General features: G+C 58.9%; 51 protein-coding genes (1 of these 51 cut by a window edge). 19 read left to right on the plus strand and 32 right to left on the minus strand.

What is annotated here, in order from left to right:
- The 4 genes in view from gyrB to dnaA are tightly spaced (at most 45 nt apart) and all read right to left on the minus strand, a layout consistent with a single transcriptional unit that may run on beyond the window.
- Window positions 1–1,325, minus strand: the 5' portion of a protein-coding gene (gene gyrB / locus ACJ8HH_RS18830; RefSeq protein WP_039568277.1) for a DNA topoisomerase (ATP-hydrolyzing) subunit B. 1,090 nt of this gene lie to the left of the window's left edge; the window shows 1,325 of its 2,415 coding nt (coding positions 1–1,325); the start codon lies at window positions 1,323–1,325; the stop codon falls past the left edge of the window.
- An 18-nt stretch (window positions 1,326–1,343) separates the two neighbouring features.
- Window positions 1,344–2,429: a DNA replication/repair protein RecF gene (gene recF / locus ACJ8HH_RS18835; protein ID WP_033653950.1), complete on the minus strand. Its 1,086-nt coding sequence runs from the start codon at window positions 2,427–2,429 to the stop codon at window positions 1,344–1,346.
- 45 nt (window positions 2,430–2,474) lie between these two features.
- On the minus strand, window positions 2,475–3,575 hold the full coding sequence (gene dnaN, locus ACJ8HH_RS18840) for a DNA polymerase III subunit beta (RefSeq protein WP_004933892.1): 1,101 nt from the start codon (window positions 3,573–3,575) through the stop codon (window positions 2,475–2,477).
- A gap of 4 nt (window positions 3,576–3,579) precedes the next feature.
- Window positions 3,580–4,974 (minus strand): chromosomal replication initiator protein DnaA, encoded by a 1,395-nt coding sequence (gene dnaA / locus ACJ8HH_RS18845; RefSeq protein WP_049235245.1) that lies wholly within the window; start codon window positions 4,972–4,974, stop codon window positions 3,580–3,582.
- Window positions 4,975–5,656: 682 nt separating this feature from the next.
- Between dnaA and rpmH the strand changes: the two genes are divergently transcribed.
- From rpmH to ACJ8HH_RS18890, 9 genes are all read left to right on the plus strand, one after another.
- Window positions 5,657–5,797 (plus strand): 50S ribosomal protein L34, encoded by a 141-nt coding sequence (gene rpmH, locus ACJ8HH_RS18850; protein ID WP_000831330.1) that lies wholly within the window; start codon window positions 5,657–5,659, stop codon window positions 5,795–5,797.
- A 17-nt stretch (window positions 5,798–5,814) separates the two neighbouring features.
- Window positions 5,815–6,174, plus strand: a complete 360-nt coding sequence (gene rnpA, locus ACJ8HH_RS18855) for a ribonuclease P protein component (RefSeq protein ID WP_004933883.1) — start codon at window positions 5,815–5,817, stop codon at window positions 6,172–6,174.
- Window positions 6,138–6,395, plus strand: coding sequence for a membrane protein insertion efficiency factor YidD (yidD, locus tag ACJ8HH_RS18860; RefSeq protein WP_004933881.1), 258 nt, complete (start codon window positions 6,138–6,140; stop codon window positions 6,393–6,395). The genes rnpA and yidD overlap by 37 nt, the downstream gene beginning before the upstream one ends.
- Before the next feature lie 2 nt (window positions 6,396–6,397).
- Window positions 6,398–8,035, plus strand: coding sequence for a membrane protein insertase YidC (yidC, locus tag ACJ8HH_RS18865; protein ID WP_019455493.1), 1,638 nt, complete (start codon window positions 6,398–6,400; stop codon window positions 8,033–8,035).
- Window positions 8,036–8,131: 96 nt separating this feature from the next.
- A complete protein-coding gene (gene mnmE, locus ACJ8HH_RS18870) occupies window positions 8,132–9,496 on the plus strand; it encodes a tRNA uridine-5-carboxymethylaminomethyl(34) synthesis GTPase MnmE (protein WP_016929602.1) in 1,365 nt (454 codons plus the stop codon).
- 107 nt (window positions 9,497–9,603) lie between these two features.
- Window positions 9,604–10,917, plus strand: a complete 1,314-nt coding sequence (locus ACJ8HH_RS18875) for a lysine N(6)-hydroxylase/L-ornithine N(5)-oxygenase family protein (RefSeq protein WP_041037330.1) — start codon at window positions 9,604–9,606, stop codon at window positions 10,915–10,917.
- A gap of 95 nt (window positions 10,918–11,012) precedes the next feature.
- Window positions 11,013–11,738 (plus strand): 4'-phosphopantetheinyl transferase family protein, encoded by a 726-nt coding sequence (locus ACJ8HH_RS18880; protein WP_060426671.1) that lies wholly within the window; start codon window positions 11,013–11,015, stop codon window positions 11,736–11,738.
- Between the two features lie 161 nt (window positions 11,739–11,899).
- The gene (locus ACJ8HH_RS18885; protein ID WP_025304752.1) at window positions 11,900–12,466 is read left to right on the plus strand and encodes an NADPH-dependent FMN reductase; all 567 of its coding nucleotides are present in this window, start codon (window positions 11,900–11,902) and stop codon (window positions 12,464–12,466) included.
- Window positions 12,467–12,543: 77 nt separating this feature from the next.
- Complete coding sequence (locus tag ACJ8HH_RS18890) at window positions 12,544–13,596, plus strand: hypothetical protein (protein ID WP_060431121.1); 1,053 nt, start codon at window positions 12,544–12,546, stop codon at window positions 13,594–13,596.
- Window positions 13,597–13,631: 35 nt separating this feature from the next.
- Here ACJ8HH_RS18890 and ACJ8HH_RS18895 read toward each other — a convergent pair whose 3' ends face one another.
- A complete protein-coding gene (locus tag ACJ8HH_RS18895) occupies window positions 13,632–14,969 on the minus strand; it encodes an NCS2 family permease (RefSeq protein WP_033636524.1) in 1,338 nt (445 codons plus the stop codon).
- A gap of 234 nt (window positions 14,970–15,203) precedes the next feature.
- On the opposite strand from ACJ8HH_RS18895, the gene ACJ8HH_RS18900 reads away from it, so the two are divergent.
- On the plus strand, window positions 15,204–15,608 hold the full coding sequence (locus ACJ8HH_RS18900) for an NUDIX hydrolase (protein ID WP_033653947.1): 405 nt from the start codon (window positions 15,204–15,206) through the stop codon (window positions 15,606–15,608).
- A gap of 46 nt (window positions 15,609–15,654) precedes the next feature.
- Complete coding sequence (yieH, locus tag ACJ8HH_RS18905; protein WP_060439332.1) at window positions 15,655–16,323, plus strand: 6-phosphogluconate phosphatase; 669 nt, start codon at window positions 15,655–15,657, stop codon at window positions 16,321–16,323.
- On the opposite strand, the gene ACJ8HH_RS18910 is transcribed toward yieH, so the two are convergent.
- From ACJ8HH_RS18910 to asnC, 23 genes are all read right to left on the minus strand, one after another.
- A complete protein-coding gene (locus tag ACJ8HH_RS18910; RefSeq protein ID WP_041037335.1) occupies window positions 16,320–17,060 on the minus strand; it encodes an amino acid ABC transporter permease in 741 nt (246 codons plus the stop codon). The two genes, yieH and ACJ8HH_RS18910, sit on opposite strands and share 4 nt — an antisense overlap.
- Window position 17,061: 1 nt before the next feature.
- On the minus strand, window positions 17,062–17,775 hold the full coding sequence (locus ACJ8HH_RS18915; protein WP_060439334.1) for an amino acid ABC transporter permease: 714 nt from the start codon (window positions 17,773–17,775) through the stop codon (window positions 17,062–17,064).
- An 81-nt stretch (window positions 17,776–17,856) separates the two neighbouring features.
- Entirely contained in the window at window positions 17,857–18,696 is an 840-nt protein-coding gene (locus tag ACJ8HH_RS18920; RefSeq protein ID WP_019455482.1) for an ABC transporter substrate-binding protein, read from the minus strand.
- A 168-nt stretch (window positions 18,697–18,864) separates the two neighbouring features.
- Window positions 18,865–19,599: a phosphate signaling complex protein PhoU gene (phoU, locus tag ACJ8HH_RS18925; protein WP_033636521.1), complete on the minus strand. Its 735-nt coding sequence runs from the start codon at window positions 19,597–19,599 to the stop codon at window positions 18,865–18,867.
- A gap of 11 nt (window positions 19,600–19,610) precedes the next feature.
- Window positions 19,611–20,381: a phosphate ABC transporter ATP-binding protein PstB gene (gene pstB / locus ACJ8HH_RS18930; protein WP_016929614.1), complete on the minus strand. Its 771-nt coding sequence runs from the start codon at window positions 20,379–20,381 to the stop codon at window positions 19,611–19,613.
- Between the two features lie 54 nt (window positions 20,382–20,435).
- The gene (gene pstA, locus ACJ8HH_RS18935) at window positions 20,436–21,326 is read right to left on the minus strand and encodes a phosphate ABC transporter permease PstA (RefSeq protein ID WP_033636520.1); all 891 of its coding nucleotides are present in this window, start codon (window positions 21,324–21,326) and stop codon (window positions 20,436–20,438) included.
- A 1-nt stretch (window position 21,327) separates the two neighbouring features.
- Complete coding sequence (gene pstC / locus ACJ8HH_RS18940) at window positions 21,328–22,284, minus strand: phosphate ABC transporter permease PstC (protein ID WP_004933822.1); 957 nt, start codon at window positions 22,282–22,284, stop codon at window positions 21,328–21,330.
- A gap of 91 nt (window positions 22,285–22,375) precedes the next feature.
- Window positions 22,376–23,416: a phosphate ABC transporter substrate-binding protein PstS gene (pstS, locus tag ACJ8HH_RS18945; RefSeq protein ID WP_033636519.1), complete on the minus strand. Its 1,041-nt coding sequence runs from the start codon at window positions 23,414–23,416 to the stop codon at window positions 22,376–22,378.
- Between the two features lie 335 nt (window positions 23,417–23,751).
- Window positions 23,752–25,581 (minus strand): glutamine--fructose-6-phosphate transaminase (isomerizing), encoded by a 1,830-nt coding sequence (glmS, locus tag ACJ8HH_RS18950; protein WP_033649563.1) that lies wholly within the window; start codon window positions 25,579–25,581, stop codon window positions 23,752–23,754.
- A gap of 149 nt (window positions 25,582–25,730) precedes the next feature.
- The gene (glmU, locus tag ACJ8HH_RS18955) at window positions 25,731–27,104 is read right to left on the minus strand and encodes a bifunctional UDP-N-acetylglucosamine diphosphorylase/glucosamine-1-phosphate N-acetyltransferase GlmU (RefSeq protein ID WP_033649564.1); all 1,374 of its coding nucleotides are present in this window, start codon (window positions 27,102–27,104) and stop codon (window positions 25,731–25,733) included.
- 290 nt (window positions 27,105–27,394) lie between these two features.
- A complete protein-coding gene (locus tag ACJ8HH_RS18960) occupies window positions 27,395–27,814 on the minus strand; it encodes a F0F1 ATP synthase subunit epsilon (RefSeq protein WP_004933814.1) in 420 nt (139 codons plus the stop codon).
- 20 nt (window positions 27,815–27,834) lie between these two features.
- On the minus strand, window positions 27,835–29,217 hold the full coding sequence (gene atpD / locus ACJ8HH_RS18965) for a F0F1 ATP synthase subunit beta (RefSeq protein ID WP_004933813.1): 1,383 nt from the start codon (window positions 29,215–29,217) through the stop codon (window positions 27,835–27,837).
- 32 nt (window positions 29,218–29,249) lie between these two features.
- Window positions 29,250–30,113: a F0F1 ATP synthase subunit gamma gene (gene atpG / locus ACJ8HH_RS18970; RefSeq protein WP_004933811.1), complete on the minus strand. Its 864-nt coding sequence runs from the start codon at window positions 30,111–30,113 to the stop codon at window positions 29,250–29,252.
- Window positions 30,114–30,172: 59 nt separating this feature from the next.
- Window positions 30,173–31,714, minus strand: coding sequence for a F0F1 ATP synthase subunit alpha (gene atpA, locus ACJ8HH_RS18975; RefSeq protein WP_033636516.1), 1,542 nt, complete (start codon window positions 31,712–31,714; stop codon window positions 30,173–30,175).
- A gap of 12 nt (window positions 31,715–31,726) precedes the next feature.
- Entirely contained in the window at window positions 31,727–32,260 is a 534-nt protein-coding gene (gene atpH / locus ACJ8HH_RS18980; protein ID WP_033649565.1) for a F0F1 ATP synthase subunit delta, read from the minus strand.
- A 14-nt stretch (window positions 32,261–32,274) separates the two neighbouring features.
- Window positions 32,275–32,745, minus strand: a complete 471-nt coding sequence (gene atpF, locus ACJ8HH_RS18985; RefSeq protein WP_004933804.1) for a F0F1 ATP synthase subunit B — start codon at window positions 32,743–32,745, stop codon at window positions 32,275–32,277.
- A gap of 57 nt (window positions 32,746–32,802) precedes the next feature.
- Window positions 32,803–33,042, minus strand: coding sequence for a F0F1 ATP synthase subunit C (atpE, locus tag ACJ8HH_RS18990; protein WP_004093904.1), 240 nt, complete (start codon window positions 33,040–33,042; stop codon window positions 32,803–32,805).
- Window positions 33,043–33,091: 49 nt separating this feature from the next.
- Entirely contained in the window at window positions 33,092–33,871 is a 780-nt protein-coding gene (atpB, locus tag ACJ8HH_RS18995; RefSeq protein ID WP_025160299.1) for a F0F1 ATP synthase subunit A, read from the minus strand.
- A 22-nt stretch (window positions 33,872–33,893) separates the two neighbouring features.
- On the minus strand, window positions 33,894–34,277 hold the full coding sequence (atpI, locus tag ACJ8HH_RS19000; protein WP_004933796.1) for a F0F1 ATP synthase subunit I: 384 nt from the start codon (window positions 34,275–34,277) through the stop codon (window positions 33,894–33,896).
- Window positions 34,278–34,916: 639 nt separating this feature from the next.
- The gene (gene rsmG / locus ACJ8HH_RS19005) at window positions 34,917–35,537 is read right to left on the minus strand and encodes a 16S rRNA (guanine(527)-N(7))-methyltransferase RsmG (RefSeq protein WP_033649566.1); all 621 of its coding nucleotides are present in this window, start codon (window positions 35,535–35,537) and stop codon (window positions 34,917–34,919) included.
- A gap of 138 nt (window positions 35,538–35,675) precedes the next feature.
- Entirely contained in the window at window positions 35,676–37,565 is a 1,890-nt protein-coding gene (gene mnmG, locus ACJ8HH_RS19010; protein ID WP_060451982.1) for a tRNA uridine-5-carboxymethylaminomethyl(34) synthesis enzyme MnmG, read from the minus strand.
- A 380-nt stretch (window positions 37,566–37,945) separates the two neighbouring features.
- On the minus strand, window positions 37,946–38,386 hold the full coding sequence (mioC, locus tag ACJ8HH_RS19015) for an FMN-binding protein MioC (protein ID WP_033649568.1): 441 nt from the start codon (window positions 38,384–38,386) through the stop codon (window positions 37,946–37,948).
- A 100-nt stretch (window positions 38,387–38,486) separates the two neighbouring features.
- Window positions 38,487–38,948 carry a transcriptional regulator AsnC gene (gene asnC / locus ACJ8HH_RS19020; RefSeq protein ID WP_004933786.1) on the minus strand — a complete coding sequence of 154 codons (462 nt, stop codon included), beginning with the start codon at window positions 38,946–38,948 and terminating at the stop codon, window positions 38,487–38,489.
- Window positions 38,949–39,103: 155 nt separating this feature from the next.
- On the opposite strand from asnC, the gene asnA reads away from it, so the two are divergent.
- Complete coding sequence (gene asnA / locus ACJ8HH_RS19025) at window positions 39,104–40,096, plus strand: aspartate--ammonia ligase (protein ID WP_033636511.1); 993 nt, start codon at window positions 39,104–39,106, stop codon at window positions 40,094–40,096.
- Between the two features lie 6 nt (window positions 40,097–40,102).
- Here asnA and viaA read toward each other — a convergent pair whose 3' ends face one another.
- Entirely contained in the window at window positions 40,103–41,566 is a 1,464-nt protein-coding gene (gene viaA, locus ACJ8HH_RS19030; RefSeq protein WP_033649569.1) for an ATPase RavA stimulator ViaA, read from the minus strand.
- Window positions 41,567–41,568: 2 nt separating this feature from the next.
- On the minus strand, window positions 41,569–43,077 hold the full coding sequence (gene ravA / locus ACJ8HH_RS19035; protein WP_154641089.1) for an ATPase RavA: 1,509 nt from the start codon (window positions 43,075–43,077) through the stop codon (window positions 41,569–41,571).
- Between the two features lie 283 nt (window positions 43,078–43,360).
- Between ravA and kup the strand changes: the two genes are divergently transcribed.
- From kup to rbsR, 7 genes are all read left to right on the plus strand, one after another.
- Window positions 43,361–45,229: a low affinity potassium transporter Kup gene (gene kup / locus ACJ8HH_RS19040; RefSeq protein ID WP_033636508.1), complete on the plus strand. Its 1,869-nt coding sequence runs from the start codon at window positions 43,361–43,363 to the stop codon at window positions 45,227–45,229.
- Between the two features lie 170 nt (window positions 45,230–45,399).
- Window positions 45,400–45,819 (plus strand): D-ribose pyranase, encoded by a 420-nt coding sequence (gene rbsD / locus ACJ8HH_RS19045; protein WP_060431115.1) that lies wholly within the window; start codon window positions 45,400–45,402, stop codon window positions 45,817–45,819.
- A gap of 7 nt (window positions 45,820–45,826) precedes the next feature.
- Window positions 45,827–47,332, plus strand: coding sequence for a ribose ABC transporter ATP-binding protein RbsA (gene rbsA, locus ACJ8HH_RS19050; RefSeq protein WP_033636505.1), 1,506 nt, complete (start codon window positions 45,827–45,829; stop codon window positions 47,330–47,332).
- Between the two features lie 6 nt (window positions 47,333–47,338).
- Window positions 47,339–48,307, plus strand: a complete 969-nt coding sequence (gene rbsC, locus ACJ8HH_RS19055) for a ribose ABC transporter permease (RefSeq protein WP_019455467.1) — start codon at window positions 47,339–47,341, stop codon at window positions 48,305–48,307.
- A gap of 24 nt (window positions 48,308–48,331) precedes the next feature.
- Entirely contained in the window at window positions 48,332–49,219 is an 888-nt protein-coding gene (gene rbsB / locus ACJ8HH_RS19060; RefSeq protein ID WP_033649580.1) for a ribose ABC transporter substrate-binding protein RbsB, read from the plus strand.
- 61 nt (window positions 49,220–49,280) lie between these two features.
- On the plus strand, window positions 49,281–50,207 hold the full coding sequence (gene rbsK, locus ACJ8HH_RS19065; protein ID WP_033649572.1) for a ribokinase: 927 nt from the start codon (window positions 49,281–49,283) through the stop codon (window positions 50,205–50,207).
- Window positions 50,208–50,211: 4 nt separating this feature from the next.
- Window positions 50,212–51,213, plus strand: coding sequence for a ribose operon transcriptional repressor RbsR (gene rbsR, locus ACJ8HH_RS19070; RefSeq protein ID WP_039568324.1), 1,002 nt, complete (start codon window positions 50,212–50,214; stop codon window positions 51,211–51,213).
- On the opposite strand, the gene mdtD is transcribed toward rbsR, so the two are convergent.
- A complete protein-coding gene (gene mdtD / locus ACJ8HH_RS19075) occupies window positions 51,210–52,625 on the minus strand; it encodes a multidrug transporter subunit MdtD (protein WP_033649574.1) in 1,416 nt (471 codons plus the stop codon). The two genes, rbsR and mdtD, sit on opposite strands and share 4 nt — an antisense overlap.
- Window positions 52,626–52,692: 67 nt before the next feature.
- Window positions 52,693–53,382 (minus strand): FadR/GntR family transcriptional regulator, encoded by a 690-nt coding sequence (locus ACJ8HH_RS19080; protein ID WP_033653941.1) that lies wholly within the window; start codon window positions 53,380–53,382, stop codon window positions 52,693–52,695.
- Window positions 53,383–53,496: the final 114 nt, after the last annotated feature.

Raw genomic sequence — 53,496 nt, forward strand, 5'->3', positions numbered from 1 at the left:
GCCTGGTTCTTGCGGTTGCGCCCCTGCTTGGCAGAGCCGCCCGCGGAGTCCCCTTCCACCAGGTACAGTTCGGACAGCGCCGGATCGCGTTCCTGGCAGTCCGCCAGCTTGCCCGGCAGGCCGGCCAGATCCAGCGCGCCTTTGCGGCGGGTCATCTCACGCGCTTTACGCGCCGCTTCGCGCGCACGCGCCGCGTCGATGATTTTGCCGACCACGATTTTCGCGTCGCCCGGATTCTCCATCAGGTAATCCACCAGCTTCTCGTTCATCAGCGTTTCAACCGCGGTTTTCACCTCGGAAGAGACCAGCTTGTCCTTGGTCTGAGAAGAGAACTTGGGATCCGGCACCTTCACCGACACCACGGCGATCAGACCTTCACGCGCGTCATCGCCGGTGGCGCTGACCTTGGCCTTCTTGCTGTAGCCTTCCTTCTCCATGTAGCTGTTCAGCGTACGGGTCATCGCGGTACGGAAACCGACCAGGTGCGTGCCGCCGTCGCGCTGCGGAATGTTGTTGGTGAAGCAGTAGATGTTTTCCTGGAAACCGTCGTTCCACTGCAGCGCCACTTCCACGCCGATGTCGTCTTTCACGGTCGAGAAGTAGAACACGTTCGGGTGGATCGGGGTTTTGTTCTTGTTCAGGTACTCGACAAACGCCTTGATGCCGCCTTCGTAATGGAAGTGATCTTCACGGTCGGTGCGCTTGTCCTTCAGGCGGATAGACACGCCGGAGTTGAGGAAGGACAGCTCGCGCAGACGCTTGGCCAGAATGTCGTACTCGAAATCGGTCACATTGGTGAAGGTCTGGTGGCTCGGCCAGAAGCGCACCATGGTGCCCGTCTGTTCGGTTTCGCCCACCACGGTCAGCGGCGCCTGCGGCTCGCCGTGGCTGTAAGTCTGTTCGTGCACTTTGCCTTCGCGGCGGATCACCAGCTCCAGTTTCTCCGACAGGGCGTTAACCACCGAGACGCCCACGCCGTGCAGGCCGCCGGAAACCTTATAGGAGTTGTCGTCGAATTTACCGCCGGCGTGCAGCACGGTCATGATGACCTCTGCGGCTGAAACCCCTTCTTCAGGGTGAATGCCGGTCGGAATGCCGCGGCCGTCATCCTGTACCGATACCGAGTTGTCGGCATGGATGGTGACCTGAATGTCACTACAGTGGCCCGCGAGCGCTTCGTCGATAGCGTTGTCCACAACCTCGAATACCATGTGGTGCAGACCGGTGCCGTCATCGGTATCGCCGATATACATGCCCGGGCGCTTGCGCACCGCATCCAGCCCTTTTAATACCTTGATACTTGAGGAGTCATAAGAATTCGACATCAACGTTTCTCGCTCATTTTAGTCCTGTGGTTGAACCTCTATTTTACCCTGTTCCACGCGGAACATCTTGCCCTTTTCACCGGCCATGTCGGTCACTTGTTCAGCGCTCACCGCGCTGACAAAAACCTGGGCCTGGGTGGCTTTCAGGCGATCGGCCAGCAACCGGCGACGGCCGGTGTCCAGCTCGGAGGCAAAATCATCAATCAGATACAGGCAACGCCGCCCGCTCTGCCGGGTGAGAAACTCACCCTGCGCCAAGCGCAACGCGCACATCAGCAGTTTAAGCTGACCGCGCGATAACAAATCCTCTACCGGCGTGCCGTCGGCACGAATGCGGAAGTCCGCTTTATGCGGCCCCACCGCGGTATAGGTCAACGCCCTGTCGCGCTCGAACTGGCGCTCCAGCAGCTCGCCGTAGTCGCTCTCTTTGTCCCAGCCGCGCTGGAAGGAGAAGGTCAGGGCGAATTCAGGCAGAAACTGCGCGCAGGTCGCGGTGATATCCGCGGCGATCGCGTCGCTGTATTCCGCCCGCCATTCGCTGATGCGCTCCGCGAGCGGGATCAGTTCCTGATCCCAGGCGCGGATCTGCGCATAGCGACTCACCTGGCGCAGCGCGGCATTGCGCTGCTTCAGTAACCGTTTCAGGTTGCTCCAGGCGGTGAAAAAACCGGGTTCGTTATGAAAACAGCCCCAGTCCAGGAAGGCGCGCCGGAATTTCGGCCCGCCGTTCAGCAGGGTAAAACCTTCGGGGGTGATCAGCTGCATGGGCAGCAGCTGCGCCAGCTCGGCCACCTTGTGGCCATCGCTGCCATCGATGCGTACTTTGCTGTCACCCTGACGGCTCTTGCTCAATCCTACCGACAGCTCGCGCTCCGCGCCTTCGATGCGGCCGTGCAGCACGAACTCCGGCTGGTCGTGGCGAATGACCCGACCGGCCTGCAGGCTGCGAAAGGCGCGGCCGTGGCCGAGCGTATACACCGCTTCCAGCACGCTGGTCTTGCCGCTGCCGTTGGCGCCGACCAGGAAGTTGAATCCCGGCGCCAGCGCCAAATCCGCCGCCTCGATATTGCGGAAATCTTTAATCAATAAACGCGTCAGAGCCATGCAATCTCTTTACCGATGACGGTGCTGTAATTCAAGGTAACGAGACTACAACCGCATTGGCATGACAACGTAGGCCGCCGCCTGGCTGGCGCCGTCTTCGATCTGCACGCTGGAGACCGAGTCGGTCAACAGCAGGCGCACGTCTTCACACTTGAGCGCGTTCAACACGTCCAGCACGTAGCTGACGTTGAAGCCGATCTCCATCTCCGCGCCGTCGTAGCTGACGTCGAGGATCTCTTCCGCCTCTTCCTGCTCCGGGTTGTTGGCGGTGATCTTCAGCTGGTTCTGGCTGACATACAGCCGCACGCCGCGGAATTTCTCGTTCGAGAGAATGGCCGCGCGGGCAAACGCCTGCTTGAGCAGATCGCAGCCGGCTTCCAGCGTTTTATCCGGGTTCTTCGGCAAGACGCGGCGATAGTCCGGGAAACGGCCGTCAACCAGCTTGGAGGTGAAGATGAAATCGCCGACGTGGGCGCGAATGTTGTTGCTGCCGATCTGCAGCTGCAGCAGCGAATCGCCGCCGTCCAGCAGGCGCACCAGCTCCATCACCCCTTTACGCGGCACGATCACCGAATGCGACGGCAGCTGTTGGCCGATCGGCATCGAGCACACCGCCAGGCGGTGGCCGTCGGTCGCGACGGTGCGCAGCTCTTCGCCTTCAGTTTCAAACAGCATGCCGTTCAGGTAATAACGCACGTCCTGATGGGCCATCGAGAACTGGGTGGCTTCGATCAGGCGCTTCAGCGTCGCCTGCGGCAAGGTGAACTCCACCTCGCTCTGCCAGTCGTCCAGGTTCGGGAAGTCCGCCGCCGGCAGCGTGGACAGCGAGAAGCGGCTGCGGCCGGACCGCACCAGCATGCGCTCGCTTTCCAGCGTGACGGCGATCTCCGCCCCTTCCGGCAGGCCGCGGCAGATATCAAAGAATTTGCGCGCGGGCACGGTGGTCGCGCCCGGCTCGTGCGGCTGGGACAGGGCGACGCGCGCCACCATCTCCATCTCCAGATCGGTGCCGGTCAGCAGCAGGGAGCCTTCCGTCACCTGCAGCAGCAGGTTGCCCAGGATCGGCAAGGTCGGGCGGCCGCCCAGCGGGCTGCTCACCTGTTGCAGCGGTTTTAGCAGATGCTCACGTTCAACGATAAATTTCATAGCGCTATGAAGATAATGTTCTGATTAAATTGGAGAAATCTTCTTTGATGTCGTGACTTTCCTCACGCAGCTGCTCGATCTTCCGGCAGGCGTGCAACACCGTGGTATGGTCGCGGCCACCAAACGCATCGCCGATTTCCGGCAGGCTGTGGTTGGTGAGTTCCTTCGCCAACGCCATCGCCATCTGGCGCGGGCGGGCAACGGATCGCGAACGCCGCTTGGACAGCAAATCCGCGACTTTAATCTTGTAATACTCCGCCACCGTCTTTTGGATATTGTCGATGGTGACCAGCTTTTCCTGCAGCGCCAGCAGATCGCGCAGCGCTTCGCGCACGAAATCGATGGTGATGGCCCGGCCGGTAAAGTTGGCGTTGGCGATCACGCGGTTCAGCGCCCCTTCGAGCTCACGCACGTTGGAACGCAGGCGCTTGGCGATGAAGAACGCCACTTCGCCCGGCAGGCGGATGTCGTTTTCGTCTGCCTTTTTCATCAGGATCGCCACGCGGGTTTCCAGCTCCGGCGGCTCGATCGCCACCGTCAGCCCCCAGCCGAAGCGCGACTTCAGACGATCTTCCACCCCGTTGATCTCTTTAGGGTAGCGATCTGAGGTCAGGATGATCTGCTGATTGCCTTCCAACAGAGCGTTAAAAGTATGGAAGAACTCTTCCTGCGAACGCTCCTTGTTGGCGAAGAATTGGATGTCATCGATCAGCAAGGCGTCGACCGAACGGTAGTAACGCTTAAACTCTTCGATGGCGTTGTTCTGCAACGCTTTGACCATGTCCTGCACGAAGCGTTCCGAGTGCATGTAGACCACTTTGGCGTTGGCCTTGCGCGCCATGATGCCGTTGCCGACCGCGTGCAGCAGGTGGGTTTTACCCAGGCCGGTGCCGCCATACAGGAACAGCGGGTTATAGGCGCCGCCCGGGTTGTCCGCCACCTGACGAGCCGCCGCGCGCGCCAATTGGTTGGACTTACCCTCAACGAAGTTGTCAAAGGTGTGTTTGGGGTTGACGTTGGAGCGGTAAGAGAGCTCGGGTTGCGCCGCCGCGTTGTCCCAGCTCGGGCGCAAAGGCGCGGCCGTGCGCGCCGCGGGAGCCGCAGGGGCGCTGCTGACGCTGGCGGTCACGGTCTGGCTGATCACCTGCGCGATCGGCTTGCTGCCGACTTCAAAACGCAGCAAAGGCGCGTCCGTGCCGCAGAAATCATTCAGCAGACCATTGATGTTGTTTAAGTACTTATCGCGAACCCAATCCAGCACAAAGCGGTTAGGCGCATACAGCGCCAGGGTGTTGTCACTCAGTTCCGCCTGCAATGGGCGTATCCACATACTAAATTCTGTGGCAGGTAACTCATCCTGCAATCGGGCAAGACACTGCTGCCAAAGCGAAAGTGACACGGCGGACTCCACTCGAACAAGATCAATAAAGAAAAGAAACGGGCAACTTTTTTATAACTCATGATTTTTGACACATACCCGGCATCGGCGGTTTGCCTGTGGGGGATGCGAACCGCCTTTCACGGTTTGTGTCCCTCACGATCCCGGCATGAGGGATCGCGATCGGAATGACGGATCATAGCGCAATCCGCGCAAGAGATCCTCCCCTTCCTCACAGATTAGATCCATTTTATCCACAGGCCGCGGCCGGCGGCGATCTTTTCACCGTCGGCGCCGGATGACCGCGCAGATCCCGGCCGCTGCGCCGCATTTTTTACATTGTCAACCGGTTATACCCTGTTATCCACGCCGGATCCTGCGATCGCGCGCAAAGGATCTCTCGGGGATCCTTGCGATTTCACCCCGAGTCCGTATAATCTTCGCCCTACGTGTGATACCTGGTTCCTTATGGTGCGTCATTAGCCAGACAGGATTCTGCGGTGACCACGGGCCAAGACCGGATTTTGTTCCGTTATTGGCAGACAACCAGGTAGGCTGGCGCGATGCGAATTGACTCAGGACTGTACAATTATTACAATCCCGCTTCTTTATGTATTGCGATTGAGGCGTCGGTCATCTTCACGCCGAGTAGCCAAACGCGTTTACTGATCAGTAATTATTTTAAGTTTAGGTAGAAATCGCTATGAAACGCACTTTCCAACCGTCCGTATTGAAGCGCAACCGTAGCCACGGTTTCCGTGCTCGTATGGCCACCAAAAATGGTCGTCAAGTTCTGGCCCGCCGTCGTGCGAAAGGCCGTGCTCGTCTGACTGTTTCTAAGTAATAAAGCTAACCCGCTGAGTGGTTAAGCTCGCTTTTCCCAGGGAGTTACGTTTGTTAACTCCCACTCATTTCACTTTCGTCTTCCAGCAGCCACAACGGGCTGGCACGCCGCAAATTACCATCCTCGGCCGCCTGAACCAGCTGGGGCATCCCCGCATCGGTCTTACCGTCGCCAAAAAACACGTCAAACGCGCGCACGAGCGTAATCGGATCAAACGCCTAACCCGCGAAAGCTTCCGCCTGCGCCAGCACGAATTACCGGCGATGGATTTTGTCGTGGTGGCCAAAAAGGGGATAGCGGATTTGGATAACCGCGCACTGACGGAAGCTTTGGATAAATTATGGCGTCGCCACTGTCGCCAGGCTCCCGCATCCTGATCGGGCTGGTGCGGGCCTATCAGCTCGTCATCAGTCCGCTGCTAGGGCCTCGTTGTCGCTTCCAGCCGACATGCTCTCATTACGCAATTGAGGCATTAAGCAGGTTTGGCATGATAAAAGGCAGTTGGTTAGCATTGAAACGCGTATTAAAATGCCACCCTTTGAACCCAGGTGGCGATGATCCGGTGCCGCCAAAAACCGACGATAACAGAGAACACTAACGATGGATTCGCAACGCAATCTTCTCCTCATCGCTCTGCTGTTCGTGTCTTTCATGATCTGGCAGGCATGGCAAACGGACAACGCTCCGCAGCCGGCCGCACAGACCACGCAACAGACTTCGAACGCAGTAGCCGGTGATGCCGCCAGCCAGGCCGTGCCAGCCAGTGGTCAGGGTAAGCTGATTACCGTGAACACCGACGTGCTGTCACTGACCATCAACACCCGTGGTGGCGATATCGAGCAGGCTAAACTGTTGGCCTACCCGGATACTCTGGGTTCATCGACTCCGTTCCAACTGCTGGAAACCACTCCGTCATTCGTCTATCAGGCGCAAAGCGGCCTGACCGGTAAAAACGGCCCGGACAACCCGGCCAACGGCGAACGCCCGCTGTATCAGGCGGCGCAGGACAGCTACACCCTGCCGGAAGGCCAGGACGAGCTGCGCATCCCGCTGACCTACACCGATAAAGACGGCGCGGTCTACACCAAGACCTTCGTGCTCAAACGCGATCACTATGCGGTCGGCGTGGATTACAGCATCGACAACAAAGGCGCGACGCCGCTGGAGCTGACCCTGTTCGGCCAGCTGAAGCAAACCACCGAATTGCCTAAACACCGCGACACCGGCAGCAGCAACTTCGCGCTGCACACCTTCCGCGGCGCGGCGTACTCGTCCAGCGAGGACAAGTACCAAAAATACGCGTTCGACAAAGATGAAAACCTGAGCGTCACCACCAAAGACGGTTGGGTCGCCATGCTGCAACAGTACTTCGCCACCGCGTGGGTACCGGCGACCAAAGGTGACAACACCTTCTATACCGCCAAACCGGGTGACAACCTGTCCACCATCGGCTTCAAATCTACGCCGGTCGTGGTGCAGCCGGGCGCTCAGCAGCAGCTGAACGCGACCCTGTGGGTCGGCCCGGAGCTGCAGGACCAGATGGCCCAGCTGGCGCCGCACCTGGATCTGACCGTGGATTACGGCTGGCTGTGGTTCATCTCCCAGCCGCTGTTCAAACTGCTGAAGTTCATCCACGGCTTTATCGGTAACTGGGGCTTCTCCATCATTATCATCACCTTCATCGTGCGCGGCATCATGTACCCGCTGACCAAGGCGCAGTACACCTCGATGGCGAAAATGCGCATGCTGCAGCCGAAGCTGCAGGCGATGCGCGAGCGCATCGGCGATGACAAGCAGCGCATGAGCCAAGAGATGATGGCGCTGTACAAGGCGGAGAAAGTGAACCCGCTCGGCGGCTGCCTGCCGCTGATCATTCAGATGCCGATCTTCCTGGCGCTGTACTACATGCTGATGGGTTCGGTCGAGCTGCGCCACGCGCCGTTCGCCCTGTGGATCCATGACCTGTCGGCGCAAGACCCGTACTACATCCTGCCAATCCTGATGGGCGTGACGATGTTCTTCATTCAGAAGATGTCGCCGACCACCGTGACTGACCCGATGCAGCAGAAAATCATGACCTTCATGCCGGTGATCTTCACAGTGTTCTTCCTGTGGTTCCCGTCCGGTCTGGTGCTGTACTACATCGTCAGTAACCTGGTGACCATCCTGCAGCAGCAGCTGATTTACCGTGGTCTGGAAAAACGCGGCCTGCACAGCCGCGACAAGAAAAAAAGCTAAGCGTATTGTAGGGGTTCGGCGCGCCGACCCTTGCAGTCACCCCAAAGGCGGTCATTAGACCGCCTTTTTGCATCTTAATCGTCAGAGAGAACCGTTATGAGCACCACCGATACCATCGTAGCCCAAGCCACCCCGCCGGGACGCGGCGGCGTCGGCATTCTGCGCATTTCCGGAAGCAAGGCCAAAGACGTCGCCCAGGCGTTGCTCGGCAAGCTGCCGAAGCCGCGCTACGCTGACTATCTGCCGTTCCGCGACGCCACGGGCGCCACCCTCGATCAGGGCATCGCGCTGTGGTTCCCGGGGCCGAACTCCTTTACCGGCGAAGACGTGCTGGAACTGCAGGGCCACGGCGGGCCGGTAATCCTCGATCTGTTGCTCAAGCGCGTGCTGGCGCTGCCCGACGTGCGCATCGCACGGCCCGGCGAGTTCTCCGAACGCGCGTTCCTCAATGACAAACTCGATTTGGCGCAGGCCGAAGCGATTGCCGATCTGATCGACGCCAGCTCCGAGCAGGCGGCGCGCTCGGCGATGAACTCGCTGCAGGGGGCATTTTCCACCCGCATCCACCAGCTCGTGGAAGCGCTCACTCACCTGCGAATCTACGTGGAAGCGGCGATCGACTTCCCCGACGAGGAAATCGACTTCCTGTCCGACGGTAAAATCGAGGCGCAGCTCAACGACGTGATGGCGGATCTGGACAGCGTGCGCGGCGAAGCGCGCCAGGGCAGCCTGCTGCGCGAAGGGATGAAGGTGGTGATCGCCGGGCGCCCCAACGCCGGTAAATCCAGCCTGCTCAATGCATTAGCCGGGCGTGAGGCGGCGATCGTCACCGATATCGCCGGCACCACCCGCGACGTCCTGCGCGAACATATCCATATCGACGGCATGCCGCTGCACATCATCGACACCGCCGGCCTGCGCGACGCCAGCGACGAAGTGGAGCGCATCGGCATCGAACGTGCGTGGAACGAGATCGAACAGGCCGACAGAGTGCTGTTTATGGTCGACGGCACCACCACCGCCGCCACCGAGCCGGCGGAGATCTGGCCGGAGTTTATGGCGCGCCTGCCGGGCACGCTGCCGATCACCGTGGTGCGCAACAAGGCCGACATCACCGGTGAAACGCTGGGTCTGACGGAAGTGAACAACCACTCACTTATTCGCCTGTCGGCCCGCACCGGTGAAGGCGTCGATGTGCTGCGCGATCATCTTAAACAGAGCATGGGCTTCACCAGCAACATGGAAGGCGGCTTCCTGGCGCGCCGTCGTCACCTGCAGGCGCTGGAGCTGGCGGCACAGCACCTGGTGCAAGGCAAAGAACAGTTAGTGAGCGCTTACGCGGGCGAGCTGCTGGCCGAGGAACTGCGCCAGGCGCAGCTGGCCTTGAGCGAAATCACCGGCGAATTCACCTCAGACGATCTGCTGGGCCGCATCTTCTCCAGCTTCTGCATCGGCAAATAATCGCCTGCGGGCGCCATATCCTCTTCGGCGCCCGCATTTTACGTCTCCGGCGCCAAAACTCACCTAAGCTTATCTCATCAATTTTTCCGCGTGAGAGATAAGCTTAAATGAACGAACCTTTAGACTTGATTGGCGTGGGATTGGGGCCTTTCAATCTCAGTCTGGCCGCTCTGGCCGCCGAAAGCGGCGCCGTCAACTATACCTTTCTCGATCGTAACGCGAGCTTCCGCTGGCACCCCGGCATGCTGCTGCCTTCCGCTTATATGCAGACATATGTGCTGCAGGATTTGGTTACCGCCGTCAGCCCACGCAGCCAATTTTCATTTATTAATTACTTGGTAGAACAGAAAAAAATTTATCGGTTTTTAATCACCGAGCAGCAAATTATCAGCCGAGAAGAATTTTCCGACTATCTACGCTGGGCCTGCGAAAGATTAGACGGGCTACAGTTTTCACAGTCCGTAGAGCGCATTGATTTTGACGATGAAAAGAGTTTGTTCAAGGTAACCACCCATAATCAGACGCTGTGGGCGAAAAATATCTGTCTGGGCACCGGCCATAACCCTTGGTTACCGAAAGCGTTTTACCCGGCGTTGGGCGAAAACTGCATGCATGCCGCCGAAATAGCCCTGCGCAATCCGGACTTCAGCGGCAAGCGAGTTATGGTGGTGGGCGGCGGCCAAAGCGGCGCCGATGTGTTTTTGAACGCATTGCAGGGGCACTGGGGCGAACCGGCGCAGCTGGACTGGCTCTCGCGCCGTCCCAATTTTCAGCCGCTGGATGAGTCCCCCTTCACCAACGAATACTTCACTCCCGAATACGTTGACTATTTCTATACGCTGCCGTCAGAAATCCGCGAGCGTGAAATCAAAACACAGAAATTGCCGGCAGACGGCATCAGCAATCATACGCTGCGAACCCTGTACCGTGAGCTATATATGCGTTTTGACGTGATGCGCCAGACGCGCAATGTGCGTTTACTGCCTCATCGCACCCTACTGGCCATCGAATCAGTGGGTGAAGCTTTTCATCTGCGCACGCTTCACGGCCTGGAAAATCGCCAGGAAAGTTTTAGGGCCGATATCGTCATTCTGGCCACCGGCTATCGCGCTTCGCTGCCCGCTTACCTGAAACCCTTGCTGCCGCGCATTCCTCTCGATGCGGAACAGCATCTGCCGCTACTGCCGAATTTTAATCTGGACTGGCTCGGGCCGGAGCAAAATCGAATTTATGCGGTTAATGCCGGAATACACAGCCACGGCAGCGCAGAAGGCGGACTGAGCCTGATGGCCTGGCGTTCAGCCCGCATCCTCAATCACTTGCTGGGTAAGCCGTGCTTTGATTTGGCACCGAACGCATCAATGATCCAATGGTGGAGCGATGCCGCGCCGGGCGATATCTCTACCACCGCTGATAAATAGGATAATCCGCATAGCGTTTTTTGATGATAAATCCTCAACTTAGTCTTAATCTAACACCCCTGCGTTCTTAGCGACCCTCTGTCATGGAGCGAACAATGGCGTGTCATTTTGCCCGATGGACCCCGGCCTCCGCCGTCCTGGATACCCAGAGACTCGCCGACGAAGTGATAGCCGCCACCCGCACCTTTTCCGTTAAACGCCGCACGCGCTTCCTGCAAGGGCGCATTCTGCTCGCCGAAATGATGTTCTACCTGTACGGCCTGCCGACGCTGCCCCCCATCGCCACCACGCCGACCGGCCGCCCCTGTTTCGCCGATCATCAGCTGCCCGATTTCAGCCTCGCTTACGCCAGCAACACCGTGGGCGTGCTGCTCAGCGACGAGGGAAAAGTCGGGTTGGATATCGAAGTGATGCGGGCGCGCGGCACCCGGCAAAGCGCGCTGCAACACGCGCATCAGACGACGGCGGAAAGTGCCTGGATCGGCGCGCAGGACGATCGGCTGGAGGCGGAGACTCAGCTGTGGAGCATTCGGCAAAGCGTGCTGAAAATTTCCGGCCTCGGCAACAGCGGCCAGTCTACGCTGCGTCTACATCCCTTCTCCGGCCACCTGCGCTCCAGCGCCACGCCGGACGTTCAGGTGATGAGCGACGCCGACGAATACCTGAGCTGGGCCTGCGCCGGCAGCCCCGGCCTGGATCGCCTGCTGTGCTGGCGCTACGAAGAGCGCGGCGGCCTGCAGAAAGACGGGGAAATCTCGCCGCGCAGCCCGGCGGCGTCCTCACGCTTCGTTAAACTGACGGGCCTGAAGACGCCCGGTTAACGCAGCGCAAAACGGATAACGCTGTCTTTACCGCACGAGTTGCTGGATTAAATTGTAAAGACAGCTAAATGTTGAGCAATCGCCTATTCTCGACCAGCGCTTTAGCCTACTATTCGCCCATGTTGTACGCTGAATCTGCTCATTCGAAAGGGAGAATCACCATGTCAGACCAAGCCTTAAAAATCGTCACTCTGCTCGGCAGCCTGCGCAAAGGCTCCTACAACGCCATGGTGGCCCGCGCCCTGCCAGGCCTGGCTCCACAGGGCGTCACCATTGAAGCGCTGCCCTCCATCCGCGATATCCCGCTGTACGACGCCGACATGCAACAGGGTGAAGGCTTCCCTGCCGCGGTCGAGGCGATCGCCGAACAGATCCGCCAGGCCGACGGCGTGATCATCGTCACCCCTGAATATAACTATTCCGTGCCCGGCGGGTTGAAGAACGCCATCGACTGGCTGTCTCGCTTGCCGAATCAGCCGCTGGCCGGCAAGCCGGTCGCCATTCAGACCAGCTCGATGGGGCCGATCGGCGGCGCGCGCTGCCAATACCACCTGCGCCAGATCCTGGTGTTCCTCGATGCGATGGTAATGAACAAGCCTGAGTTTATGGGCGGCGTGATCCAGAGCAAGGTCGACGAACAGGCCGGTGAACTGAGCGATCAGGGAACGCTGGATTTTCTGACCGGCCAGCTGTCTGCGTTCAGCGATTTTATTCGCCGCGTGGAGTGAAGGTCTCGCGGCGCCCCTTAGGCGCCGCAACAGGACATGAAGTCCATCAATTCATTGAAAATTAAAGCCATAGCATCATGTATTTTTTCATTTTAGCGTTATTTTTTGTTTCCATCACCAGTCCCGCTTTCGCGGCAGAGATGCGTTATCCCGCCGGCGAAGAGCCGCTGGAGCTGCCGGCACACAGCGCGCTCAACGCCCAGCTGTCGCGATCCGCGCAAAACCAGGAAGATAAAAAGCTGGGCGCCATGTCGCTGTACCTGACGCTGATGCGCGAAGACGGCCGCAACGTCTGGGCGCCCTACCAGCTGGCGGTGTCATCGGCGGAGAAAGGGCAAACCGAGCTGGCGGAGCGCTACCTGCAGCTGAGCGCCGACCGCGGCCTGTGGTACTACTACAACCTGCTGGAGGACGACGCCTTCAACAGCATCCAGCACTCCGCCACCTACCAATCGATCCTGGCCGCCACCAAAGCGCGCTATCTGCAGCACGCGCGCCACTATGAAGGCAAGGCCAGCTACGCGATGCCGGACGGCGAAGCGCCGCCCGAAGGCTGGCCAACGGTGATCTTCCTGCATACCTACGGCAAAGCCGCCGCCATCAGCCCCGAAGAACGGCTGCTGTTCGGCGAAATGGGCGTGGCCTACATCGAGCTCAACGGCACGCAGATGCTGTCGGAAAACAGTTTCCGCTGGTCGAATTACAGCGACGAAAGCACCCAAACCGCCATTCAGCGTACGCTGCAACAGCTGGCTCCGCAGCTAAAGCTGAATCCCCGGCGGATTTACCTCAGCGCCCGCGGCCAGGGCGCGCTGCACGCCGCCAACCTGATCGCGAAGTACCCGCAGTTTTACGCCGGCGCGCTGCTGATCGCCCCCAACGGCGAGATCAAGCCGGCCCAGCAGTCGCTGGCGGCGCAAAAGAAAATCGTGATGGCGTATTACGATCGGCAGAATTTCAGCGAGCAGGCGCTGGCGTTGCACTTCGCCAATCTGTTCGGAGAGGATAATCAGGTAGAAACGCTGCACTTCGCCCAGGGAGAGGATGCCGCCGGCAGTTGGCAGGCGCGCTTCAAGCGGCCGTTGCAGTGGGTGTTGGGTAAGGTGCCGGATGCGACGCCGGGCGCCTAGGGGTTCAGGGCCGACAGGCGTCGGCCCTTTGGCGGTCAATGGCCGTCGACGAAGACGATCTTCAGCACGAACAGCAGCGCCACCACCACCACGCACGGGCTGATTTCACGCCAGCGGCCGGTGCCGAGCTTCATCACGCAGTAGGAGATAAAGCCGAGCGCGATGCCTTCGGTGATCGAGAAGCTGAACGGCATCATCACCGCGGTGACAAACGCCGGTACCGCTTCGGTCAGATCGTCCCACTTCACCCGCGCCAGGCTGGAGGTCATCAGCACGCCGACGTAGATCAGCGCGCCGGCGGCGGCGTAAGCCGGCACCATGCCCGCCAGCGGCGACAGGAAGATCACCAGCAGGAACAGCAGGCCGGTGACCACCGCCGTCAAACCGGTGCGGCCGCCGACGGCGACGCCGGACGAACTTTCGATGTAAGCGGTCACGGAAGAGGTGCCCGCCAGCGAACCGGCCACCGAGCTGATGCTGTCGACGTACAGCGCCTGCTTCATGCGCGGGAACTTGCCCTGGTTGTCGGTCAGGCCGGCTTTATCGGTGACGCCGATCAAGGTGCCCGAAGAGTCAAACAGGTTCACCAGCATAAACGAGAAGATGATCCCGGCCAGCCCGATGTTCAGCGCGCCAGCCACGTCGACCTGGCCCACCACCGAGGTGATGCTCGGCGGCAGGGAGAACAGGCCGCCGTATTTCACGTCGCCCAGCATCCAGCCGATCAGGGTGGTGACCACGATCGACACCAGCACCGCCGCGTGGAAGTTGCGCGAAGAGAGCACGGCGATGATGAAGAAGCCGAGCGCGCCCAGCAGCACGTTGTGCGAGGTCAGGCTGCCGATGGTCACCAGCGTGTCCGGGTTGGCCACCACGATGCCGGCGTTTTTCAGCCCCATCATGCCGATGAACAGGCCGATGCCGCTGGTGATGCCGACCCGCAGGCTGACCGGAATGTTGGCGATCATCCAGTAGCGGATGCGGAAAATGGTCAGCAGCAGCAGGCCGACCGCTCCCCAGAAGATGGCGCCCATGCCCACCTGCCAGGAGATGCCCATCGCCCCGACCACCACGAAGGCGAAGAAGGCGTTCAGGCCCATCGCCGGCGCCAGCGCCACCGGCAGGTTCGCCAGCAGGCCCATAAAGATGCTGCCGAAAGCGGCGATCAAACAGGTGGTGACAAATACCGCCTGGGTATCCATGCCCGCCGCGCCCAAGATTTGCGGGTTAACGAACACGATATACACCATGGTAAGGAAGGTGGTGATACCGGCAATCGTTTCCGTACGCGCCGTCGTGCCATGTTGCTTGAGTTTAAACACGCGCCCAAGCAAGCCTTGCTCAGCGTCAAGGCCAGATACTGGTTTGGTCATTATCAGAATTCCGAAAATGGGAATGGACAGTCGCCGGCTATCCTATAACAAAAAGTGGGGCTTTTGACGCCGGTCACAGGTTTTTTTCGCCATCTTTACGGCTAAACGCGTCAACGGCTTGTATTTACAGGCTTTCATCCCGCGTTTCCGTCCGCTGCGTTGCCGTTTGCCGACACGGCCGATAAAATGACCTATCGCATCTCTTACCCTACCCGCGAAAAAACAGGAATCCGCATGTCTTCAACCTTTATCGATAAGCTCGCGTTGATCGCGCTGAAAGATGACAAAGTGGCGCTGGTGCGTTCACACAATAAGACGCTGTTTTATATGCCGGGCGGAAAGCGCGAAGCGGGCGAAACCGACGAACAGGCGCTGTGCCGCGAAATCGACGAAGAGCTGACCGTCGCGCTGCAGCCGAGCTCCATCGCGTTTTACGGCGAGTTCGCCGGCCCGGCGGACGGCAAGCAGGACGGCACCCAGGTGCGTATTCGCTGCTATCAGGCCGACGTTACCGGGCAGTTGCAGCCGGCCGCCGAAATCGCCGAGCTGAGGTGGTGCGACAGCCGCGATTTGCCGCACTGCTCACACGTCGCCGCGCTGATTTTGCACGATCTCAAGGCGCGTAACCTGATCAAGTGATCGCTGAGCGGCCTCAGCGCCGTTAACCCGAAGGAACCTGTCCCGCATGAATCAGATTGACTGTATTTTGTTCGACTGCGACGGCACGCTGGTGGACAGCGAAGTGCTGTGCAGCAAAGCCTATGTGCACATGTTCGCCCGCTACGGCATTCATCTGTCGCTGGAAGAGGTGTTCAAGAAATACAAAGGGGTGAAGCTGTACGAGATCATCGATCGGGTCAACGCCGAGCAGGGCACTGACCTGGCAAAAGAGGCGCTGGAGCCGCTGTATCGGCAGGAAGTGGCGCGGCTGTTCGACAGCGAACTACAGCAGATTGCCGGCGCCCGCGAGCTGCTGGCGCAGGTGACGGTGCCTGTCTGCACCGTCTCCAACGGACCGGTCAGCAAGATGCAGCACTCGCTCGGCCTGACCGGCATGCTGCCTTATTTTGATGACCGGTTGTTCAGCGGCTATGACATTCAGCGCTGGAAGCCGGATCCGGCGATCGTATTCCACGCCGCCGAACAGATGCAGGTGCCGGTAACGCGCTGCATCCTGGTCGATGACTCGCCTGCCGGCGCGCAGGCTGGTATCAATGCCGGCATCCCGGTCTTTTACTTCTGCGCCGATCCGCATAACCCGCCGATCGACCACCCGCTGGTGACGACGTTTAACGACCTGGCCCAGCTGCCCACGCTGTGGCGCGAACGCGGCTGGCGGCTGACGGCCGATTAACTGGCCGGCAACGGCGGCTTGTTGCGCCACCAGCGCCACGACCGTTTCAACGCGCGAGTTTGCGCGCCGAAGCGGCGGTTGACCGCGTTGGCCAGCAGATCGAGCGCCAGGCAGAACACGAAATAGACCAGCGCCACGAACAGGAACACTTCCATCGGATAGACCATGCTGCGGTTGTTGACCTGGGTCGCCAGGAAGGTCAGTTCGCCAACGCCGACGATATAAGCCAGCGAGGTGTCTTTGATCAGGGATATCCACTGGTTGATGAACGACGGCACCATCATGCGCAGCGCCTGCGGCAGCACGATCATGCGCAGCGTCTGCCAGCGGGTCAGCCCCAGGGAAAGTCCGGCCTGCCACTGGCCGGGGCCGATCGCGGCGATGCCGGCCTTCACCGCATGGGCCAGATAGGCCGAAGCGATCAGCGCCAGCGCGCACACCACGGTGGTGATTTCCGGGATCTCTACGCCAAACACCATCGGCAGCAGGAAATAGGTCCAGAAGATCAGCATGATGACCGGTATGGCGCGGAAAAAGCCCAGCACCGCCGCCAGCAATCCGGCAGCGACGCCGCGCGACATCGCCAGCGCCACGCCGAGCAAGGTGCCTAGCGCCGCCGAGGCGACGCCGGCCATCAGGCTGATCGCCAACGTCAGCGCCGCGCCGCCTAATGGACCATCCGGCCAGGTACCCCACAGCAGGTAGCCCAGGTTGTCGTGAATCACGCTGAAATCCATCTCAATGCCCTCCCAGCGGTTTACGCTGTTGGCGCCACATGCCCCAGCCTTCCAGCAGCGCGATGATGGCGATATACAGCACCGTCGCCACGCCGAACGCCTGGAAGGTGCGCAGGGTTTCGGTTTCGACCTGACGCGAGGCGTAAGAGAGTTCGGCCACGCCGATCGCCATGGTCAGCGACGAGTTTTTGATCACGTTCATGTATTGCCCCAGCAGCGGCGGCAGCGCGATTTTCAGCGCCTGCGGCAGCACCACGTAGCGCATCGCCTGCCAGCCGGTCAGCCCCAGCGCCTGCGCGGCATATTTCTGCCCGCCGGCGACGCCGCGAATGCCGGAACGGATCTCTTCGGCGATAAAGGCGGTGGAGTAGAGCGTCAGGCCGAAGAAACCGGCGAGAAACTCGAACGACGGCCATTCCAGCGGACCGACCTGATGTGAGCTGTTCAGCCACTGCATGGCGGCGGACGGCAGGATCTGCCCGGCGGCGAAGTACCAGAAGAACAGCTGCACCAGCAGCGGCGTATTGCGAAACAGCGAGCTGTAGCCCATCGCCAGCCAACTCAACGGCCGCAGGCTGCTGTCGCGCATCGCCGCCAGTACGAAGCCCAGCAGCGTGGCCGCCAGGCCCGCGCAGGCGGAAAGCCACAGAGTCAGCAGAAAGCCGTGCCACAGCCAGCTCAGGTATTGCGGCGCCAGCAGCCAGTCCAGGTTCATGTTCAATCCTTGTCTTGCAGAATGCATCAGGGGCGCAGCAAGCTGCGCCCCTCCGTGCCGATCTCACCGCGAGCGGTTAAATCAGGCTTTCGGTTGCTGATCCAAAGGCGCGATTTTGAAATCGCCGCGCGGTTGGGCGGATTGGGTTTCCGGCCCGAACCAGCGATCGTAAATCTTAACCGCTTCGCCGTCTTTTTCCAGCTTGATCAGCGTCTCGTTCACCGCGGCGGTCAGGCGATCTTCGCCCTTGGGAATGCCGACGCCCTGGTATTCTTTGGTCAGACTGAACGGCGAAATTTCAAATTCCGCCTTCTGCGCCGCCGGCAGGTTGCCAAGCAGGCCGACCAGCTTGGCGTCGTCCTGGGTGATCGCCTGCACGTTGCCGTTGCGCAGCGCCACGAACGCCAGCGGGGTGTCATCGTAAGAGATCACTTTCGCCGTCGGGAAACGCTCGCGCAGGGTGATTTCCTGCACCGTGCCCTTATCCGCGCCGATGCGCAGCTTTTTGATGTCTTCCGGGGTTTTCAGCACGCCTTTGCGGGCGATGAATTTCTGACCGGTGGCGAAGTACGGCACGCTGAAGTTCACTTCCTTGGCGCGCTCGTCGGTAATGGTGAAGTTGGCGGCAATCAGGTCAACCTTCTTCGACACCAGCAGCGGAATGCGGTTGGCCGGGTTGGTGGCGCGCAGCTCCACTTTTACCCCCAGCGCTTTGCCGATCGCATCGGCGACGTCCACATCGTAGCCCACCAGCTTCTTGCTCTGCGGATCGATGTAGCCGAACGGCGGGTTGCTGTCGAACACCGCGATACGCACCACGCCGGCTTGCTTGATATCGTCAAGTTTGTCCGCGTGCGCGGCGCCGGCGGCGAGGCCGGTCAGACTGGCTAACAACGTTAAGGCCAAAGCGCGATGTTTCATAGAGAGCTCCTAAGTGGTTGATGTCCTGCTGGCGGATAAGCTAGCAAGCGCCACATAGGTCAGGAAATAATATAAAAAGCTATATTTATAACCTTTTTATCTTTAAGAACTTAAGATGGAATAAAGGCGCGGGAAACCGCGCCTTTGAAGGATATTACCCGGAAAGGGTCAGTCGGCTTTGTCGTCTTTACCGCCCGGAGAGAGCAGCTTTTCCAGGGCGTCGCCGCCCAAATGACGGAAATCCTGTCCTTTGACGAAATAGAAGATAAATTCGCAGATGTTCTGGCAGCGGTCGCCGATACGCTCGATAGAACGGGCGCAGAACAGCGCGGTCAGCACGCTCGGAATGGTGCGTGAGTCTTCCATCATATAGGTCATCAGCTGACGCACGATGCCTTCGTATTCCTGGTCGACCTTTTTATCTTCGCGGTAAATACGGATCGCCTCGTCCAGATCCATGCGCGCGAAGGCGTCCAGCACGTCGTGCAGCATTTGCACGGTGTGGCGCCCCAGCGATTCCAGGCTGACCAGCAGCGGCTGGTGCTGGTGCGAGAACTTCTCCAGCGCGGTGCGGCAGATTTTGTCCGCCACGTCGCCGATGCGTTCCAGCTCGGAAATGGTTTTGATGATCGCCATCACCAGGCGCAGATCGCTGGCGGTCGGCTGGCGCTTGGCGATGATGCGCACGCAGGCTTCGTCGATCGCCACTTCCATCATGTTGACCTTGGCGTCGCCTTCGATAACTCGCTTGGCCAGCTCGCCATCCTGATTGTGCATCGCGGTGATGGCGTCGGTCAGCTGCTGCTCCACCAGCCCGCCCATGGTCAGCACCTGGGTGCGGATATGCTCAAGCTCTGCGTTGAACTGGCCGGAAATGTGTTTGTTTAAATTCAGGTTATCCATGATGCTTCCTATCAACCATAACGGCCAGTGATGTAGTCTTCAGTCTGCTTTTTCTGCGGCGCAGTGAACAGGTTATCAGTATCACTGAACTCGATCAGCTCGCCCAGATACATAAATGCGGTGGAGTCGGAGCAGCGCGCCGCCTGCTGCATATTGTGGGTTACGATCACCACGGTGTAATCGGCCTTCAGCTCGCTGATCAGCTCTTCAATCTTGCCGGTGGAGATCGGATCCAGCGCCGAGCAAGGCTCATCCAGCAACAGCACTTCCGGACGAATGGCGATGCCGCGGGCGATGCACAGGCGCTGCTGCTGGCCGCCGGAAAGGCTGTAGCCGCTCTGGTGCAGCTTGTCCTTGGTTTCGTTCCACAGCGCCGCCTTGGTCAGCGCCCACTGCACGCGCTCGTCCATATCGGCGCGCGACAGCTTTTCAAACAGGCGAACGCCGAAGGCGATGTTGTCGTAAATCGACATCGGGAACGGCGTCGGCTTCTGGAACACCATGCCGACCTTGGCGCGCAGCAGCGCGATATCCGAGTTGTCGGTCAGGATGTTCTGGCCGTCCAGCAGGATGCCGCCTTCCGCACGCTGTTCCGGGTACAGCTGGTACATCTTGTTGAAGGTGCGCAGCAGGGTGGATTTGCCGCAGCCGGACGGGCCGATAAACGCGGTGACCTTGTTCTTGGCGATATCCAGCGTGATGTTCTTCAGCGCATGGAATTTGCCGTAGTAGAAGTTCAGATCGCGTACCTGAATTTTGCTGCTGGAAGCGTCAGTAACCATACTCATCAAGACTTCTCTCTTTTCATCAGCGCCGCCAAAGCGGCGCTCAAAATTTTATGAATGCTTTTTCTTGGCGAAAATCACGCGCGCCAGGATATTCAGTAACAGTACGCACAGGGTGATCAACAGCACCCCGGCCCAGGCCAGCTGTTGCCATTCGGCGAACGGGCTCATGGCGAATTTGAAGATGGTCACCGGCAGGTTGGCGATCGGCTGCATCAGGTCGGTGCTCCAGAACTGGTTCGACAGCGAGGTGAACAGCAGCGGCGCCGTTTCCCCCGCGATGCGCGCAATCGCCAGCAGCACGCCGGTGATGATGCCGGACACCGACGCCTTCAGCGTGATGGCGGAAATCATGCGCCATTTCGGCGTGCCCAGCGCATAAGCGGCCTCGCGCAGCGTATCCGGCACCAGCTTCAGCATGTTCTCGGTGGTGCGAATGACGATCGGCACCTGCAGCAGCGCCAGCGCGACGATGCCGGCCCAGCCGGAAAAGTGTTCCATCTTCGCCACCACGATGGTGTAAACGAACAGGCCCACCACGATCGACGGTGCGGACAGCAGGATGTCGTTGATAAAGCGGATCACTTCCGCCAGCCAGGATTTACGGCCGTATTCTGCCAGGTAGATGCCGGCCATGATGCCCAGCGGCGTGCCGAAGATGGTCGCCCACAGGATCAACAGGCCGCTGCCGGCGATGGCGTTGGCCAGACCGCCGCCTGCGGTGTTCGGCGGCGGGGTCATTTCAGTGAACAGCGCCAGCGACATGCCGTCGAAGCCTTTGGTCACGGTGGCGATCAGGATCCAGATCAGCCAGAACAGCCCGAACACCATGGTCGCCATCGACAGGAACAGCGCGAGACGGTTTTTCTGCCGGCGCCAGGCCTGCATTTTGCGGCGGCTTTCCGCCAGAACGACTGCGTTTTGCATATCCATCGTCGCCATGTTAACGCCCCTCATTCTTGGCCAGACGCATGATCATCAGTTTCGACAGCGCCAGCACGATAAAGGTGATAACAAACAGAATCAGGCCCAGCTCCATCAACGCGGCGGTGTGCACGCCGGACTCGGCTTCGGCGAATTCGTTGGCCAGCGCCGAGGTGATGCTGTTGCCCGGCATGTACAGCGAAGCGCTGTCGAGCTGGTAGGTGTTGCCGATGATAAAGGTCACCGCCATGGTTTCCCCCAGCGCACGGCCCAGGCCCAACATCACGCCGCCGATGACGCCGTTTTTGGTGAACGGCAGCACGATGCGCCAGATGACTTCCCAGGTGGTGCAGCCGATGCCGTAGGCCGACTCTTTCATCATCACCGGGGTCTGTTCGAACACGTCGCGCATGACTGCCGCGATGTAAGGAATGATCATGATCGCCAGGATCACCCCGGCGGCCAGAATGCCGATGCCGAAGGCCGGGCCGGAGAACAGCTCGCCGACGATCGGAATGCCCGACAGCACTTCGCCGACCGGCGTCTGGAAGTATTCGGCGAACAGCGGCGCGAACACGAACAGGCCCCACATGCCGTAAACGATGCTGGGGATGGCCGCCAACAGCTCAATGGCGATGCCCAGCGGCCGCTTCAGCCAGTTCGGCGCCAGCTCGGTCAGGAACAGCGCGATGCCGAAGCTCACCGGCACGGCGATGATCAGCGCGATAAGCGAGGTGACCACGGTGCCGTAGATCGGCACCAGCGCGCCGAACTGCTCCGCCGGCGCGTCCCACTCTTTGGTCCACAGGAAGGCGAAGCCGAATTTCTGCATGCTTGGCCAGGAGGCGAAGATCAGCGAAACAATGATGCCGCCCAGCAACAATAGGGTAATCAGCGCAGCCAGTCTCACCAGCGCGCTGAAAATGATGTCACCGTTTTTGCCCGGTGCTTTGATGGTCGGCTTGTACTCAGCCATAGATTACTCTCTGTTTGAACCCTGGCAGCCCCAACCGGGATCGGAGCCTGAAGAACTGTGTGGGGCGCGGCGAACCCGCGCCCCTGCGTTGTTAGTACAGCGCTTTGCCTGAACTGTCTTTTACGTTGGTTTTCCAAGCCGCGCGCACCTGCTCAACCACTTCTGCCGGCAGGGTGGCGTAATCCAGCTCGTTAGCCTGCTTGGCACCGGTTTTGTAAGCCCAGTCGAAGAACTTCAGCACTTCGGCGCCCTGAGCAGGGTTTTTCTGCTCTTTGTGCACCAGGATGAAGGTGGTGGATGTAATTGGCCACACGTTGTCGCCTTTCTGGTCAGTCAGATCCTGAGCGAAGGTCTTGCTCCAATCCACGCCCTTGGCCGCGTTGCTGAAGCTCTCTTCGGTCGGGCTGACCGGTTTACCGTCGGCGGATACCAGCTTGGTGTAAGCCAGGTTGTTCTGCTTGGCGTAAGCGTATTCTACGTAGCCGATAGAGCCAGGCAGACGCTGAACGAAGGCGGCGATGCCGTCGTTGCCTTTACCGCCCAGACCGGTCGGCCAGTTAACGGTAGAACCGGCGCCGATCTTCTCTTTCCACTGCGCATTGGCCTTGGACAGGTAGCTGGTGAACACGAACGAGGTGCCGGAACCGTCGGCGCGGCGCACCACGGCGATGTTCTGGTCAGGCAGTTTCACGCCTGGGTTCAGCTTGGTGATAGCCGGATCGTTCCATTTTTTGACGTTGCCCAGGTAGATATCGCCCAGGGTTTTGCCGTCCAGCGTCAGTTCGCCGGATTTGATGCCCGGGATATTCACGGCCAGCACCACGCCGCCGATCACGGTCGGGAACTGGAACAGGCCATCGGCCGCCAGTTTGTCGTCAGACAGCGGGGCGTCGGAAGCGCCAAAGTCAACGGTGTTGGCCACGATTTGCTTCACGCCGCCAGAGGAGCCGATGCCCTGATAGTTAACTTTGTTGCCGGTTTCTTTCTGATAAGAATCTGCCCACTTGGCGTAAACCGGAGCGGGGAATGTCGCACCTGCACCGGTCAGGCTGGCAGCAGCGAACGCGGACACGGTGGTCAGGGAGAAGGTCGCTGCCACAATACTGGCGACGGTGGTACGCATCAGTTTCATAATCCCTCCTAATGGGATATTTAAAATCGACTTCGAGTCGTTTTAATCAGAGTAAGTATTGCTGCAGGAGGGAAAATAGGACAGTTTGGTGACAGAAAAATGTACGCAATATGACAGTTATATTACAGCGCGCCAGAGAGGCGTTTGTTTCTTTAAAAATCAATTAATTAGTCAAAAAACAGCGCAATTGACGTGCAATAAAAAAACGGTTTGGCGCGGCCTATCCGCTTGAATATGACAATGTTTATCGCCGAATCGGTCGCGCTGTCATCTTTAAGGCCGCTCATGAAAAAAGCCGGCGCAAAGGCCGGCTTTTGCAGTTTACCTGCGGCAGATTACTCTACGGTGACAGACTTCGCCAGGTTGCGCGGCTGGTCAACGTCGGTGCCTTTGATCAGCGCCACGTGGTAAGACAGCAGCTGCAACGGCACGGTGTAGAAGATCGGCGCCACGATTTCCTCGACGTGCGGCAGAGGAATGATGGTCATGCCTTCGCTGCTGACGAAGCCGGCGTCCTGATCGGCGAACACGTACAGCTGGCCGCCGCGCGCGCGCACTTCTTCAATGTTGGACTTCAGCTTTTCCAGCAGTTCATTGTTCGGTGCCACCACGATCACCGGCATATCGGCGTCGATCAGCGCCAGCGGGCCGTGTTTCAGCTCACCCGCCGCATAGGCTTCGGCGTGAATATAGGAGATCTCTTTCAGCTTCAGCGCCCCTTCCATGGCGATTGGATACTGATCGCCGCGGCCGAGGAACAGCGCATGGTGCTTGTCGGAGAACCCTTCCGCCAGCGCTTCGATCTCTTTATCCATCGACAGCATCTGCTCGATACGCGCCGGCAGCGCCTGCAGGCCATGCACGATCTCTTGCTCCACGCTTTCCGCCATGCCTTTCAGGCGGCCCAGACGCGCCACCAGCATCAACAGCACGGTGAGCTGCGTGGTGAAGGCCTTGGTCGAGGCCACGCCGATTTCCGTGCCCGCTTTGGTCATCAACGCCAGATCCGATTCGCGCACCAGCGAAGAGCCGGCCACGTTACAAACGGCCAGCGAACCGAGATAACCCAGCTCTTTGGACAAGCGCAGCGCCGCTAACGTATCGGCAGTTTCGCCGGACTGCGACAGGGTGATGATCAGGCTGCCCGGACGCACCGCCGATTTGCGGTAACGGAATTCGGACGCGATCTCGACGTCGCACGGCACGCCGGCCAACGCTTCAAACCAGTAACGCGCCACCATACCGGAGTGGTAAGAAGTCCCGCAGGCGATGATCTGCACGTGCTGCACCTTGGCCAGCAGCTCGTCGGCGCGCGGGCCCAGCTCGCTCAGGTTGATTTGGCCATGGCTGAAACGCCCTTCCAGGGTGTTTTTCAGCGCCAGCGGCTGTTCGTAGATCTCTTTTTGCATGTAGTGACGGTAAGCGCCCTTGTCGCCGGCGTCATACTGCACCTGGGATTCGATTTCAGGGCGCTCGATGGCGTTGCCCTGCTTGTCGAAGATGTTGACGGTGCGGCGAGTCACTTCCACCACGTCGCCTTCTTCCAGGAAGATGAAGCGGCGGGTGACCGGCAGCAGCGCCAGCTGATCGGAAGCAATAAAGTTTTCCCCGACGCCGCGGCCGATAACCAGCGGGCTGCCGGAGCGCGCCGCGACCAATACGCTCGGATCGCGGCTGTCCATCACCACGGTGCCGTAAGCGCCGCGCAGCTGTGGGATCACGCGCTGAACCACTTCCAGCAACGTGCCGCCCTGTTGTTGTTCCCAGTGCACCAGGTGCGCGATCACTTCGGTGTCGGTTTCGGAGCTGAAGCGGTAACCGCGTTCGATCAGCAGTTCGCGCAGCGGTTCGTGGTTTTCGATGATGCCGTTATGCACCACGGTAATGTAGTCGGAAACATGCGGGTGCGCGTTCGCTTCGGTCGGTTCACCGTGCGTTGCCCAGCGGGTGTGAGCGATGCCGGTACCGCCGTGCAGATCGGTCTGCTCCGCCGCTTCGGCCAGTTTTTGCACCTTGCCTACGCGACGCAGGCGACTGACGTTGCCTTTTTCGTCGACCACCGCCAGACCGGCGGAGTCGTAACCGCGGTACTCGAGACGGCGTAAACCTTCCAACAGGATTTCTGCGATATCACGTTGCGCTACTGCGCCTACAATTCCACACATCAGTTGTATTCCTAATGAACGCCCTTCATGGGCGCTTTCGATGTCTTGACCTGATTTTTGCCGGTTTTACCGTGCGTCCCCGAGCCTGTAGATGGTGGGGGTTATTATGTTTTGTATTGGGCTCTGAACGGAGCCCAACGCAAAACACACTATGATTTCTTCTTCACCGGGCGTTGCCAGCCCTGAATGTGCACCTGCTTGACGCGGCTCAGCACCAGTTCGTTCTCGGCGATATCGCGCGTCACCGTGGTGCCGGCGGCGATGGTGGAGCCTTTGCCGACCGACACCGGCGCCACCAGCTGAGTATCGGAACCGACGAACACGCCGTCGCCGATCAGCGTCTTGTGCTTGTTGGCGCCATCGTAGTTGCAGGTGATGGTGCCGGCGCCGATATTCACGTCATCGCCGATTTCGGCATCGCCCAGGTAGCTGAGGTGGCCGGCCTTGGAGCCTTTGCCCAAACGCGCCTTTTTCATTTCCACGAAGTTGCCGACGTGGGCCCCTGCCGCCAGCTCCGCGCCAGGGCGCAGGCGGGCGAACGGCCCCACGGTGCAGTCGGCTTCCAGCACGCTGTCTTCCAGCACGCTGTAAGGGCTGATCTCGCAGTCATCGCCGATCACGCAGTTTTTCAGCACGCAGCCGGCGCCGATTTTCACCCGGTCGCCCAGCTTGACGTGACCTTCGATAATCACATTCGCATCAATAGTGATGTCGCGGCCGTGAACAAGTTCCCCGCGCAGGTCAAAACGCGCCGGATCCAGCAGCATCACGCCGGCCAACAGCAGCTTTTCAGACTGTTCCGACTGGAAGACGCGCTCCAGGGTCGCCAGCTGCAGGCGGTTGTTCACGCCTTCCACTTCACTCAGGCGCGACGGGTGCACTGTTTCGATTTTCTTGCCGTCGGCATGGGCCAACGCAATAATATCGGTGATGTAAAACTCGCCCTGTGCGTTGTCGTTATTCAACATCCCCAGCCAGCGCTTCAGATCGCGCCCGTTCGCCACCAGGATGCCGGTATTGATTTCGTTGATCTGGCGCTGCGCCTCGCTGGCATCCTTGTGTTCGACGATGCCCACCACGTTGCCCTGCTCGCGCACGATGCGGCCGTAGCCGCTCGGATCGTCCAGCTTGACCGTCAGCAGACCGATACCGCCCTGCGGTTTGGCCGCCAGCAGGCGTTGCAGCGTATCCACAGAGATCAACGGCACGTCGCCGTACAGCATCAGCACGTCTTCATCGTCGGCAAAGTGCGGCGCGGCCTGCTGCATTGCATGGCCGGTACCCAATTGCTCGGCCTGCAGCACCCAGTTCAGCGCGCCGTCAGTCAACGTGCTTTTCAGCAGATCGCCGCCGTGGCCGTATACCAGGTGAACATGTTGCGCGCCCAGTTTCATCGCGGCATCAATGACGTGTTGCACCATCGGCTTACCGGCCAACGGATGTAAAACCTTGGGAAGATCGGAATACATGCGTGTTCCCTTGCCCGCGGCGAGGATAACCACGCTCATTGCGCTGTTCGACATAAGCAACCTGATAACTCCATTTTGATAGACGAAAGTAAAACCGTTTAGCGGCAATATTACTACATATTTCTCATCACGAACCCGGCGCAGGCCGCGTGGGCCTTGGCCTGCCGCTATCGTGGCCAATTCGGCGCCGGGGCGAAAAAACTGTCGGCGATCGGCGACGTTTATTTCCCGATATCAGGGGTTATACACCACACCGCCCGCCGGGCTGAAATGCTTATTTTAAAGTAAAAAAAAAGCGACCCTATAGGCCGCTTTCTTAAAGTTGGGTGCTTTGCACCCAAACATTACATCGCTTTTCTGGTGAGCTCGATAACGCGCAGTTTCGCGATCGCTTTCGCCAGTTCAGCGGATGCCTGAGCATAGTCGACATCGCCATGAGAGCTGCGAATGTGTTCTTCAGCTTTACGCTTAGCTTCCAACGCTCTCGCTTCGTCGAGGTCAGTACCACGGATAGCAGTGTCCGCCAGCACGGTAACCACGCTCGGCTGCACCTCGAGGATGCCGCCGGACAGGTAGATGAACTCTTCTTCACCGTGCTGCTTAACAATACGCACCATGCCAGGCTTGATGGCAGTCAGCAGCGGCGCATGGCCAGGGAAGATCCCCAGTTCACCTTCGCTGCCTGTCACCTGGATCTTCTGCACCAGGCCGGAAAACATCTGTTTTTCCGCGCTGACTACATCCAGATGGTAAGTCATAGCCATATCACCCTCCTCTCAAGGCGTTACAGTTTCTTGGCTTTTTCCACTGCTTCTTCAATGGTGCCAACCATGTAGAACGCCTGCTCCGGCAGGTGGTCATAGTCGCCGTCCATAATGCCTTTGAAACCACGGATGGTGTCTTTCAGCGATACGAACTTGCCCGGAGAACCGGTGAAGACTTCTGCCACGAAGAACGGCTGAGACAGGAAGCGTTGGATCTTACGCGCACGGGATACGACCAGTTTGTCTTCTTCAGACAGCTCGTCCATACCCAAGATCGCGATGATATCTTTCAGTTCCTGGTAGCGTTGCAGAATGGACTGCACGCCACGCGCTACGTCGTAGTGCTCCTGGCCAACAACCAGCGGATCCAGCTGACGGCTGGTGGAATCCAGCGGGTCAACGGCCGGGTAGATACCCAGAGAAGCGATGTTACGGCTCAGTACCACGGTTGCGTCCAAGTGCGCAAAGGTGGTGGCTGGTGACGGGTCAGTCAAGTCATCCGCAGGAACGTAAACGGCCTGTACGGAAGTGATGGAACCGGTCTTGGTCGAGGTGATACGTTCTTGCAGAACGCCCATCTCTTCCGCCAGCGTTGGCTGATAACCTACCGCGGATGGCATACGGCCCAGAAGTGCGGACACTTCGGTACCGGCCAGGGTGTAACGGTAGATGTTGTCAACGAACAGCAGAACGTCACGGCCTTCGTCACGGAATTTCTCCGCCATGGTCAGGCCGGTCAGCGCAACGCGCAGACGGTTACCTGGTGGCTCGTTCATCTGGCCGTAAACCAGGGATACTTTGTCCAGAACGTTGGAGTCGGTCATTTCGTGGTAGAAGTCGTTACCCTCACGAGTACGCTCGCCCACGCCCGCAAACACGGAATAACCGGAGTGCTCGATCGCGATGTTACGGATCAGCTCCATCATGTTTACGGTTTTACCCACGCCCGCACCACCGAACAGACCGACTTTACCGCCCTTGGCGAACGGACAAATCAGGTCCATTACCTTGATACCGGTTTCCAGCAGTTCCTGGGAGCTGGACAGCTCTTCGTAGCTTGGCGCCGCGCGGTGAATCGCCCAACGCTCTTCTTCGCCGATGTCGCCTTTCATGTCGATCGGTTGACCCAATACGTTCATGATACGGCCCAGGGTAGCTTTACCCACCGGCACTTCAATCGGGTGGTCCAGGTTGTTCACTTTCAGACCGCGACGCAGACCGTCGGAGGTCCCCATTGCGATACAGCGAACCACGCCACCGCCCAGCTGTTGCTGAACTTCCAACACCAGTTTTTCGGTGCCGTTTTCTACCTCAAGAGCGTCGTACACTTTCGGTACGGCATCCTGAGGGAACTCGACGTCCACCACGGCGCCGATTACCTGGATAATCTTTCCAGTAGCCATCTTGAATCCTCTACGTAATTCGTAAACCTAGCTTAAACCGCGGAGGCTCCCGAAACGATCTCGGTGAGTTCCTGAGTGATGCTGGCCTGACGCGCCTTGTTGTATACCAACTGCAGCTCTTTGATCAGGCTACCGCCGTTATCGGTTGCGGCTTTCATCGCGACCATTCGTGCGGCCTGCTCGCTGGCCAGGTTTTCCACGACGCCCTGATAAACCTGCGACTCCACATAGCGGCGCAGCAAGGTATCAAGCAGCACTTTTGGATCGGGTTCATACAGGTAATCCCAAGGCGTTTTCTTCAGCTCTTCGTCATCGGCTGGCGGTAACGGCAGCAGCTGAAGCACCTGCGGCTCTTGGGACATCGTATTAACAAATTTGTTGCTGACAATGTACAGCTTGTCCAAACGACCTTCGTCGTAGGCCTGCAGCATCACTTTCACCGGCCCGATCAGATCCGACAGGGAAGGTTTGTCCCCCATGCCGGTCACCTGGGCAACCACGTTGCCGCCCACGGAACCAAAGAAAGAGGCCGCTTTAGAGCCAATCAGCGCCAAATCGGTTTCGACGCCTTTTTCGGACCAGGCTTTCATCTCCGCCAGCAGCTTTTTGAACAGGTTGATGTTCAAGCCGCCGCAGAGACCACGGTCAGTAGACACCACCAGATACCCGACGCGCTTAACGTCACGCTCATCCAGGTACGGGTGCTTGTACTCCAGATTCCCTAACGCAAGGTGACCAATCACTTTGCGCATGGTCTCTGCATAAGGACGGCTGGCCGCCATGCGATCCTGCGATTTACGCATTTTGGAGGCGGCGACCATTTCCATCGCTTTAGTGATCTTTTGCGTGTTTTGCACGCTAGCGATCTTACTACGTATCTCTTTTGCGCCGGCCATCTCTGCTTCTCCTCAGTGCCAGACGGCCTGCTGTCTTTCAACAGCAGGACCGTTCGGCGTTACCAGGACTGGGTTTTCTTGAAGGTCTCGAGGATGTCTTTCAACTTGCCCTCGATCTCATCATTGAAGTTGCCAGTTTGGTTGATGTGGTTCAGCAGCTCGGCGTGCTCGCGGTCCGCATAGGCGACCAGCGCGGCTTCGAAGCTCACCACTTTGGCGACTTCGACGTCGTTCAGGTAACCGCGTTCTGCGGCAAACAGCACCAGAGACTGTTGTGCGACCGACATCGGCGCATACTGTTTCTGTTTCAGCAGCTCGGTCACTTTCTGACCGTGGCTCAGCTGTTTGCGGGTCGCGTCGTCCAGATCGGATGCGAACTGGGAGAACGCAGCCAGTTCACGATACTGCGCCAGCGCGGTACGGATACCGCCGGACAGTTTCTTCATGATCTTGGTCTGCGCGGCGCCACCAACACGGGATACGGAGATACCCGGGTTAACTGCCGGACGAATACCGGAGTTGAACAGGTTGGATTCCAGGAAGATCTGACCATCGGTAATCGAGATTACGTTGGTCGGAACGAACGCGGAAACGTCACCCGCCTGGGTTTCAATGATCGGCAGAGCGGTCAGTGAACCGGTTTGGCCTTTAACTTCACCTTTGGTGAAGGCTTCAACGTATTCGGCGTTAACGCGCGCTGCACGCTCCAGCAAGCGGGAGTGCAGGTAGAATACGTCGCCTGGGTAAGCTTCACGACCTGGCGGACGACGAAGCAGCAGGGAAATCTGGCGGTAAGCAACGGCCTGTTTGGACAGGTCATCGTACACGATCAGCGCATCTTCACCGCGGTCACGGAAATATTCGCCCATTGCGCAACCGGCGTATGGCGCCAGGTATTGCAGTGCAGCGGATTCGGAAGCGGTCGCCACAACCACGATGGTGTTGGCCAGTGCGCCGTGCTCTTCCAGTTTGCGCACCACGTTAGCGATGGTGGACGCTTTCTGGCCGATAGCCACGTAAACGCATTTGATGCCGGAGTCGCGTTGGTTGATGATCGCATCGATCGCCAGCGCGGTTTTACCGGTCTGACGGTCACCGATCACCAGCTCACGCTGGCCACGGCCGATTGGAATCATGGCGTCAACGGATTTGTAGCCAGTCTGAACCGGCTGATCAACGGATTGACGCTCGATAACGCCTGGCGCGATAGCTTCTACCGGAGAGAAACCGTCGTTCTCAATCGGGCCTTTGCCGTCGATTGGCGCGCCCAGGGTGTTAACTACGCGGCCCAGCAGACCACGACCGACTGGAACTTCCAGGATACGGCCGGTGCATTTAACCTTCATGCCTTCGGCCAGATCCGCGTACGGACCCATGACCACGGCACCGACGGAGTCGCGCTCCAGGTTCAATGCGATTGCGTAACGGTTGCCAGGCAGAGCGATCATTTCGCCCTGCATAACGTCGGCCAGGCCGTGTACGCGGATGATCCCGTCGCTGACGGAAACGATAGTACCTTCATTGTGAGCTTCGCTCACTACATTGAACTGAGCAATGCGCTGCTTGATCAGTTCGCTGATTTCGGTGGAATTCAGTTGCATGCTCCAGTCCCCTTAAGACTGCAAGACGTCTGTCAGGCGTTCAAGACGACCGCGAACGCTGCCATCAATCACCATATCGCCGGCGCGAACAACGATGCCGGCCAGTACAGACTTGTCAATTTTGCAATTCAGCTTAACTTTGCGTGACAGACGTTTTTCCATCGCAGCGGCGATTTTCGCCTGCTGTTCGTCGCTCAGCGCGCTCGCAGAGAGCACTTCGACTTCGACGGTGGATTCCAGCGAGGCGCGCAGTTCGATGAACTGCTGCAGCACGGCAGGAAGAACCAGTAAACGTCCATTTTCGGCCATTACGCGGATAAAGTTCTGGCCATGTTCGTCGAGCCGATCGCCACAAACCGCGATGAACGTCTTGGACAGCGTTTCTGGCGCGACCGCGCCAGACAGCAGTTCAGAAATCTGTTCATTGCGAGTGACTTCAGCCGCAAACGCCAGCATTTCCTGCCAGCGCTCTACGCTTTGGTGCTCAACGGCAAAGTCAAAAGCTGCTTTGGCGTAGGGGCGAGCTACAGTGACAAATTCAGACATCAGCCCCTCCCTCCTTACAGTTCAGCGACCAGTTTATCAACGATGTCGCTGTTAGCAGCTTCATCCACGGAACGTTCGATGATCTTCTCGGCGCCGGCAATTGCCAGCATCGCGACTTGCTTACGCAACTCTTCACGAGCGCGCTTACGTTCGGCTTCGATCTCAGCCTGAGCCTGCGCCACGATTTTGTTACGTTCCTGCTCGGCTTCGGCTTTCGCTTCATCCATGATCTGAGCTTTGCGTTTGTTCGCTTGCTCGATGATCACCTGAGCTTCTGCTTTAGCAGTTTTCAGCTGGTCGGTCGCATTGGCTTGCGCTAAGTCCAGATCTTTTTTGGCACGCTCTGCAGAAGCGAGGCCGTCAGCGATTTCTTTCTGACGTTTCTCGATGGCAGCCATGATCGGCGGCCATACGTACTTCATGCAGAACCAGACAAACAGAACGAACGCGATGGCCTGGCCGAGGATTGTTGCGTTAAGATTCACAGCACAATGCCTCTTTAAAAGTTAATAGTTTGGTTACGTCGTAGAGGGTTGCTCTACTTACGCGACGGCGAACATCACGTACAGACCCAGACCTACAGCGATCATCGGGATGGCGTCGACCAGACCCATAACGATAAAGAACTGTGTACGCAGCAGAGGAATCAGGTCAGGCTGACGAGCAGCGCCTTCCAAGAATTTACCACCCAGGATGCCGATACCGATCGCAGCACCGATTGCCGCTAAACCCATCATCACAGCGGCAGCCATGTACAGCAGATCCATACTCAGGTTTTCCATGACAGTCTCCAGTTTGTTTCAGTTTAAAAGTGCAAGTGTTTTAAGAAAATCAGTGCTCTTCAGACGCCATCGACAGATAGACGATCGTCAGAACCATGAAAATAAAGGCTTGAAGCGTAATGATCAGGATGTGGAAGATAGCCCAAGGCAAGCTCAGAACCCACTGTGACCACCACGGCAACAGGCCGGCAATCAGGATGAAGATCAACTCACCCGCATACATGTTGCCGAACAGTCGCAGACCCAGTGAAACAGGTTTGGACAGCAGGCTGACACCTTCAAGAATCAGGTTGATAGGAATGAATACAGGGTGGTTGAACGGCTGCATGGTCAACTCTTTAACGAACCCGCCAACGCCTTTCATTTTGATGCTATAGAACAGAATCAGGATAAACACGCCCAGCGCCATAGACAGCGTGACGTTCACGTCGGCGGTAGGCACGACGCGCAGCGCAGGCAGACCGAGAACGTGGGTGCCGAGATAGGGCAGGAAGTCAACCGGGATGAGGTCCATCAGGTTCATCAGGAACACCCAGACGAACACGGTCAGCGCCAACGGCGCAATGACCTTGCTCTTGCCGTGGTACATGTCGCGCACGCTGCTGTCGACGAAACCGACCACCAGCTCCACGGCGGTTTGCAGTTTACCCGGCACGCCGCTGGTGGCGTTTTTGGCCACTTTGCGGAAGATCACCAGGAAGAGCGCCCCGAGGACGACGGAGAAAAACATCGAGTCGAGGTTAATCGACCAAAACCCAGTCCCGACCTGAAGCTGCGTCAGGTGGTGACCGATATACTCCTGTGGAGTCAAGACTTCTCCTGCAGACATGATGCCTCTTACCCTTATTTAGTTAAGTTCGGTAACTGTTAATCACGGCCGGTGCCACTATCTGCACCACTAACACCGCTAAATAGGTCAGGCCAAGCGGTATAAACTCCGCCTTGAACACCCCCAGCGCCACGATCAGCAAAACGATGGTGATCACGACCTTTAGCCCCTCGCCGATGGCGAACGACCAGGCAACCCTACCGGGCGCCGGCGTTTGCGCCTGATGGCGCAAGGCAAACAGCATAAACATTGCACTCGGCAACCAGGCGGCGAGACCGCCTGCCAGCGCCGAAGCGCTCCATTCCGGGCTTTTCAGCCAGAAAGCAACGCTGATCAGAACAAAAGTCATTAACTGCAAAAACAGCAGTTTGCGTGCGACTTTCCCGCTGTAAAGGGACACAGACATGACGTTTGTTCTCTCCGTACCCCAGAGGGGGTATGCTGAGTGACGTATACAACTGTTTTTGCTGTCCAGAGTCAAGCAGCAAAAAACGAGCAAATTATACGGGGCATACCAACGAATTCAATCGATAAGTAGCGAAAAGGTGAACAATTATTTAAATTTCCCTATTCCAGCCTATTTTCACAAGAAAACGGTCGGAATAATAGGGCGCATTTAATTGTCTGATTATTCCAGCGTTGCGTTTAGAAACGCGAAGCCGATCACAGTAATGTCCCTTCCTGATTTATAGCCGATGGTCAACCAAACCGTCTTTAGCAATTTGAGCGATCAAAAGATTATATAAATCAAAACATTATCAGTTAACTGTTCAAAAACAATCCGTATACCCGACGAAAACCTTTTATTGACAAGCCGCAGGGCAATATTCCAACAGCCAATTAACATTAGCAGCAAACGCCAATCTTTCGCACATGATTGCTAACGTGACTATTTCCAAATGCAATTACTCTATTGTCGCTAATTAGCCGCGTTTTTTGTGTTAATAGAAAGTAAATTAACTAAAAAAAGCGACCAACTAATTAGCCTGCTTATCTTTCTGCCTGGTACTGCCTTTAATTCACGCTTGTTTGATCAAAAGCAAACTCAGTTTGCCTTAAGAATCACCAGATGGCGTTCGCCTTCCAATTCAGGCACCTGCAACCGCACGATGGATTCCAGGCTAACGCCCGCCGGCAGCTGCGCCAGCTCTTCATCCGGGCGCACGCCTTTCAACGCGTAAAAACGCCCCTGCCCTTTCGCCGGCAGGTGATGGCACCAGGACAGCATATCCTGCAGCGAAGCGAACGCGCGGCTGATCACGCCGTCGAACGGTGGCTCGGCCGGAAACTCCTCAACGCGGCTCTGCACCGGCTCGATATTGTTCAGGCCCAGCTCATGCTGCACCTGACGCAGGAAACGCACGCGCTTGCCCAGGCTGTCGAGCAGCGTGAAATGCGCGTCCGGGCGCACGATCGCCAGCGGAATGCCCGGCAAGCCGGGGCCGGTGCCGACATCGATAAAACGCGAGCCCTGCAGATGCGGGTTGACCACGATGCTATCGAGGATGTGGCGCACCAGCATTTGCTGCGGATCGCGCACCGACGTGAGGTTATAAGCCTTGTTCCACTTATCCAGCATGCCGACATAGCCCAGCAGCTGCTGTTTCTGCTGATCGGGCAGCTCAATGCCTGCTGCCGCGAGCAGCGAGTCTAATTTTTTTTGCACAACGGATCCTTTGGCAGGCGCTGAACGACCAGCGGATGGTTAGCTGGCGCAATGAGGCGCCTATGATAATTCAGGGCGCAAGTGATGTCAGCGGCCGTTTGGCTACGGGATGAGCAAACGGCCGCCTGGCTGCGGGATTTATGCGCTGCGGCGCAGCAGTCCCTGCTTTTTCAGCCAGATCAGCAAAATCGAGATCGCCGCCGGCGTAATGCCGGAGATGCGCGAAGCCTGGCCGATGGAGTTCGGTTTGTGATCGTTCAGTTTGGCGATCACCTCGTTCGACAGCCCAGAAACCTGACGGTAGTCGAGATCCAACGGCAGCACGGTGTTCTCGTTGCGCTGTTGTTTTTCGATCTCTTCCTGCTGACGAGCGATGTAGCCTTCGTATTTGATCTGGATCTCGACCTGTTCGGCGGCTTGTACGTCGTCCAGCGGCGGCGCGAAGGCCTCGGTGCCGGTCAACTGTGCGTAATCCATCTCCGGGCGGCGCAGCAGCTCTTCGCCGTTCGCTTCGCGCGACAGCGGCGCTTTCAGCAGCGCATTGACCTGTTCGACGTTCTCGGCGTGCGGGTGCATCCAGATGTCGCGCAGGCGCTGACGTTCGCGTTCGATTCGCTCCAGCTTCTCGCTGTAACGCGCCCAACGCACGTCGTCCACCAGGCCGAGTTCACGGCCTTTTTCCGTCAGGCGGAGATCGGCGTTGTCTTCGCGCAGCATCAGACGATACTCGGCGCGCGAGGTAAACATGCGGTACGGTTCTTTGGTGCCGAGGGTGCTGAGATCGTCCACCAGCACGCCCAGGTAGGCCTGATCGCGACGTGGCGCCCAGCCTTCCTGTTCGTCGGCGAAGCGCCCGGCGTTCAGGCCGGCCAACAGGCCCTGCGCAGCGGCTTCTTCATACCCGGTGGTGCCGTTGATCTGGCCGGCGAAGAACAGCCCCTGAATGAATTTGCTTTCCAGCGTCGGCTTCAGATCGCGCGGATCGAAGAAATCGTACTCGATGGCATAACCAGGGCGAATAATACGCGCGTTCTGCATCCCTTCCATCGAACGGACGATCTGCATCTGCACGTCGAACGGCAGGCTGGTGGAAATGCCGTTAGGGTAAATTTCGTTGCTGGTCAGGCCTTCCGGTTCGAGGAAGATCTGGTGCGCGTTGCGATCGGCAAAGCGCATGACCTTGTCTTCGATCGACGGGCAGTAACGTGGGCCGATCCCTTCGATGATCCCGGCATACATCGGGCTGCGATCGAGGTTATTGCGGATCACGTCATGGGTTTTTTCATTGGTGTGGGTGATGTAGCACGCCATTTGTTCCGGGTGCTGGCTGGCATCGCCCAGGAACGAGAATACCGGCACCGGCGTATCGCCGTGTTGTGGCGCCAGTACGCTGAAATCGATAGTGCGGGCGTCGATGCGCGGCGGCGTACCGGTTTTCAAGCGGTTGACGCGCAGCGGCAGTTCACGCAAACGCTGCGACAGCGAGATCGAAGGAGGATCCCCCGCGCGGCCGCCGCTGTAATTCTCCAGGCCGATATGGATCTTGCCGTCCAGGAAGGTGCCGACGGTCAATACCACCGCCTTGGCGCGGAATTTCAGGCCCATTTGGGTTACGGCGCCCACTACGCGATCGTTTTCGACGATCAGATCCTCAACCGGCTGTTGGAAGATCATCAGGTTGGGCTGGTTCTCCAACGCGGTGCGGATCGCCTGGCGATACAGTACGCGATCCGCCTGCGCGCGAGTGGCGCGGACGGCAGGGCCTTTGCTGGCGTTTAGTATCCTAAACTGGATGCCGGCATGATCGATCGCCGTGGCCATCAGGCCGCCGAGTGCATCAATTTCCTTAACCAGATGCCCTTTACCAATACCGCCAATCGCCGGGTTACAGGACATCTGTCCCAGCGTATCGATATTGTGTGTCAATAATAAAGTCTGACGTCCCATGCGCGCCGCGGCCATGGCGGCCTCGGTACCTGCATGGCCACCACCGATGATGATGACGTCAAATTGATCTGGATAAAACATGGAACTGCACCTCGCCGTATTGCGAACGATCGTATTTGCCCTGGGGTGGGGGATTCTACTCAAGTTTAGACGATCGACCAAGCGGTCAGGATCGTCGGTAATTAAAAGAAGATCTTTTTTATTTAAAGATCTCTTTATTAGATCTCTTATTAGGATCGCGATCCTCTGTGGATAAGTAACTATTCACGAAGAAGATCAGCAGATTAAGGAGGATCGTTTGCTGTGAATGATCGGTGATCCCAACGCAGATAAGCTGGGATCTAAAAGGCTTGTTATGCACAGGACAAAAAGCGACCTACGGTTGTTATTTGGATAACTACGGCTTTTACCCTGCTTTTAAGTTTAGTTATCCACAATCGTTCGCGCGATCTTTAGACAAACTAGAGTAAATTAATCCAGTTTTTTACCCATTCCTCGGCCGGATCCTCGGGAATTTCATGCTCGGTCACGTCGATCTCGAGACGATCGCCGATCCTTTTCGCGCCTCTGGCGATCAGCAGATCGTCGATCTGTTTGATCGCGCCGCAGAAGATGTCGTATTCCGAACTGCCCAAACCGACGGCGCCGAACTGCACCTCGGAAAGATCCGGCTGTTGTTCGGCGATCTGCTCCAGCAGCGGCTGAAGGTTATCCGGCAGTTCGCCGGCGCCGTGCGTGGAAGAGACCACCAGCCAGCGGCCGGTCAACGGCAGTTCATCCAGTTCAGGGCCGTGCAGCATCTCGGTAGAGAAACCCGCGTCTTCCAGCTTTTCAGCCAAATGTTCAGCCACGTATTCGGCGCTGCCAAGCGTACTGCCACTGATCAGAGTAATGTCTGCCATGAACCAACGATCCCAACCTTCTCACTCAAAGTGGCTGCATTGTACGCTGTGAATCGGCTGGGATCTACCTGTGGATAATGTGGGTATGCAATTTGGCGGGTTACGGCACGATGGTGCGCATAATGGGGTTCTGCAGCGAGATCAGCGTTTCGGTAGACTGGATCTCGTCGATGGTCTGGATCTTGTTGATAAGTACCTGCTGCAGTGCGTCGATCGATCGGCACATCACCTTGATAAAGACGCTGTAGTGGCCGGTGGTGTAATAGGCTTCCACCACTTCCTCCAGGCTTTCCAGCTTTTTCAGCGCCGAAGGGTAGTCCTTGGCGCTCTTTAATATGATGCCGATAAAGCAGCACACATCGTAGCCCAGCTGTTTGGGGCTGACGTCGATGCGCGCGCCGGTGATGATCCCGGCCTGTTTCATCTTCTCTACCCGCACATGAATGGTGCCGGGGCTGACGGCGAAGTTTTTCGCCAGTTCGGCGTACGGCGTGCGCGCGTTGTCCATCAGAGCGTTGAGGATGCCGCGATCGAGATTATCGATCTGATAAATTTCCGCCATTTAATCCCCCATTAATTAACGATTGTTGAATTCTGTCCGGATAAAAATGAACGATTAAAAGTGAAAAGGCAATATTGATTAATGGATATTGAATTGACATGTCATTTTGTTGCTTAATCGATGGCAACAGAGACAGGTTTACAAGAGATACGGCAATGAAAAAACAGTTTATCCAAAAACAACAACAAATCAGCCAGGTCAAATCCTTCTTCTCCCGCCAGCTGGAGCAACAGCTTGGCCTGATCGAAGTGCAGGCGCCGATCCTCAGCCGTCTGGGCGACGGCACGCAGGATAACCTCTCCGGCAGCGAGAAAGCGGTGCAGGTTAAGGTGAAAACCCTGCCGGACGCCACCTTCGAAGTGGTGCATTCATTGGCGAAATGGAAACGTAAAACGCTGGGCAGCTACGATTTCGGCGCCGGCGAAGGCCTGTACACCCATATGAAGGCGCTGCGCCCGGATGAAGATCGCCTGACGCCTATCCACTCGGTGTACGTCGATCAGTGGGACTGGGAACGGGTGATGGGCGACGGAGAGCGCAGCCTGGACTACCTGAAAAGCACCGTGCGCAGCATTTACGCCGCCATCAAGGCGACGGAGGCGGAAGTCAGCCGCGAGCATGGTCTGACCCCGTTCCTGCCGGAACAGATCCACTTTGTGCACAGCGAAACCCTGCTGCAGCGTTACCCGGATCTGGACGCCAAAGGGCGCGAGCGGGCGATCGCCAAAGAGCTGGGCGCAGTGTTCCTGATCGGCATCGGCGGCAAGCTGTCGCACGGCAAATCGCACGATGTGCGGGCACCGGATTATGATGATTGGACCACCCCGGCGGCGGATGGCCTGGCGGGCCTGAACGGCGATATCGTGGTGTGGAACCCGGTGCTGCAGGACGCTTTCGAGCTGTCCTCTATGGGCATCCGCGTCGACGCCGCCGCGCTGAAACGTCAGCTGGCGCTGACCGGCGATGAAGAGCGCATGAAGCTGGAGTGGCACCAGTCGCTGCTGCGCGGCGATATGCCGCAGACTATCGGCGGCGGCATCGGTCAGTCGCGCTTGGTGATGCTGCTGCTGCAACTGTCGCATATCGGCCAGGTGCAGTGCGGCGTGTGGTCGCCGGAAGTGCGCGGGGCGGTCGAAGGCCTGCTCTGATCCCGCCTAGCGCCGCCAGCGGCGCATCAAACGGCTTTTCAGCCCGGTATCGAAGCGCCAGATATGATCGAAAATGCGCATGATGCCGGGTTTGCCGTAGGCGGACATCGCCACCGCATGGAAACGCTGCTGGTGGCTTTGCTGCTGCTGTTTCACCTTCTTTATTACCTCCTCCGGCAACCGCTGAGCGATAAAATCGGAAATGATCACCGCATCGGCGTCAAACCAGCCGCTCTCCGCCATTTTAGTGACGGTGGCGTTCAGGCAGGCCGCCAGATCGGTGCCGCCGCGAAACTGCTGGCCGAGAAAGCGCACCGCCTGTTCGATGCCGCTGGCGGCGGTGAGCTCATAATGCACGATCTGGTTGGCGAACAGCATGATGTAGCAACGGCGGTTGTCCGCCAGCGCAATGCGCAGCAGCGCCAGGCAGAACGCCTTGGCGCACTGTTCGTTGAAGCCGCCCATCGATCCTGAGGTGTCCACACAGACGATAAACGGCCCGCGCGGCTGTTGATCCTGCTGCTGATGGGTGACCTGGCGGATCAGGATCTGCTCCTGCCAGACGTCGCCCTGCAGGCGGTAGCTCAGCAGCCGCTTTTCCAACAGGCGGCGATAAAATTCGAACTCCAGCTCTTCAATGCCTAGCGTCGCCAGCTCCGGCGGCAGCAGGCGCAGGATGTCGTCGCTCTGATGAATGCCGCTCACTTCTTCCGGTAGCGTGGCCGGCACCTGCACCATCACCCTGAACGGCTCCGGCTGCGCGTCCTGTTGCTGCACCGCCTTGGCCTGATAGCTGCGGCCCAACTGCTGCGCCAGCTTTTTCAGCTCCGGCTGCTGCTGCAAAAAGTTGCCGTACTCCACCAGCCGCTGGTAATCGCCGCGCTGTAGCTGGCCTTTGCTCATGTCCCACAGCCTGCCGGCGGCGGTGTCGTTTTCCGACAGCAGCGGCTCCAGCGCGCCGCTCAGCGCCAATCGCTCCTGCAGTTCCGCCATCAGCTGCTCGCGCTCCTGTTCCAGCAGCTGGTGGTGCAGCATGGTGGCCTGCAGCGTCAGGCTGATGCGCCAGCGCTGCAGGAACAGGGTTTGGAAGCTGTCGTCCAGCGGATGATTGGGCAGATCGGCGGCGTCCACCAGCGCGCGCGCCTGTTCATAAAACGGCGAGACCAGCTGGCGCAGCAGCTCCATCGTGTCGTTGAGGTTGTGATAGAACTGGGTGTTGTTCTCCAGCTGGCACTGTTGGTAGCGGTAAAATTCCTGCGCCAGCGCCGGCGGCACCATAGCTTCTTGCAGACGCTCCTTGAGCTGCAGTTTCCAGCGTGGCAGATCGCGATCCAGCGCCCGGCGAAGGGCCGGAAACTTTTTAAAGAACACCGACAGCTGCGGCGCCGCCAGCATGCCGACGATCATCTCCTCGATCATTTCGCCTTCGGCGATCGCCAGCAGCAGATCGAGCGTCTCCAGACTGAGCATGGTTACTGGCCGCGCATTTGCTGCAGTTGCTGTTTAACCTGCTCCGCCACCTGCAGCAGACTGGCTTCGATCTTGGCCAGGCCGGCGACGGGCGTGAACAGACAGGGCTGATGTTGGCTGAAGGCGCGGCGCTGCTCCGCCAGGCGTTGGGCCAACGCGTCCATTTCGTCCAGCAGCGCCTGCGGCGTGGCGGTGGCCTGTTTGTCCGGCAGCGCCAGCAGCGAAGGCTGGCGGCTGACGTCCAGCACCGTCAGGTGCAGTTGGTCGTCGACCTCCAAATCGATCGGCTGCGCGAAGCCGATGCCGTTCAGCTTGGCGCGCACGTCGCCGCCTTTTTGCAGCCAGTTGTCCAGCACGCTGCTTTCGATGCTCAGATGGTTGACCTGAATGTCATGCAGCTGCAGCGGCTTTTGCAGCAACAGGGTGAGGGTGCCGCCGGCGAACGGCGTGGCCGGTGCGTATTGCGGTTTACGGCTGAACATGCCGCCCTTTTTCACCAGGCTGATGGCCTGCCGGTCGCTTTGTTGCTGCTGATCCTGCAGCCAGCGGGTGTGGATTTGTTGCAGTTGGATCAGCATCGACTGTTGCTGGTAGGCCGATTCGGTCAGCAGCTGATCGATCTGCTGTTGCAGCAGCTTCAGCGAGGTGAGATCGTGCCACAGGCAGTCTTTCAGCAGCATCAGGTCGAGCGGGGCGATGGCGTCGCGCCCGCTGAAGAAGGCGCAGGCCTGCAGCAGGCGCAGGGCCTTTTTCCAGCGTCGGTCAGAGACGTACGGCGCCTGTTCCAGCGCGTCCAGCCGCTGGCGCAGCTGGAAAATCAGCTCAAAGCAGGCTTCCGGCAGCGCCACCTTATCGATCTGCGGCTGCCACTGCAGAAACTCTTCGTCGCTGACGCTTAGCGCCGCCGGCACCGGGTTTTGGCTTTCGCTCTGGCGGTTGACCAGCAGCGAGCGGAAATTCTGCTTATCCTGCACCTTATCCAGCCACAGGCGGATCAGCATGCGGTCATATAAGGCTTCGAGGCTGTTGTCCGCTTCGGGCAGTTCGTTGGAGGCGGTCACCAGCAGGCGCAGCGGGATCGGTTCTTCGCTGTTGCCGTTGCGAAAGCGCCGTTCGTTGATCGCCGTCAGCAGGGTGTTGAGGATCGCCGGGCCGGCCTTCCAGATCTCGTCCAGAAACACGATCTCCGCTTCCGGCAGGTAGCCGGCGGTCAGACGCTGATAGCGCCCCTCATCTTTCAGCGCCTGAATGGAGAGCGGGCCGAAGACCTCTTCCGGCGTGGAAAAGCGCGTCATCAGGTATTCAAAGGAGCGGGCGTTGCGGAAGGCAAACTTCAGCCGGCGCGCGATCAGGCTCTTGGCGATGCCGGGCGGGCCGAGCAGGAATACGCTTTCGCCGCTCAGCGCCGCCAGCAGGCACAGGCGAATCGCTTCTTGCCGCTCATAAAGACCGCTCTCCAGCGCGCTGCTGAGGCGGGAAATTCGTTCTGCCAGAAGGGATGATGGCGTCATATAATTGTCGCATTGTCCGAGAGTTAGCCAATCTTGGTCGATAATTCGATGATAAACCACCATTATTTTTAGTGGTATAGCTTGTTGATTAGTAATATTTTTCTAAGTTGAGCCGGATATCCGGTTCACATTTTGTTTATTTTTCGGCTCTGATATAAGGGTAGGCAAGCCGTATAAATGGTGCATACTGTGCGGCTTTCTGGTGGGCGTGACGGATCTTTGAGCCCGTATTTTGCCTGATGCGGATGCATCGCTAACGGATGTTCTGATAAAGAAACGAATTATGAGCGCAGAGCATAAGCAGTCCTTATCGGCGGTAACCCTGGCGGCCATCGGCGTGGTCTACGGTGATATCGGCACCAGCCCTCTCTATACGTTGAGAGAGTGTTTCTCCGGCCATTACGGCTTCGATGTTCGTCCAGACGTGGTTTTCGGCTTCCTGTCGCTGATTTTCTGGATGCTGATCGTGATCGTTTCCCTCAAATATCTCACCTACGTGATGCGCGCGGACAACGCCGGCGAGGGCGGCATTCTGACGCTGATGTCGCTGGCCGGGCGCAACACTTCGGCGCGCACCACCGCGGTGCTGGTGATACTGGGCCTGATCGGCGGCAGCTTCTTCTATGGTGAGGTGGTGATCACCCCGGCTATCTCGGTGATGTCGGCGATAGAGGGGCTGGAAATCGCCGCGCCTGCGCTCGATGCCTATATCGTGCCGCTCTCCATTCTGGTGCTGACGCTGCTGTTCGTTATCCAAAAGCACGGCACCGGCAGCGTTGGCAAGCTGTTCGCCCCGGTGATGCTGCTGTGGTTCATCGTGTTGGCGGTGCTGGGCGCGCGCAGCATCATTTCGAACCCGGAAGTGCTGCAGGCGCTGAACCCCAAATGGGCGCTCAACTTCTTCATGGAATATAAGAAGGTGTCGTTCTTTGCGCTGGGGGCGGTGGTGCTGTCGATCACCGGCGTCGAGGCGCTGTATGCCGATATGGGGCACTTCGGCAAGTTCCCGATTCGCCTGGCCTGGTTCACCGTGGTGCTGCCTTCGCTGGTGCTCAACTACTTCGGCCAGGGCGCGCTGCTGTTGAAAAACCCTGAGGCGATCAAAAACCCGTTCTTCCTGCTGGCACCCGACTGGGCGCTGATCCCGCTGCTGATTCTGGCGACCCTGGCGACGGTTATCGCTTCGCAGGCGGTGATTTCCGGCGTCTTCTCGCTGACCCGCCAGGCGGTGCGCCTGGGCTATCTGTCGCCGATGCGCATTATTCACACCTCGGAAATGGAATCCGGCCAGATCTACATTCCAGTGATCAACTGGACGCTGTACATCTCGGTGGTGCTGGTGATTGTCGGCTTCGAACACTCCAGCAACCTGGCGGCGGCGTACGGCATCGCCGTCACCGGCACCATGGTGCTGACCAGCATTCTGGTCACCTCGGTGGCGATCAACAACTGGCACTGGAATCGCTTCCTGGCGCTCGGCATCGCTGCCATCTTGCTGATCATCGACGTGCCGATGTTCTCCGCCAACGCCCTGAAGCTGTTCTCCGGCGGCTGGTTGCCGCTGACCTTGGCGCTGGTGATGTTTATCATTATGACCACCTGGAAGAGCGAGCGCTTCCGCCTGCTGCGCCGCCTGCATGAACACGGCAACTCGCTGGAGGCGATGATCGCCTCGCTGGAGAAATCGCCGCCGGTGCGGGTGCCGGGTACCGCGGTGTTCCTGTCGCGCGCCACCAACGTCATTCCTTTTGCGCTGCTGCACAACCTGAAGCACAACAAGGTGCTGCATGAGCGCGTGGTGCTGCTGACGCTGCGCACCGAGGATGCGCCTTACGTGCACAATGTGCGCCGGGTGACCATCGAACAGCTGTCGCCGACCTTCTGGCGGGTAGTGGCCAGCTACGGCTGGCGGGAAACGCCGAACGTCGAGGAGGTATTCCACCGCTGCGGGCTGGAAGGGTTGCCGTGCCGCATGTCGGAGACCTCGTTCTTCATGTCCCATGAATCGCTGATCCTCACCAAGCGGCCGTGGTACCTCTACCTGCGCGGCAAGCTGTTCGTCGCCCTGAGCCGCAACGCGCTGCGCGCGCCGGATCAGTTTGAGATCCCGCCGAATCGGGTCATCGAGCTCGGCACGCAGGTCGAGATCTAACCCGCCTGACAGGGGCTCAGCATGGCTGAGCCCCTTTTGTTTGCGCATTGTCCGTGCGTGAACGAAACGTTTCGATAGCGATCACACTTCTGCATTGTCCCGGTTGCCTTCCCCTGCCGTTTTTTTAAACTCCCCCAGAGAGCGAAACGTTTCGCTAGCGGAGTGAGAAGATGAAAAAAGGCGTATTACTGAATTCCGACGTGTCTGCCGTGATTGCCCGGCTGGGGCATACCGACCAGCTCACCCTGTGCGACGCGGGCCTGCCGATACCGGCGGCGACGCAGCGCATCGATCTGGCGCTGACGCAGGGCGTGCCGACCTTCATACAGGTGTTCGCGGCGGTCACGCAAGAGATGCAGGTAGAAAGCGCCATCCTGGCGGAAGAGATCGTGAAACAGAATCCGTCGCTCCACGAGGCACTGTTGGCTGAACTGACCGCCCTGGGCCAACGCCAGGGCAATACCATCAGCGTGCGTTATATCAGCCATCAGGCATTTAAAGCGCAAACCGAGCACAGCCGGGCGGTGATCCGCAGCGGGGAGTGTTCGCCTTACGCGAACCTGATCCTGTGCGCCGGCGTAACTTTCTGAGGCGTTTATGCAACCTTTACTGCAACTGAAAGGGATTGATAAAGCCTTTCCCGGCGTGAAGGCGCTTTCCGGCGCCGCCCTCAGCGTTTATCCCGGCAAGGTGATGGCGCTGGTGGGGGAAAACGGCGCCGGGAAGTCCACCATGATGAAAGTGCTGACCGGCATCTACCAGAAAGACGCCGGCAGCCAATATTTTCTCGGTAACGAGGTGGCGTTCAACGGGCCTAAAGATTCGCAGGAAGCGGGCATCGGCATTATCCATCAGGAGCTGAATCTGATCCCGCAGCTGACGATTGCGGAAAACATCTTCCTCGGCCGCGAGTTCGTCAACCGTTTCGGCCGCATTGACTGGAAGCGTATGTACGCCGAGGCCGATCGCTTGCTGGCGCGCCTCAACCTGCGCTACAGCAGCCACCGGCTGGTGGGCGAGCTGTCGATCGGCGATCAGCAGATGGTGGAGATTGCCAAGGTGCTGAGCTTCGAATCGAAAGTGATCATCATGGACGAACCGACCGACGCGCTGACCGACACCGAAACCGCCTCGCTGTTCAAAGTGATCAACGAGCTGAAGGCCGAAGGGCGCGGCATCGTTTATATCTCGCACCGCCTGAAAGAGATTTTTGAAATCTGCGACGACGTGACCGTGTTCCGCGACGGGCAGTTTATCGCCGAGCGGCCGGTGAGCGAGCTGCAGGAAGATTCGCTGATTGAGATGATGGTCGGCCGCAAGCTGGAAGAGCAATACCCGCGCCTTGATTTGCCGCGCGGGGAAAAACGGTTGGAAGTCAGCCACCTTTCCGGCCCCGGCGTTGAGGACGTCAGTTTTACGCTGTATCGCGGCGAGATCCTCGGCGTGGCCGGGCTGATGGGCGCCGGGCGCACCGAACTGATGAAGATCCTGTACGGCGCCGCGCCGCGCAAGGCTGGCACCGTCAGCCTGGATGGCCGCGAGGTGGTCACCCATTCGCCGCAGGACGGGTTGGCGAACGGCATCGTCTATATCTCGGAAGACCGCAAGCGCGACGGCCTGGTGCTGGGCATGTCGGTGAAGGAAAACATGTCGCTGACCGCGCTGCGCTACTTCAGCCGCGCCGACGGCAGCCTGAAACAGGCCGACGAGCGGCAGGCGGTGGGGGATTTCATCCGGCTGTTCAATATCAAAACACCGTCGATGGAGCAGCCGATCGGTCTGCTTTCCGGCGGCAATCAGCAAAAAGTGGCGATCGCCCGCGGCCTGATGACCCGGCCGAAGGTGCTGATCCTCGATGAGCCGACGCGCGGCGTCGACGTCGGCGCCAAAAAAGAGATCTATCAGTTAATCAACCAGTTCAAGCAGGAAGGGCTGAGCATCATTCTGGTGTCTTCGGAGATGCCGGAGGTGATGGGCATGAGCGATCGCATTCTGGTGATGCACGAAGGGCATCTCAGCGGCGAGTTCCCGATTGAACAGGCCACCCAGGAAGCGTTGATGGCGGCAGCCGTCGGCAAGCAATACGGCGTAAAGCAGGAGTAATCAGATATGAGTTCCCAGACTATCGCAGCCAAGCGCTGGTTCAGTAAAGAGTGGCTGTTAGAGCAGAAGTCGTTGATTGCGCTGCTGGTGCTGATCGCCGTGGTCTCTTCCATGAGCCCGAACTTCTTCACCCTGAACAATCTGTTCAATATTCTGCAGCAAACCTCGGTGAACGCCATCATGGCGGTGGGGATGACGCTGGTGATCCTTACGTCCGGCATCGATCTGTCGGTGGGATCGCTGCTGGCGCTGACCGGCGCGGTGGCGGCGTCGATCGTCGGCTTTGAGGTCAACGCGCTGGTGGCGGTGGCGGCGGCATTGGCGCTGGGCGCCGCGGTTGGCGCCTGCACCGGGGTGATCGTCGCCAAAGGCAAAGTGCAGGCCTTTATCGCCACGCTGGTGATGATGCTGCTGCTGCGCGGCGTCACCATGGTGTACACCAACGGCAGCCCGGTCAACACCGGTTTCACCGACGTGGCCGACACCTTCGGCTGGTTCGGCATCGGCCGCCCGCTGGGCGTGCCTACGCCGATCTGGATCATGGCAATCGTGTTCATCGCCGCCTGGTATATGCTGCACCACACGCGCCTGGGCCGCTATATTTATGCCCTGGGCGGCAACGAAGCGGCAACCCGCCTGTCCGGCATCAGCGTCGATAAAGTGAAGATTATCGTCTACTCGCTGTGCGGCCTGCTGGCGGCGCTGGCCGGGGTGATCGAAGTGGCGCGCCTGTCGTCAGCGCAGCCGACCGCCGGCACCGGCTATGAGCTGGACGCCATCGCCGCCGTGGTGCTGGGCGGCACCAGCCTGGCCGGCGGCAAGGGCCGCATCGTCGGCACGCTGATCGGGGCGCTGATCCTCGGCTTCCTGAACAACGGCCTGAATTTACTGGGTGTTTCTTCCTACTACCAAATGATCGTGAAGGCAGTGGTGATACTGCTGGCGGTTCTGGTAGATAACAAAAGCAACAAGTAACCTCCCCCTACAGGAATCACGATGATGAAAATGAAAAAACTGGCAACCTTAGCTTCCGCCCTCGCGCTGAGCGCCACCCTGAGCGCCAATGCCATGGCCAAAGACACCATCGCGCTGGTGGTGTCCACCCTCAACAACCCGTTCTTCGTCTCGATGAAGGATGGCGCGCAGCAAGAGGCCAACAAGCTGGGCTACAACCTGGTGGTGCTGGATTCCCAGAATAACCCGGCGAAAGAGCTGGCCAACGTGCAGGATCTGATGGTGCGCGCGCCCAAGCTGCTGCTGATCAACCCGACCGACTCCGATGCGGTGGGCAACGCGATCAAGATGGCCAACCAGGCTAAGATCCCGGTCATCACGCTGGATCGCGTGGCGAGCAAGGGCGAGGTGGTAAGCCACATCGCTTCGGACAACCGCGTGGGCGGTAAAATGGCCGGCGACTTCATCGCCAAGAAAGTGGGCGCCGATGCCAAGGTGATTCAGCTGGAAGGCATCGCCGGCACTTCCGCCGCGCGTGAACGCGGTGAAGGCTTCAAGCAGTCGCTGGATCAGAATAAATTCAAACTGTTGGCCAGCCAGCCGGCCGATTTCGATCGCACCAAGGGCCTGAACGTGATGCAGAACCTGCTGACCGCGCACCCGGACGTGCAGGCGGTGTTCGCCCAGAACGATGAAATGGCGCTGGGTGCGCTGCGCGCGCTGCAAACCGCCGGTAAAACCGACGTGATCGTGGTAGGCTTCGACGGCACCGCCGACGGCGTGAAAGCGGTTGAAGGCGGCAAGCTGGCGGCGACCGTGGCGCAGCGTCCCGATCAGATCGGCGTGATCGGTGTGGAAACCGCCGATAAAGTGCTGAAAGGCGAAAAAGTGCCGGCGACCATCCCGGTCGATTTGAAACTGGTCACTAAATAAGTCATACCAGCGCCATCGGAACGGGGCGTTTACGATGGCGCGCAATTCAGGAATCAATGCGATGGAAACAGGTAAGCTGGTGGTTCTTGGCAGCATCAATGCCGACCATATCCTCAATATTGAACACTTCCCCCACCCGGGCGAAACGGTGATCGGGAAACAGTATAAGGTGGCGTTTGGCGGCAAGGGCGCGAATCAGGCGGTGGCGGCCGGGCGCAGCGGGGCGGAGATCGCCTTTATCGCCTGCGTGGGCGCCGACGACATTGGCGAACGTGTCCGCCGGCAGCTGGCGAGCGATCGCATTGATACTCAACCGATTGAAGCCATCGCCGACAGCACCACCGGCGTGGCGCTGATCTTCGTCAACGCCGAAGGCGAGAACGTGATTGGCATCGATGCCGGCGCCAACGCGGCGGTGACGCCGGATTACCTGGCACGCTACCAACAAAAAGTGATCGACGCCGACGCTTTGCTGATGCAGCTGGAGTCGCCGCTGGAGACGGTGATCGCCGCCGCCCGCCTGGCGAAGCAGCATCACACGCAAGTGATCCTCAACCCGGCCCCGGCGCGTGAGCTACCGGACGAGCTGCTGGGCATGATCGATATGATCACCCCGAATGAAACCGAAGCCCAGCGCCTGACCGGCATCGCCGTGGACAACGACGCCGATGCGGCGCGCGCGGCGCAGGCGCTGCACGACAAGGGCATCGCGACGGTGATTATCACCCTCGGCAGCCGCGGCGTGTGGCTGAGCGAAAACGGCAACGGCAAACGGGTGCCCGGCTTCAAGGTGCAAGCGGTGGATACTATCGCCGCCGGCGATACCTTTAACGGTGCGCTGGTCACAGCCCTGTTGGAAGGCAAGGCCATGGCCGACGCGGTGCGTTTCGCCCATGCGGCGGCGGCGATCGCCGTGACCCGCCCTGGCGCGCAGCCTTCGGTGCCGTGGCGTGAAGATATCGACGCCTTCTTGCAGCAGCAGGGGTGATCCTTTGGCCACCATGAAAGATGTCGCCCGCCTGGCGGGCGTTTCAACCTCTACCGTTTCGCATGTGGTCAACAACAATCGCTTTGTCAGCGACAGCGTGCGCGACAAGGTCATGGCGGCCGTGGAACAGCTGAACTATGCGCCTTCCGCGCTGGCGCGCAGCCTGAAGCTCAATCAGACGCGCACCATCGGCATGCTGGTGACCGCCAGCAACAACCCGTTTTATGCCGAAGTGGTGCGCGGCGTGGAGCGCAGCTGCTATGAACGCGGCTACAGTTTAATCCTGTGCAATACCGAAGAAGACGCCGCGCGCATGAACCGCAGCATGGAGACGCTGCTGCAAAAGCGCGTCGACGGTTTGCTGCTGATGTGCACCGAAAACCACCGGCCATCGCAAGATGCCCTGAGCCGCTACCCGTCATTGCCGATCGTGATGATGGACTGGGCGCCGTTCGAGGGCGCCAACGACATTATTCAGGATAACTCGCTACTGGGCGGCGAGATGGCGACCGATCATCTGATCGCCCGCGGCTACCGCCAAATCGCCTGCATCGCCGGCCCGCAGGATAAAACCACCGCCCGTCACCGGCTGGAAGGCTATCGCAACGCGATGCGGCGCGCCGGATTGCCGGTTCCGCCAGGGTATGAAGTGCACTGCGATTTTGAGTTTGAGGGCGGCGTGAACGCCATGCGCCAACTGCTGGCGCTGGACGAGCCGCCGCATGCGGTGTTCGCCGGCAACGACGCGGTGGCGGTGGGCGTTTATCAGGCGCTGTATCAGGCCGGGCTCTCCGTGCCGCAGGATATGGCGGTGATGGGCTACGATGACATTGAGCTGGCGCGCTATCTGGCGCCGCCGCTGAGCACCATTCATCAGCCGAAGGATTCGCTGGGCGAACTGGCGATCGATGCGCTGATCAATCGCCTGCAAAACCCGGAGCGCGCCCCCCAGGTGCTGGTGCTGACGCCCGAGCTGGTGGAACGCGCCTCGGTGGGCCGCCGTTAACTCGCCGCCTTCGCTTCTTTCTTGCTTTCCTGGCCGCTGATCAAATTGCGGCCATCCCTCCTTCTCAGCAACATAAACACCAGCGCCGACGCTACGGTGACGATCCCCATGGTGATAAAGGTGTAATGGAAGTGGTCGATCATGGTGCCTAACGACAGAGATTCGTAAAAACGCAGCACCGCCGCGCTGATCGCCACGCCGAAGCTGATGGACAGCTGTTGGGTGACCGCCAGGACGCTGTTGCCGGCGCTGGCGTTGGCGTCGTTCAAATCCGCCAGGCTGATGGTGTTCATGGCGGTGAACTGGGTGGACATCGCCATGCCCAGCACGAACAGCGGCAGGATCATCAGCCACAGCGGCATGCCCGGGCTTTGCAGGGCGAATTGGGCGATCAGCACCCCGATAATGACGGTGATACCGACCAGCGTTTTACGGTAGCCGAACCAGCGCAGCACCTGAGTGACGGTGGATTTCGCCATCAGCGAACCGATGGCGGTTGGTGCCATCATGCAGCCGGCGACGATCGCTGTGTAGCCGAATCCCACCTGCAGCATGAGCGGCATTAAAAACGGCACGCAGCCGGTGCCCAGCCTGGAGGCGACGTTGCCGGCGATGCCGACCGAGAAGGTGCGGGTTTTGAACAGGTCGAGACCGATCAGCGGCTGAGGATGACGGCGGGCGTGCGCGATGTAGCCGAACAGCATCACGAAGCCGCTGAGCAGAATGCCCAGCGAAACGTAGCTCGCCAGTACCCGCTCGCCAAACAGCTCCAGCCCGGTAGAGATCAGCACCAGGCTCAGGCCGAACAGCATAAAGCCAAGGAAGTCGAAGCGGCGCTTGGGCGTGGTGAAGTCCGGCATGTATTTACGCGCATAGAAGATGCCGAGCAGGCCGATAGGGATATTGATCAGGAAAATCCAGTGCCAGGTGGCGTAGGTGACCAGCCAGCCGCCCAGCAGCGGCCCCAGAATCGGCCCGACCAGGCCGGGCATGGTGACGAAGTTCAGCACCGGCAGCAGTTCGCTGCGCGGGTAGGCTCGCAGCAGCGCCAATCGCGCGACCGGCATCATCATCGCGCCGCCGATGCCCTGCAGCACGCGAGAGGCGACCAGCGCGCTCAGCGTAGGGGACAGAGCGCACAGCAGCGAGCCGAGGGTGAATAACGTGACGGCGAAGATGAACACGCGCCGGGTGCCGAAGCGGTCCGCCAGCCAGCCGCTGACCGGGATCAGCATCGCCACCGTCAGCGTGTAGCTGATGACGGCCGATTGCATCGCCAGCGGCGAACGCCCCAGGCTTTGGGCGATCGCCGGCAGCGCGGTATTGAGGATAGTGGCGTCCAGCGCCTGCATAAAGAACGCCATTGCGGCGATCCACGGAAGTCCTGCCATACTGCGCGCGGATTGGGTCATGGTCGGTCCTGGTTAAATGGTCGTCTGTCCCTCGTCTCTTTCTTCTATATATAAGCGGGGAGCGTGTCTAGTCTTTCTCTTTCAGCAGTATCTGGCAGGCGACGAGCGCGCCGGCGCTGTCTCCGGCGAGTATCGCATCGACGATAGCCTGATGATGGCGCAGCTTGATCACTTCATTGCCGGTGATGGCGCGGAAGTAGCTTTGGTACACCGAACTGAACAGGTTGGCGAACGAGGTCAGGAACGGGTTGCCGCTGGCCTCGTAGATGAGCTGGTGGAATTGGGTATCGACCTGGATCCAACGCTCGCGATCAAACTGGGTATGCAGCGCGCGCATTTCCGCCATCAGCTCCGCCAGCAGCTTGGTTTGCTGCGGGCTGGCGTGGTTTGCCGCCAACGCGCAGGCCTGCGGCTCCAGCGAGGTACGCAGGATAAGGAAGTGTTGCATCACCTGATCGAAGTTTTCCCGCGTCATCCACCAGGTCAGTAAATCCTGATCGAGGAAATTCCATTGGCTCTGCGGCATCACGCGGGTGCCGATGCGCGGGCGCGGTAGCAACATGCCTTTGGCGGCTAACATCTTTACCGCTTCGCGTACTGCGGTGCGGCTGACGCCGAATTGCTCGCCCAGTTCCATTTCACCGGGCAGGATGCTGCCGGCCTGATAATCGCCCGCCAGAATTTGTTGGCCAAGTTTCTCTGCAAGCAGATAAGAAAGATTGCGTTGGGCGGCCTGTTGTTGTGCATTTAACGGCATGGCTGCGGGTCCTTACTGACATCGTTATTTCTATTTTACTCCAGTGATCGCCAGCTTTTATGGCTGTTTGCCTGAAAAAGTGACATAAATTCGTCGCTTTTTCGCCCTTTTGTT

Origin of the sequence: Serratia sp. CY32780 (assembly GCF_052169135.1) — a bacterium.
In the GTDB taxonomy this organism is placed as follows: Bacteria; Pseudomonadota; Gammaproteobacteria; order Enterobacterales; family Enterobacteriaceae; genus Serratia; species Serratia sarumanii.

Excerpts from the sequence above, each read along its gene's own strand:
- ACJ8HH_RS18960 (WP_004933814.1), bottom strand. The coding sequence starts at position 27,814 with ATGGCTATGACTTACCATCTGGATGTAGTCAGCGCGGAAAAACAGATG.
- atpB (WP_025160299.1), bottom strand. The coding sequence starts at position 33,871 with ATGTCTGCAGGAGAAGTCTTGACTCCACAGGAGTATATCGGTCACCAC.
- atpI (WP_004933796.1), bottom strand. The coding sequence starts at position 34,277 with ATGTCTGTGTCCCTTTACAGCGGGAAAGTCGCACGCAAACTGCTGTTT.
- ACJ8HH_RS18885 (WP_025304752.1), top strand. The coding sequence starts at position 11,900 with ATGTCAGACCAAGCCTTAAAAATCGTCACTCTGCTCGGCAGCCTGCGC.
- mnmE (WP_016929602.1), top strand. The coding sequence starts at position 8,132 with ATGAGCACCACCGATACCATCGTAGCCCAAGCCACCCCGCCGGGACGC.
- ACJ8HH_RS18890 (WP_060431121.1), top strand. The coding sequence starts at position 12,544 with ATGTATTTTTTCATTTTAGCGTTATTTTTTGTTTCCATCACCAGTCCC.
- pstS (WP_033636519.1), bottom strand. The coding sequence starts at position 23,416 with ATGAAACTGATGCGTACCACCGTCGCCAGTATTGTGGCAGCGACCTTC.
- ACJ8HH_RS18900 (WP_033653947.1), top strand. The coding sequence starts at position 15,204 with ATGTCTTCAACCTTTATCGATAAGCTCGCGTTGATCGCGCTGAAAGAT.
- recF (WP_033653950.1), bottom strand. The coding sequence starts at position 2,429 with ATGGCTCTGACGCGTTTATTGATTAAAGATTTCCGCAATATCGAGGCG.
- rbsK (WP_033649572.1), top strand. The coding sequence starts at position 49,281 with ATGGAAACAGGTAAGCTGGTGGTTCTTGGCAGCATCAATGCCGACCAT.
- ACJ8HH_RS18895 (WP_033636524.1), bottom strand. The coding sequence starts at position 14,969 with ATGACCAAACCAGTATCTGGCCTTGACGCTGAGCAAGGCTTGCTTGGG.
- ACJ8HH_RS18880 (WP_060426671.1), top strand. The coding sequence starts at position 11,013 with ATGGCGTGTCATTTTGCCCGATGGACCCCGGCCTCCGCCGTCCTGGAT.
- rbsA (WP_033636505.1), top strand. The coding sequence starts at position 45,827 with ATGCAACCTTTACTGCAACTGAAAGGGATTGATAAAGCCTTTCCCGGC.
- rbsC (WP_019455467.1), top strand. The coding sequence starts at position 47,339 with ATGAGTTCCCAGACTATCGCAGCCAAGCGCTGGTTCAGTAAAGAGTGG.
- yieH (WP_060439332.1), top strand. The coding sequence starts at position 15,655 with ATGAATCAGATTGACTGTATTTTGTTCGACTGCGACGGCACGCTGGTG.
- atpE (WP_004093904.1), bottom strand. The coding sequence starts at position 33,042 with ATGGAAAACCTGAGTATGGATCTGCTGTACATGGCTGCCGCTGTGATG.
- yidD (WP_004933881.1), top strand. The coding sequence starts at position 6,138 with ATGGCGTCGCCACTGTCGCCAGGCTCCCGCATCCTGATCGGGCTGGTG.
- glmS (WP_033649563.1), bottom strand. The coding sequence starts at position 25,581 with ATGTGTGGAATTGTAGGCGCAGTAGCGCAACGTGATATCGCAGAAATC.
- ACJ8HH_RS18875 (WP_041037330.1), top strand. The coding sequence starts at position 9,604 with ATGAACGAACCTTTAGACTTGATTGGCGTGGGATTGGGGCCTTTCAAT.
- rpmH (WP_000831330.1), top strand. The coding sequence starts at position 5,657 with ATGAAACGCACTTTCCAACCGTCCGTATTGAAGCGCAACCGTAGCCAC.
- pstA (WP_033636520.1), bottom strand. The coding sequence starts at position 21,326 with ATGGCGACGATGGATATGCAAAACGCAGTCGTTCTGGCGGAAAGCCGC.
- viaA (WP_033649569.1), bottom strand. The coding sequence starts at position 41,566 with ATGCTCAGTCTGGAGACGCTCGATCTGCTGCTGGCGATCGCCGAAGGC.
- atpG (WP_004933811.1), bottom strand. The coding sequence starts at position 30,113 with ATGGCCGGCGCAAAAGAGATACGTAGTAAGATCGCTAGCGTGCAAAAC.
- mdtD (WP_033649574.1), bottom strand. The coding sequence starts at position 52,625 with ATGACCCAATCCGCGCGCAGTATGGCAGGACTTCCGTGGATCGCCGCA.
- ACJ8HH_RS18915 (WP_060439334.1), bottom strand. The coding sequence starts at position 17,775 with ATGAACCTGGACTGGCTGCTGGCGCCGCAATACCTGAGCTGGCTGTGG.
- ACJ8HH_RS18920 (WP_019455482.1), bottom strand. The coding sequence starts at position 18,696 with ATGAAACATCGCGCTTTGGCCTTAACGTTGTTAGCCAGTCTGACCGGC.
- atpD (WP_004933813.1), bottom strand. The coding sequence starts at position 29,217 with ATGGCTACTGGAAAGATTATCCAGGTAATCGGCGCCGTGGTGGACGTC.
- asnC (WP_004933786.1), bottom strand. The coding sequence starts at position 38,948 with ATGGCGGAAATTTATCAGATCGATAATCTCGATCGCGGCATCCTCAAC.
- rbsD (WP_060431115.1), top strand. The coding sequence starts at position 45,400 with ATGAAAAAAGGCGTATTACTGAATTCCGACGTGTCTGCCGTGATTGCC.
- yidC (WP_019455493.1), top strand. The coding sequence starts at position 6,398 with ATGGATTCGCAACGCAATCTTCTCCTCATCGCTCTGCTGTTCGTGTCT.
- kup (WP_033636508.1), top strand. The coding sequence starts at position 43,361 with ATGAGCGCAGAGCATAAGCAGTCCTTATCGGCGGTAACCCTGGCGGCC.
- atpH (WP_033649565.1), bottom strand. The coding sequence starts at position 32,260 with ATGTCTGAATTTGTCACTGTAGCTCGCCCCTACGCCAAAGCAGCTTTT.
- phoU (WP_033636521.1), bottom strand. The coding sequence starts at position 19,599 with ATGGATAACCTGAATTTAAACAAACACATTTCCGGCCAGTTCAACGCA.
- glmU (WP_033649564.1), bottom strand. The coding sequence starts at position 27,104 with ATGTCGAACAGCGCAATGAGCGTGGTTATCCTCGCCGCGGGCAAGGGA.
- atpA (WP_033636516.1), bottom strand. The coding sequence starts at position 31,714 with ATGCAACTGAATTCCACCGAAATCAGCGAACTGATCAAGCAGCGCATT.
- ravA (WP_154641089.1), bottom strand. The coding sequence starts at position 43,077 with ATGACGCCATCATCCCTTCTGGCAGAACGAATTTCCCGCCTCAGCAGC.
- dnaN (WP_004933892.1), bottom strand. The coding sequence starts at position 3,575 with ATGAAATTTATCGTTGAACGTGAGCATCTGCTAAAACCGCTGCAACAG.
- asnA (WP_033636511.1), top strand. The coding sequence starts at position 39,104 with ATGAAAAAACAGTTTATCCAAAAACAACAACAAATCAGCCAGGTCAAA.
- ACJ8HH_RS18910 (WP_041037335.1), bottom strand. The coding sequence starts at position 17,060 with ATGGATTTCAGCGTGATTCACGACAACCTGGGCTACCTGCTGTGGGGT.
- mnmG (WP_060451982.1), bottom strand. The coding sequence starts at position 37,565 with ATGTTTTATCCAGATCAATTTGACGTCATCATCATCGGTGGTGGCCAT.
- rbsB (WP_033649580.1), top strand. The coding sequence starts at position 48,332 with ATGAAAATGAAAAAACTGGCAACCTTAGCTTCCGCCCTCGCGCTGAGC.
- pstC (WP_004933822.1), bottom strand. The coding sequence starts at position 22,284 with ATGGCTGAGTACAAGCCGACCATCAAAGCACCGGGCAAAAACGGTGAC.
- mioC (WP_033649568.1), bottom strand. The coding sequence starts at position 38,386 with ATGGCAGACATTACTCTGATCAGTGGCAGTACGCTTGGCAGCGCCGAA.
- ACJ8HH_RS19080 (WP_033653941.1), bottom strand. The coding sequence starts at position 53,382 with ATGCCGTTAAATGCACAACAACAGGCCGCCCAACGCAATCTTTCTTAT.
- pstB (WP_016929614.1), bottom strand. The coding sequence starts at position 20,381 with ATGGTTACTGACGCTTCCAGCAGCAAAATTCAGGTACGCGATCTGAAC.